The 56,297-nt window shown below is 40.5% G+C and carries 65 protein-coding genes and 3 riboswitches (2 of these 68 only partly in view); of the genes, 18 read left to right on the forward strand and 47 right to left on the reverse strand.

All coding sequences use genetic code 11. The features are described from left to right. From ACIGG7_RS11630 to ACIGG7_RS11640, 3 genes are all read right to left on the reverse strand, one after another. On the reverse strand, nt 1-538 hold the start of the coding sequence (locus ACIGG7_RS11630) for an N-acetyldiaminopimelate deacetylase (RefSeq protein ID WP_397549843.1). 578 nt of this gene lie to the left of the window's left edge; the window shows 538 of its 1,116 coding nt (coding positions 1-538); it begins with the start codon at nt 536-538; its stop codon lies beyond the left edge, outside the window. Between the two features lie 116 nt (nt 539-654). Continuing rightward, entirely contained in the window at nt 655-1,362 is a 708-nt protein-coding gene (dapD, locus tag ACIGG7_RS11635) for a 2,3,4,5-tetrahydropyridine-2,6-dicarboxylate N-acetyltransferase (protein ID WP_224941413.1), read from the reverse strand. A 96-nt stretch (nt 1,363-1,458) separates the two neighbouring features. Next, nucleotides 1,459-2,337 (reverse strand): transcriptional regulator CcpC, encoded by an 879-nt coding sequence (locus ACIGG7_RS11640; protein WP_397549844.1) that lies wholly within the window; start codon nt 2,335-2,337, stop codon nt 1,459-1,461. 108 nt (nt 2,338-2,445) lie between these two features. On the opposite strand from ACIGG7_RS11640, the gene ACIGG7_RS11645 reads away from it, so the two are divergent. After that, nucleotides 2,446-3,171 (forward strand): sulfite exporter TauE/SafE family protein, encoded by a 726-nt coding sequence (locus ACIGG7_RS11645; protein ID WP_224941415.1) that lies wholly within the window; start codon nt 2,446-2,448, stop codon nt 3,169-3,171. A gap of 83 nt (nt 3,172-3,254) precedes the next feature. Here the strand turns inward: ACIGG7_RS11645 and cbpB are convergent, their stop codons facing one another. Together cbpB and ACIGG7_RS11655 are read right to left on the reverse strand one after the other, a co-directional pair. After that, complete coding sequence (cbpB, locus tag ACIGG7_RS11650) at nt 3,255-3,695, reverse strand: cyclic-di-AMP-binding protein CbpB (protein WP_224941416.1); 441 nt, start codon at nt 3,693-3,695, stop codon at nt 3,255-3,257. A gap of 140 nt (nt 3,696-3,835) precedes the next feature. After that, on the reverse strand, nt 3,836-4,081 hold the full coding sequence (locus ACIGG7_RS11655) for a YkuJ family protein (protein ID WP_034756109.1): 246 nt from the start codon (nt 4,079-4,081) through the stop codon (nt 3,836-3,838). A 155-nt stretch (nt 4,082-4,236) separates the two neighbouring features. Between ACIGG7_RS11655 and ACIGG7_RS11660 the strand changes: the two genes are divergently transcribed. Together ACIGG7_RS11660 and ACIGG7_RS11665 are read left to right on the forward strand one after the other, a co-directional pair. Next, the gene (locus ACIGG7_RS11660; protein ID WP_397549845.1) at nt 4,237-5,193 is read left to right on the forward strand and encodes an MBL fold metallo-hydrolase; all 957 of its coding nucleotides are present in this window, start codon (nt 4,237-4,239) and stop codon (nt 5,191-5,193) included. Then, the gene (locus ACIGG7_RS11665) at nt 5,190-5,423 is read left to right on the forward strand and encodes a glutaredoxin family protein (RefSeq protein ID WP_224941418.1); all 234 of its coding nucleotides are present in this window, start codon (nt 5,190-5,192) and stop codon (nt 5,421-5,423) included. Before ACIGG7_RS11660 ends, ACIGG7_RS11665 begins: the two co-directional genes overlap by 4 nt. A 67-nt stretch (nt 5,424-5,490) precedes the next feature. On the opposite strand, the gene ACIGG7_RS11670 is transcribed toward ACIGG7_RS11665, so the two are convergent. From ACIGG7_RS11670 to ACIGG7_RS11695, 6 genes are all read right to left on the reverse strand, one after another. Beyond that, nucleotides 5,491-5,991 (reverse strand): DUF3993 domain-containing protein, encoded by a 501-nt coding sequence (locus tag ACIGG7_RS11670; protein WP_397549846.1) that lies wholly within the window; start codon nt 5,989-5,991, stop codon nt 5,491-5,493. Nucleotides 5,992-6,203: 212 nt separating this feature from the next. Continuing rightward, nucleotides 6,204-6,443, reverse strand: a complete 240-nt coding sequence (locus ACIGG7_RS11675) for a hypothetical protein (protein WP_235576015.1) — start codon at nt 6,441-6,443, stop codon at nt 6,204-6,206. 606 nt (nt 6,444-7,049) lie between these two features. Continuing rightward, a complete protein-coding gene (locus tag ACIGG7_RS11680) occupies nt 7,050-8,273 on the reverse strand; it encodes an EAL domain-containing protein (protein WP_397549847.1) in 1,224 nt (407 codons plus the stop codon). A gap of 154 nt (nt 8,274-8,427) precedes the next feature. Continuing rightward, a complete protein-coding gene (gene fadH / locus ACIGG7_RS11685; protein ID WP_224941422.1) occupies nt 8,428-9,195 on the reverse strand; it encodes a 2,4-dienoyl-CoA reductase in 768 nt (255 codons plus the stop codon). A gap of 134 nt (nt 9,196-9,329) precedes the next feature. Continuing rightward, complete coding sequence (locus ACIGG7_RS11690) at nt 9,330-9,548, reverse strand: hypothetical protein (RefSeq protein ID WP_224941423.1); 219 nt, start codon at nt 9,546-9,548, stop codon at nt 9,330-9,332. Nucleotides 9,549-9,735: 187 nt separating this feature from the next. Then, nucleotides 9,736-11,823, reverse strand: a complete 2,088-nt coding sequence (locus tag ACIGG7_RS11695) for a sensor domain-containing protein (protein ID WP_397549848.1) — start codon at nt 11,821-11,823, stop codon at nt 9,736-9,738. A 214-nt stretch (nt 11,824-12,037) separates the two neighbouring features. Here ACIGG7_RS11695 and ACIGG7_RS11700 point away from each other — a divergent pair, with 214 nt between their 5' ends. Both ACIGG7_RS11700 and ACIGG7_RS11705 read left to right on the forward strand, forming a co-directional pair. Continuing rightward, a complete protein-coding gene (locus ACIGG7_RS11700; protein WP_397549849.1) occupies nt 12,038-12,325 on the forward strand; it encodes a hypothetical protein in 288 nt (95 codons plus the stop codon). A gap of 193 nt (nt 12,326-12,518) precedes the next feature. Next, nucleotides 12,519-12,986 (forward strand): YkyB family protein, encoded by a 468-nt coding sequence (locus ACIGG7_RS11705; protein WP_224941425.1) that lies wholly within the window; start codon nt 12,519-12,521, stop codon nt 12,984-12,986. Between the two features lie 77 nt (nt 12,987-13,063). Here ACIGG7_RS11705 and ACIGG7_RS11710 read toward each other — a convergent pair whose 3' ends face one another. Further along, nucleotides 13,064-13,966: a chemotaxis protein gene (locus tag ACIGG7_RS11710; protein ID WP_318246417.1), complete on the reverse strand. Its 903-nt coding sequence runs from the start codon at nt 13,964-13,966 to the stop codon at nt 13,064-13,066. Between the two features lie 176 nt (nt 13,967-14,142). Here ACIGG7_RS11710 and ACIGG7_RS11715 point away from each other — a divergent pair, with 176 nt between their 5' ends. Next, the gene (locus ACIGG7_RS11715) at nt 14,143-14,337 is read left to right on the forward strand and encodes a hypothetical protein (protein ID WP_397549850.1); all 195 of its coding nucleotides are present in this window, start codon (nt 14,143-14,145) and stop codon (nt 14,335-14,337) included. 53 nt (nt 14,338-14,390) lie between these two features. Here the strand turns inward: ACIGG7_RS11715 and queE are convergent, their stop codons facing one another. The 3 genes from queE to queC are packed head-to-tail and all read right to left on the reverse strand — an operon-like array spanning nt 14,391 to nt 16,206. Beyond that, entirely contained in the window at nt 14,391-15,116 is a 726-nt protein-coding gene (gene queE / locus ACIGG7_RS11720) for a 7-carboxy-7-deazaguanine synthase QueE (protein WP_397550047.1), read from the reverse strand. Beyond that, complete coding sequence (queD, locus tag ACIGG7_RS11725) at nt 15,110-15,544, reverse strand: 6-carboxytetrahydropterin synthase QueD (protein ID WP_397549851.1); 435 nt, start codon at nt 15,542-15,544, stop codon at nt 15,110-15,112. Before queD ends, queE begins: the two co-directional genes overlap by 7 nt. After that, the gene (gene queC / locus ACIGG7_RS11730) at nt 15,541-16,206 is read right to left on the reverse strand and encodes a 7-cyano-7-deazaguanine synthase QueC (RefSeq protein WP_224941430.1); all 666 of its coding nucleotides are present in this window, start codon (nt 16,204-16,206) and stop codon (nt 15,541-15,543) included. Before queC ends, queD begins: the two co-directional genes overlap by 4 nt. Nucleotides 16,207-16,331: 125 nt before the next feature. Then, a riboswitch (PreQ1 riboswitch) is annotated at nt 16,332-16,376 on the reverse strand. 170 nt (nt 16,377-16,546) lie between these two features. Here queC and ACIGG7_RS11735 point away from each other — a divergent pair. Further along, nucleotides 16,547-17,134 (forward strand): HD domain-containing protein, encoded by a 588-nt coding sequence (locus tag ACIGG7_RS11735; protein ID WP_397549852.1) that lies wholly within the window; start codon nt 16,547-16,549, stop codon nt 17,132-17,134. A 49-nt stretch (nt 17,135-17,183) separates the two neighbouring features. Here ACIGG7_RS11735 and corA read toward each other — a convergent pair whose 3' ends face one another. Beyond that, entirely contained in the window at nt 17,184-18,179 is a 996-nt protein-coding gene (gene corA, locus ACIGG7_RS11740) for a magnesium/cobalt transporter CorA (protein WP_224941431.1), read from the reverse strand. Between the two features lie 129 nt (nt 18,180-18,308). On the opposite strand from corA, the gene ACIGG7_RS11745 reads away from it, so the two are divergent. Then, a complete protein-coding gene (locus ACIGG7_RS11745) occupies nt 18,309-19,460 on the forward strand; it encodes an aminotransferase A (RefSeq protein WP_397549853.1) in 1,152 nt (383 codons plus the stop codon). A gap of 43 nt (nt 19,461-19,503) precedes the next feature. On the opposite strand, the gene ACIGG7_RS11750 is transcribed toward ACIGG7_RS11745, so the two are convergent. Next, nucleotides 19,504-19,683, reverse strand: a complete 180-nt coding sequence (locus ACIGG7_RS11750; protein ID WP_397550056.1) for a hypothetical protein — start codon at nt 19,681-19,683, stop codon at nt 19,504-19,506. Between the two features lie 387 nt (nt 19,684-20,070). Here ACIGG7_RS11750 and ACIGG7_RS11755 point away from each other — a divergent pair, with 387 nt between their 5' ends. Further along, nucleotides 20,071-20,733, forward strand: a complete 663-nt coding sequence (locus ACIGG7_RS11755; protein WP_397549854.1) for a GNAT family N-acetyltransferase — start codon at nt 20,071-20,073, stop codon at nt 20,731-20,733. Between the two features lie 170 nt (nt 20,734-20,903). Here the strand turns inward: ACIGG7_RS11755 and ptsP are convergent, their stop codons facing one another. From ptsP to ACIGG7_RS11815, 12 genes are all read right to left on the reverse strand, one after another. Next, on the reverse strand, nt 20,904-22,625 hold the full coding sequence (gene ptsP / locus ACIGG7_RS11760) for a phosphoenolpyruvate--protein phosphotransferase (protein ID WP_224941435.1): 1,722 nt from the start codon (nt 22,623-22,625) through the stop codon (nt 20,904-20,906). Then, nucleotides 22,625-22,891, reverse strand: a complete 267-nt coding sequence (locus ACIGG7_RS11765; protein ID WP_034756145.1) for a phosphocarrier protein HPr — start codon at nt 22,889-22,891, stop codon at nt 22,625-22,627. The genes ptsP and ACIGG7_RS11765 overlap by 1 nt, the downstream gene beginning before the upstream one ends. 320 nt (nt 22,892-23,211) lie before the next feature. Beyond that, entirely contained in the window at nt 23,212-23,475 is a 264-nt protein-coding gene (locus ACIGG7_RS11770) for a hypothetical protein (protein WP_224941436.1), read from the reverse strand. Nucleotides 23,476-23,559: 84 nt separating this feature from the next. After that, nucleotides 23,560-24,354: an ABC transporter permease gene (locus ACIGG7_RS11775; protein WP_224941437.1), complete on the reverse strand. Its 795-nt coding sequence runs from the start codon at nt 24,352-24,354 to the stop codon at nt 23,560-23,562. Between the two features lie 11 nt (nt 24,355-24,365). Then, entirely contained in the window at nt 24,366-24,980 is a 615-nt protein-coding gene (locus ACIGG7_RS11780) for an ABC transporter ATP-binding protein (RefSeq protein ID WP_397549855.1), read from the reverse strand. Nucleotides 24,981-25,081: 101 nt separating this feature from the next. Further along, the gene (locus tag ACIGG7_RS11785) at nt 25,082-26,347 is read right to left on the reverse strand and encodes a hypothetical protein (protein WP_397549856.1); all 1,266 of its coding nucleotides are present in this window, start codon (nt 26,345-26,347) and stop codon (nt 25,082-25,084) included. Then, a complete protein-coding gene (locus ACIGG7_RS11790) occupies nt 26,317-27,510 on the reverse strand; it encodes a DUF58 domain-containing protein (protein WP_397549857.1) in 1,194 nt (397 codons plus the stop codon). Before ACIGG7_RS11790 ends, ACIGG7_RS11785 begins: the two co-directional genes overlap by 31 nt. After that, nucleotides 27,510-28,448: an AAA family ATPase gene (locus ACIGG7_RS11795; protein WP_397549858.1), complete on the reverse strand. Its 939-nt coding sequence runs from the start codon at nt 28,446-28,448 to the stop codon at nt 27,510-27,512. Before ACIGG7_RS11795 ends, ACIGG7_RS11790 begins: the two co-directional genes overlap by 1 nt. A 193-nt stretch (nt 28,449-28,641) precedes the next feature. Beyond that, the gene (locus ACIGG7_RS11800; protein WP_397549859.1) at nt 28,642-29,379 is read right to left on the reverse strand and encodes an SDR family NAD(P)-dependent oxidoreductase; all 738 of its coding nucleotides are present in this window, start codon (nt 29,377-29,379) and stop codon (nt 28,642-28,644) included. Between the two features lie 155 nt (nt 29,380-29,534). After that, nucleotides 29,535-29,714 carry an aspartyl-phosphate phosphatase Spo0E family protein gene (locus ACIGG7_RS11805; RefSeq protein WP_224941443.1) on the reverse strand — a complete coding sequence of 60 codons (180 nt, stop codon included), beginning with the start codon at nt 29,712-29,714 and terminating at the stop codon, nt 29,535-29,537. Nucleotides 29,715-29,811: 97 nt separating this feature from the next. Continuing rightward, nucleotides 29,812-30,402, reverse strand: a complete 591-nt coding sequence (locus ACIGG7_RS11810; RefSeq protein ID WP_397549860.1) for a cell wall hydrolase — start codon at nt 30,400-30,402, stop codon at nt 29,812-29,814. A gap of 199 nt (nt 30,403-30,601) precedes the next feature. After that, nucleotides 30,602-30,796: a hypothetical protein gene (locus ACIGG7_RS11815; protein WP_224941445.1), complete on the reverse strand. Its 195-nt coding sequence runs from the start codon at nt 30,794-30,796 to the stop codon at nt 30,602-30,604. Between the two features lie 165 nt (nt 30,797-30,961). Between ACIGG7_RS11815 and ACIGG7_RS11820 the strand changes: the two genes are divergently transcribed. Next, the gene (locus tag ACIGG7_RS11820) at nt 30,962-31,141 is read left to right on the forward strand and encodes a YkvS family protein (RefSeq protein ID WP_224941446.1); all 180 of its coding nucleotides are present in this window, start codon (nt 30,962-30,964) and stop codon (nt 31,139-31,141) included. Nucleotides 31,142-31,258: 117 nt separating this feature from the next. Next, nucleotides 31,259-32,641 carry a DUF2254 domain-containing protein gene (locus ACIGG7_RS11825; RefSeq protein WP_397549861.1) on the forward strand — a complete coding sequence of 461 codons (1,383 nt, stop codon included), beginning with the start codon at nt 31,259-31,261 and terminating at the stop codon, nt 32,639-32,641. A 48-nt stretch (nt 32,642-32,689) separates the two neighbouring features. On the opposite strand, the gene ACIGG7_RS11830 is transcribed toward ACIGG7_RS11825, so the two are convergent. From ACIGG7_RS11830 to ACIGG7_RS11875, 10 genes are all read right to left on the reverse strand, one after another. After that, nucleotides 32,690-32,806: a DUF6254 family protein gene (locus ACIGG7_RS11830; RefSeq protein ID WP_224941448.1), complete on the reverse strand. Its 117-nt coding sequence runs from the start codon at nt 32,804-32,806 to the stop codon at nt 32,690-32,692. A 74-nt stretch (nt 32,807-32,880) separates the two neighbouring features. After that, nucleotides 32,881-33,912, reverse strand: a complete 1,032-nt coding sequence (locus ACIGG7_RS11835) for a YkvI family membrane protein (protein WP_224941449.1) — start codon at nt 33,910-33,912, stop codon at nt 32,881-32,883. A gap of 149 nt (nt 33,913-34,061) precedes the next feature. Continuing rightward, nucleotides 34,062-35,756: a M3 family oligoendopeptidase gene (locus ACIGG7_RS11840; RefSeq protein WP_397549862.1), complete on the reverse strand. Its 1,695-nt coding sequence runs from the start codon at nt 35,754-35,756 to the stop codon at nt 34,062-34,064. A 141-nt stretch (nt 35,757-35,897) separates the two neighbouring features. Next, a complete protein-coding gene (locus ACIGG7_RS11845) occupies nt 35,898-36,356 on the reverse strand; it encodes a MarR family winged helix-turn-helix transcriptional regulator (RefSeq protein ID WP_397549863.1) in 459 nt (152 codons plus the stop codon). 226 nt (nt 36,357-36,582) lie between these two features. Then, the gene (locus ACIGG7_RS11850; RefSeq protein WP_224941452.1) at nt 36,583-36,828 is read right to left on the reverse strand and encodes an aspartyl-phosphate phosphatase Spo0E family protein; all 246 of its coding nucleotides are present in this window, start codon (nt 36,826-36,828) and stop codon (nt 36,583-36,585) included. 423 nt (nt 36,829-37,251) lie between these two features. Further along, a complete protein-coding gene (locus tag ACIGG7_RS11855; protein WP_397549864.1) occupies nt 37,252-37,764 on the reverse strand; it encodes a 1,2-dihydroxy-3-keto-5-methylthiopentene dioxygenase in 513 nt (170 codons plus the stop codon). A 15-nt stretch (nt 37,765-37,779) separates the two neighbouring features. Next, the gene (locus ACIGG7_RS11860) at nt 37,780-38,406 is read right to left on the reverse strand and encodes a methylthioribulose 1-phosphate dehydratase (protein WP_397549865.1); all 627 of its coding nucleotides are present in this window, start codon (nt 38,404-38,406) and stop codon (nt 37,780-37,782) included. Continuing rightward, entirely contained in the window at nt 38,403-39,068 is a 666-nt protein-coding gene (locus ACIGG7_RS11865) for a 2-hydroxy-3-keto-5-methylthiopentenyl-1-phosphate phosphatase (RefSeq protein WP_397549866.1), read from the reverse strand. Before ACIGG7_RS11865 ends, ACIGG7_RS11860 begins: the two co-directional genes overlap by 4 nt. Beyond that, entirely contained in the window at nt 39,068-40,276 is a 1,209-nt protein-coding gene (locus ACIGG7_RS11870) for a 2,3-diketo-5-methylthiopentyl-1-phosphate enolase (protein ID WP_397549867.1), read from the reverse strand. Before ACIGG7_RS11870 ends, ACIGG7_RS11865 begins: the two co-directional genes overlap by 1 nt. A gap of 91 nt (nt 40,277-40,367) precedes the next feature. Beyond that, nucleotides 40,368-40,470, reverse strand: a riboswitch (SAM riboswitch). A 52-nt stretch (nt 40,471-40,522) separates the two neighbouring features. Beyond that, nucleotides 40,523-41,707: a pyridoxal phosphate-dependent aminotransferase gene (locus tag ACIGG7_RS11875; protein ID WP_397549868.1), complete on the reverse strand. Its 1,185-nt coding sequence runs from the start codon at nt 41,705-41,707 to the stop codon at nt 40,523-40,525. Nucleotides 41,708-41,827: 120 nt separating this feature from the next. Here ACIGG7_RS11875 and ACIGG7_RS11880 point away from each other — a divergent pair, with 120 nt between their 5' ends. From ACIGG7_RS11880 to mtnA, 3 genes are all read left to right on the forward strand, one after another. Continuing rightward, the gene (locus tag ACIGG7_RS11880) at nt 41,828-42,610 is read left to right on the forward strand and encodes a carbon-nitrogen family hydrolase (protein WP_397549869.1); all 783 of its coding nucleotides are present in this window, start codon (nt 41,828-41,830) and stop codon (nt 42,608-42,610) included. 92 nt (nt 42,611-42,702) lie between these two features. Beyond that, nucleotides 42,703-42,859, forward strand: a riboswitch (SAM riboswitch). A 101-nt stretch (nt 42,860-42,960) separates the two neighbouring features. After that, complete coding sequence (gene mtnK / locus ACIGG7_RS11885; RefSeq protein ID WP_397549870.1) at nt 42,961-44,142, forward strand: S-methyl-5-thioribose kinase; 1,182 nt, start codon at nt 42,961-42,963, stop codon at nt 44,140-44,142. Nucleotides 44,143-44,160: 18 nt separating this feature from the next. Then, the gene (gene mtnA / locus ACIGG7_RS11890; RefSeq protein ID WP_397549871.1) at nt 44,161-45,213 is read left to right on the forward strand and encodes an S-methyl-5-thioribose-1-phosphate isomerase; all 1,053 of its coding nucleotides are present in this window, start codon (nt 44,161-44,163) and stop codon (nt 45,211-45,213) included. A 43-nt stretch (nt 45,214-45,256) separates the two neighbouring features. Here mtnA and ACIGG7_RS11895 read toward each other — a convergent pair whose 3' ends face one another. The 3 genes from ACIGG7_RS11895 to ACIGG7_RS11905 all read right to left on the reverse strand — a co-directional run bounded on the left by ACIGG7_RS11895 (nt 45,257) and on the right by ACIGG7_RS11905 (nt 48,641). Beyond that, the gene (locus ACIGG7_RS11895; RefSeq protein WP_224941461.1) at nt 45,257-45,847 is read right to left on the reverse strand and encodes a DUF2087 domain-containing protein; all 591 of its coding nucleotides are present in this window, start codon (nt 45,845-45,847) and stop codon (nt 45,257-45,259) included. A 170-nt stretch (nt 45,848-46,017) separates the two neighbouring features. Further along, nucleotides 46,018-46,473, reverse strand: a complete 456-nt coding sequence (locus ACIGG7_RS11900; protein WP_397549872.1) for a methylated-DNA--[protein]-cysteine S-methyltransferase — start codon at nt 46,471-46,473, stop codon at nt 46,018-46,020. Between the two features lie 14 nt (nt 46,474-46,487). Beyond that, a complete protein-coding gene (locus ACIGG7_RS11905; protein ID WP_224941463.1) occupies nt 46,488-48,641 on the reverse strand; it encodes a PAS domain S-box protein in 2,154 nt (717 codons plus the stop codon). Between the two features lie 168 nt (nt 48,642-48,809). Here ACIGG7_RS11905 and ACIGG7_RS11910 point away from each other — a divergent pair, with 168 nt between their 5' ends. After that, nucleotides 48,810-49,835 (forward strand): acyltransferase family protein, encoded by a 1,026-nt coding sequence (locus ACIGG7_RS11910; RefSeq protein ID WP_224941464.1) that lies wholly within the window; start codon nt 48,810-48,812, stop codon nt 49,833-49,835. 329 nt (nt 49,836-50,164) lie between these two features. Next, on the forward strand, nt 50,165-51,889 hold the full coding sequence (locus ACIGG7_RS11915) for a B12-binding domain-containing radical SAM protein (RefSeq protein WP_397549873.1): 1,725 nt from the start codon (nt 50,165-50,167) through the stop codon (nt 51,887-51,889). 32 nt (nt 51,890-51,921) lie between these two features. Here the strand turns inward: ACIGG7_RS11915 and ACIGG7_RS11920 are convergent, their stop codons facing one another. Together ACIGG7_RS11920 and ACIGG7_RS11925 are read right to left on the reverse strand one after the other, a co-directional pair. Continuing rightward, nucleotides 51,922-52,047: a hypothetical protein gene (locus ACIGG7_RS11920; RefSeq protein WP_397549874.1), complete on the reverse strand. Its 126-nt coding sequence runs from the start codon at nt 52,045-52,047 to the stop codon at nt 51,922-51,924. Then, on the reverse strand, nt 52,047-52,205 hold the full coding sequence (locus ACIGG7_RS11925) for a hypothetical protein (RefSeq protein ID WP_224941466.1): 159 nt from the start codon (nt 52,203-52,205) through the stop codon (nt 52,047-52,049). The genes ACIGG7_RS11920 and ACIGG7_RS11925 overlap by 1 nt, the downstream gene beginning before the upstream one ends. A gap of 151 nt (nt 52,206-52,356) precedes the next feature. Between ACIGG7_RS11925 and ACIGG7_RS11930 the strand changes: the two genes are divergently transcribed. Further along, nucleotides 52,357-52,881, forward strand: coding sequence for a hypothetical protein (locus ACIGG7_RS11930; protein WP_224941467.1), 525 nt, complete (start codon nt 52,357-52,359; stop codon nt 52,879-52,881). A gap of 62 nt (nt 52,882-52,943) precedes the next feature. On the opposite strand, the gene ACIGG7_RS11935 is transcribed toward ACIGG7_RS11930, so the two are convergent. After that, entirely contained in the window at nt 52,944-54,296 is a 1,353-nt protein-coding gene (locus ACIGG7_RS11935; protein ID WP_224941468.1) for a TrkH family potassium uptake protein, read from the reverse strand. A gap of 266 nt (nt 54,297-54,562) precedes the next feature. Between ACIGG7_RS11935 and ACIGG7_RS11940 the strand changes: the two genes are divergently transcribed. Beyond that, complete coding sequence (locus tag ACIGG7_RS11940) at nt 54,563-54,763, forward strand: alpha/beta-type small acid-soluble spore protein (protein ID WP_034763616.1); 201 nt, start codon at nt 54,563-54,565, stop codon at nt 54,761-54,763. Nucleotides 54,764-54,851: 88 nt separating this feature from the next. Here ACIGG7_RS11940 and ACIGG7_RS11945 read toward each other — a convergent pair whose 3' ends face one another. Together ACIGG7_RS11945 and sigI are read right to left on the reverse strand one after the other, a co-directional pair. Next, the gene (locus tag ACIGG7_RS11945) at nt 54,852-55,946 is read right to left on the reverse strand and encodes an anti-sigma factor domain-containing protein (protein ID WP_397549875.1); all 1,095 of its coding nucleotides are present in this window, start codon (nt 55,944-55,946) and stop codon (nt 54,852-54,854) included. Further along, on the reverse strand, nt 55,943-56,297 hold the end of the coding sequence (sigI, locus tag ACIGG7_RS11950; protein WP_397549876.1) for an RNA polymerase sigma factor SigI. The gene runs 401 nt beyond the window's last position; 355 of the gene's 756 nt are visible here — the last part of the coding sequence; its start codon lies beyond the right edge, outside the window; its stop codon occupies nt 55,943-55,945. Before sigI ends, ACIGG7_RS11945 begins: the two co-directional genes overlap by 4 nt.

The following is a 56,297-nucleotide window of genomic DNA, read 5'->3' on the forward strand; positions in this document are numbered from 1 at the left end:
TAAATAATTCCGACGTATTGGCAAAAAGAAGCCCTTCTTTGACGGCAACCTTGCCCACTTCGTATTCAGGGGCGATGTGAAGGGCGAAGATGCAATCAGGCTTCCATTCCTTCATGATATCACTTTGGAGCATCGGCTCCGCCCCACCCGGTCCTTCCTCTGCAGGTTGGAAGATAAATAGAAGATCATCTTCTATCGGGTGGTATACAAAATGGGTGAGAACTCCCAATTCAATCGTCATGTGAAGATCATGTCCGCAGGCATGCATCCTCCCTTCATGTGATGAAGGAAAATCCAATCCCGTTTCTTCCTGGATAGGAAGTCCATCAATATCCCCACGGTACCCGATCGTCCTTGTAGGATTAGTACCATGAACCTTAACAAAAATCCCTGTCTTCCAAGTCTTAATTTCTAATCGGTCAGCTGGCAGACCGGATATATAATTCAATAAGTATTGCTGTGTCTTAAATTCTTGAAACCCCAGTTCCGGTATTTGGTGGAGATCTCTCCTGATCGACTTAAAGTCTACGGTTGTCATAAATACCCTCCTATTATGAGAAAAAACATTGATAGATCGTGAATAAGTGACCTTACAAGAAAAGAACAGACGTCATCCGTCCGTTCTTTCTTAAATCATGCTATTGATAGTTCGAATTACAGTTGACGTAATTCTTGTTTAATTTCTGTCTTTGATTTGGTTTTATCATCGATATCCTTCAATTTCTTTGCAGGGGTACCTGCGACAACCGTATAAGGCGCAACATCGTCTACGACTATCGCACCGGCTGCTACGACAGCCCCTTTTCCGACGGTTACACCCTCAAGCACAACGGCATTGGCACCAATGACTACGTCATCCTCAATGACCACAGGCTTTGCAGATGGCGGTTCAATGACGCCTGCAAGGACAGCTCCTGCACCAATATGACAATTCTTTCCTACTGTTGCACGTCCACCAAGTACAACGTTCATATCGATCATCGTTCCAGCTCCTACCACTGATCCGATATTGATCATTGCACCCATCATGATGACGGCATTGTCACCGATTTCCACTTGATCGCGAATGATTGCACCTGGCTCAATGCGGGCTTTGACCCCTTTTAAGTCAAGTAGGGGGATTGCAGAATTGCGACGATCATTTTCGATTACATAGTCTTCGATTTTATCTTTATTTTCATCAAGAATAGTAGAAAGTTCACTCCACTCTCCAAAAACAACACCTGAAGTGCCTTGAAGGAACGTCTGTGAGGAACCGAAGTCGATCCCGTCCAAGTTCCCTTTTACATAGACCTTTACAGGCGTTGACTTTGTACTATTTTGAATAAAAGAAATAATTTCGTTTGCATCCATCATGTTCATAAGAATTCCCTCCGTAATTATGTATAAAATTCAGAATTCGTTTCTTGAATTACTTTATCAAATTAAAGGGTGGAAGACAACCCATAATCGCGAATACTATGAGTTTTCATGAATGAATTCGTTTACAACTTCCACAAAGGCTTCCACTTGTCTTAGTTGAAAGGCCGACTCGTAACCGAGTAACCAAGTGTCACGATGGATGAGTGAATTATGCTCATCCATCAAAGGGATTTTATAAATGTCTTGTTCCATCCCGTCCAACGTAATGGCTGGTAGAATGGCATAGCCGATCCCATTCAAGGTCATCTGCTTACACGTTTCAATTTGATCTACCACAATCGTCCGCTTAGGTGTTGTCTGAAACTGACGATGCCACCAGTCCTGTATTTCCTGATAATAATTGGAGTCACTCTTAAATTGGATAAAGGGCCGATCTGTTTTCATCACCTCATCTATGGACTGAATCTCCCTATCCACCAGGTACAGAGTATCCTGAAACAAATGGTGTTTCGGCCCCTTCCAATCGGGCGTTCCCCTGATGATACCAATATGGACCTCATCTTCATAAATGGCTTTAAGAATTTCACTGCTCCACCCGGTCATTAGAGAGATCTTTGCATGGGGGTAGGTATCAACAAAGCGTTTTAGAACCTTTGGCAGCCAATTCTGACCTACGATAGAAGCACAGGCTATTTTCAGTGTTCCGTGCACTTCAAACTCAAGAGCCTGAATCCGCTCCTTCACACTCTCTTCTTTAAGGAGCATCTCATCTGCAAGTTTCACCACAAGCTCCCCAGCAGGTGTAAGGGAAAGACCTTTTTGTGAACGAATAAACAATTTCGTCCCCCATTCTTTTTCAATCGTCTGGAGCCTCTGGGACAATGCTGGCTGGGATACGAATAATCGTTCAGCGGCTTTCCTCATATTCATTTCCTGTGCCAGTACATGGAGAAGTTGGTATTCCGAAAATGCCATTTTTTCACCTTCATAAGTTTTTCTTATATTATATCTTAACTTATATAAAATTTCATTATTGTTGTGATAGGAATATACTGAGAGTAACAGGAAATGAGGTGAGAATCAGTGGAAGTGATCTTATTTTTTACCGGGTTGGCAGTCGCTTTAGTTGGTACACTTGCAGGCAGCGGTGGACTGATCGGCATGCCCATCATGCTCCTCATCGGATTGCCTATTCATACAGCCATTGCAACAGCTAAGTTTTCGAACATTACTAGTTCACTTTCGAGCTTTGTTTATTTAGTGAAAGACAAAAAGGTCACATGGAAGGAATGTATTCCGATTCTTCCCATAGCACTGGCCGGGGGGCTGTCCGGAGCATTTCTGTCGGATAAAATCCCCCCTTTCGTCCTAGAATGGATGGCATTCTTCTTTCTTATCATTGCACTATGCTTAAGTCTCTTGAAAGGATTCCAATTAAAGGAGACTAAACGGAAAGACTTTAGAATCTTCGGCTTTTTGTATTTCATTAGTACGTATGACGGACTATTCGGACCAGGTCAAGCAACCATGCTGATGTATACTCACTTATTTCACGGACAGTCTTATTTAAAATCAGTTGCACTCACCCGTTTTCAAACGTTCTTCAGTTGTCTCGGTGCATTTATAGTGTATTTCCATAATGGCCATGTAGAATGGGGTGTAGCCCTCCCATTTGCGCTTGGTGCTCTCATCGGTGCACAATTCGCTGTAAGATTGGCAACCAGGTTATCCTTACGTCATGTACGAATCCTTTTAAACATATTGACCTTCATTCTTATTCTCCAATTAGGAAAAAGCCTATTCTTCTAAGACACAGGTACAAATGAACAAATAAAGAGGATGGCAGCCTGCCACCCTCTTTGTTATGTCGTTATGTAACTGCCTTAAAGGATTTAATCCCTTTTGAACAGCTGACGTTGAAGCTGTTTTAACACAACTCTCCTGGTCATGATGCCTTCAAAATATCCATCATCGGACACCACGCATAAAAATGGGTGATCGACCAATAATTCCAAAGCCTTCTTGAAGTCGGATTGTAGTGAAACCATTGGGACATCGCTTGTCATAACTTCTTCTACTTTTTTGGCTTCCAGTTTTTCAAACTCAAAGCGTTCGAGACCAAGAATGGAATCGGTGATTAAACTAGAGCTGATCAAACCTTGAAAGCGAAAAGTCGGATCGAGAACAGGGATGGCTGAGTAACCACTCTTTGTGAGCAATAATAACGCATGTTCCAGGGAATTCCCTACTTGTACATGAGCTACTTTCTCAGAAGGAATAATAAAATCCTTTATATTCGTTTCTAATAACTCCTTGCTACTCATTGAAATCATCTATAACCCCTCATTTAGAAAATATGAATTTAGTGCCAAGCAGACACTATTCATTTTAACATACTGGAAGAAAAATGTATGTTTTGACGATTGACTAATAGACCAAAAAAGATAACCATAATGGTTACCTTTTGTTTCGATTAATCTTGTTGAGCTTCCTGTAGAAGTTCAAAAATCTCAATGGCCGTGATGTCTATGTTATCGAAAGGAAAGCTGTTTCCTTTTTCATTCATGACTTCGATTTCGAATGTATCCTGTTTAGGAAGATACTTTACCTCACAGATTTTCTTACCGTTGTATTCAAAAAATCGTTGTTGAGTTTCCCCTTGTTCACCTTGCTCTTGTAATGATTTTAATCTTTGTATAATTCCAAGAAGCTGAGACATAATCACTCTCTCCTTTCCTGATCTAATTCTTGGTCATAGCTTTTGCATTGTACCAGATAATATCCTGTTTAATCTAATGTTTTGTCCTTTTTTCACAAAAATTCCTTTATAATGAAAGGGAATAACATTCTTATTTCACCGAAAGGATTGGTTTGATGAGTGTATACCCTATTGATTCCCGAATCTCAATCGTCGACTTAATGGATTTATCATTAAAGGAACGCACAGGCAGTTATATTTTGGACGAAGAGGCACTGACCATTATTGAAACGTCTGCCAGTCCTTCAATATCTCATCTAAAAAAAGGTCTCTCTAAGTTAAACATTAATCCTGAAGATATTCAATACATAATTTTAACCCATATCCATCTTGATCATGCTGGGGGAGCAGGGCTTTTCTTAAAGGAGTGCCCTAATGCGAGTATCATTGTTCACCCGAAAGGAAAGCGTCATATCGCAAACCCTGCACGTTTGATTTCAGGTGCAAAAGCGGTTTACGGGGAAAAATTCGATGAACTGTTCAACCCGATCATACCTATCCCCGAAGAACGGATCCTGGTCATGGAACATGAAGAAAAGCTGAATTTGAGTGATTCATGTACCTTAACGTTTTATCATACGCCGGGTCACGCCAACCATCATCTCAGTATCTTTGATTCTGCTTCAAATGGAATGTTCACAGGTGATACGTGTGGAATTCAGTATTCCATTGGATCGGAACGTTTTTATTTCCCCTCAACCTCGCCCAATCAGTTTGATCCGGACAAGATGAAAAGTTCCATCAACATGTTTAAAGACCTTGATCTGGACCGTTTGTATTTTGGACATTATGGTGTGACGGAGGATGTATCGTTTGCCCTTTCAGAAGTAGATAGATGGCTCGATCTTTTCATGATAATGAGTGTGGAACTGTATTCTTCCCATGTTACAATGGAGCAGAATGTAAAGACCCTTACTTCTGCATTGAGTAAACGGACAAGAAAGGAAATGGTGCAAAGAGGGGTTGATCCCGAGAACCCTATTTTTACATTGTTACAGCTCGATATGAACGTTTCTGCAATGGGAATCGTAGATTATTTAAATAAACAGCATAAAGGAGATCATTCAAAATGAAGGAAGTCACACTATATTCTCAACCGGAATGCCCACCTTGTGAAGTGGTCAAGATGTTCCTGAAAGAACAAAATGTGAAATATAAAGAAGTGAACATAAAGGAAGATGCTCAAGCTAGGGATTATCTTATCAACCACTTAAAGGCTTATTCCACTCCAACCGTAACGATCGGTTCAGAAGTGATTTCAGGCTTTAATTTGGAAGCCCTAACAACTGCTTTAACGAAATAAGGGCAGCAAAACATAAAAAGCAGGCCAGGTTCCCCATGTGCATGGGAACCTGGCCTGCTTTCATATTTTATCGGGATTGTACAAAATCAGGTACATCATATGTGATCGCTGACACTTTCCAGGTACCCTCTTCTTCACTCAACACCACGGCTTCTATACCTTCTACGCTCTCAATCGGTCCCTCCTCTTCATTTGTACGTTCCTCCCAAATATACCAATGGCCATTTATGTACTTCACATTGGTGGATTCATCGTAGCTGAAAAACGGAATATAATAGGAGGCAAAATCAGAGCCAAATGTGATATATCCTCCGTCTATTTTATAAACATTTTCACTCATAAAGCTTTCTGTCATTTCGGCGGTTAAATATTTTGAAAGTTTTTCTTCAATCTTTTCTTGTGATTGTGGTTTTTCACTCAATGATACTTGAGTGCGAAATGCATTTTCTACAACAGTTAATGCGTTTTCCTTCGTGAACTCTGATGCTTGTGTTTGCCCTGCCTGTCCACTTGCTGCTGAAATGATGCCGATGATAAACAACAATAACCAAAACTTTTTCTTTTCCATTTGCATTCCCTCCTTTAAATACTAGATGAAATTATTGTAGCAACGGAAAAATGTCGATGGGATACGATTCATTCGTTAAATCGTAACAATGACTGACATATTTTTTGGTTTGGTTGTAAAATTCCCCCTGTTTCTGCCGATCAAACACATTTTACAGTGGTACATTTAACCAAAAAAGGATGCTGCACAACGTTCATGCAGCATCCTTAATATCACGATAAATATCGAATGGACCAGTAGATTATGAATAACGTAATCAAAATGGTCCCGATCAGAATAGACAGGAACACGGGATTCCGAATAAAAGGGTGCTCCTTTACAACGTCGGGAATATCTGTATCAAAATCACCCTTCAATCGCTTCTCCTGGCCTGCCAACCTAAAGGTATACACCAGCGAATAACCGGCAAGCGCCAACACAATCAAGGCAAGCACAATCATAAAAATACTCATTCTAGCCCCTCCTTACAAAATGTCCTTAAAGTTAATTTGTCCCAACAACAGAAGGGTATACAAAGAAAAGCGCAAGGGGCTCGCACTGGGGCGACAAGCATAAGACGAGTCACCCGGAAAGGCGTTCTTTGCCTTTTTGGGTGACTTGACTTATGACCTCGAGCCCCAAGCCCCTGGAGCTGGACATCTCGAAAAGCGGAGGGGCTTTGCCCAGAGGCGACAAGCATAAGGCGAACCTGCCGGAAAGGCGTTCTTTGCCTTTTTGGCTGGTTTGACTTATGACCTCGAGCCTCTAAGCCCCGAGCTGGACATTTCGAAAAGCGGAGGCGGCTGGGTCAGGCCCGACAAGCATAAGATGAATGGGCCGGGAAGGCGTTTTTTTGCCTTCTTGGACCATTTAGCTTATGACCTCGAGGGCCTAGCCGCCGGAGCTGGACAAGTAGAAAAGCGCAAGGGGCTCGCACTGGGGCGACAAGCATAAGACGAGTCACCCGGAAAGGCGTTCTTAGCCTTTTTGGGTGACTTGACTTATGACCTCGAGCCCCAAGCCCCTGGAGCTGGACATCTCGAAAAGCGGAGGCGGCTTACTCAGGCCCGACTAGCAACTTAAAAAAGCAAACCGTCCTCTTCAAATAAAAATTCATAGGAAAGGTCCATGAAGAGATATAGACCATTTCCAAATGGATACGAATACGTTCTGATGGATTCACCTGAATCAATGTCACTATAGATATCAGATAATAATCCTTTTTTGTCAATTCTCATCCGGATGATATTCTCAAGGAAGTATGGGCGCCAGCTCCAATTCTTTCCTTTGTACATTGGTTCTACCACCCATTTTTGATTGGATTTCACCACATTACTCGTTACTTGAAACCCATTCTCATCACATATATAAAGTCGGAAGCATTTATCCGTAAATTGCTTGGCCATCTCAAAAAGGAGATCATCAAATTCTACACTCTGTTTTTTGATCATCATTAACTTCTGACTGACTTCTTTATGGAGGACTTCTGCAAATTCATATCCCGCTTCCAGATGCTTTTTTTCATATCGGATATAATCCTGACACTTTTCCTTCAACTTTTCCTTGAGAAGATCAGGTTTCAAAAAGGAGGCAGACGGATGCTTTAGATAGAATCCTTGATAATATCGGCCACCATTCAACCAGGCAAACTGGAGCTGATAGTTGATCTCAATATTTTCGAATAAAAGGGATGCCCCGATTTTCCTGGCAAGCATCGATAAACTATATAGAATATCTTTATACGCTTTATTCCCCGCGTCATTACGCAGTTGATATAGGTCTACTTTTAAAATGTCGGGGGAATAGTGGGAAAGCCGATCCAATTGGCCACTGTTACCGCCAATGTTATCGATGGCAATTTTAATGCCATATGTTTTGTAATAGAGAAGTAGATGGACCAATTGATCAAAGTCCCCTACAAATGTTTTTTCAGACAGTTCAATGACCGTCCGGTTCAAATCCAACCCTTTTTTTTCATGATCCAATAGAAGCTCGAGGAAAGACTCGCCGTGGTCAAGCATAAGTAATCGCGCATCCCGGTTTAGGAATATGTAACCCTCTTGTTTCTCTACTAAGAATTTTTCCAGTGCCAGACGAGTGACACGCTCATCCACTTCAATTTTATACTCATCGGGTATTTCCTCATCACCGAAGAATGGGCCAAGGCTTTCAACCTCATTATTTCCTGTAACCATTCTTCCCAATACCTCGTAACCGATAATTTTATGTTCATCTGCACTGAAGATCGGTTGAAAGTACGGAATCACTTTATCTATATTGGTTAATACTTCTAATGCATCCATTCGTACTCCCCCACCTACACTCATGTTTTTTGCATAATTATAACACAATTATTCTGTTGATTTAAAAAAGAAAACACGAAAAAGCCTTCCCAACCCTGCCACTTGGACAGGATTGGGAAGGCTTTATGAAGACAAGAATTGCCTCTCCAATAGATTAAAATGGGAATTGATTCAGCCACTGACCTCCATCCATGGTAATGCATTCGCCGTTAATATAAGCCGCTTTTTCAGATGCGATGAAATAGGCAAGACCTGCTATTTCTTCCGGTGTCCCCAATCGTTTTAGTGGTACACTGTCAATGGTTCTTTTTGCGGCTTCCTCTGAGATCCAAAGCTTCTCAGCCCCCCCGGTCCGTTCAATAGGTCCCGGGGCAATCGCATTCGTACGAATACCGTATTTATGACCCCATTCAACGGCAAGGGTTCTTGTGAGCGATAAAACACCGGCTTTTGCTGCGGCCGAATGAGCGACACCTGCTCCCGCATTCCAGGCATATGTCGCAACCATATTAATGATGGATCCCTTTTGACCTTGTTCAATCCAATAGTTCCCTACAGCATGTGAACAAAGAAAAGTTCCATTCAATACGATATCTATGACGGACTTCCATCCATTCGGTGTAAGCTTCTCAACAGGACAAATAAAGTTTCCAGCAGCATTGTTGATGAGCACATCGATTTTCCCGAATTTTTCAGCCGTAAACTCAACCATTGCCTTGACATGCTCTTCTTGCCTTACGTCCATCTGAAATACTTCAATATTCCCTTTTAGAGATGAAAATTCTTCCTTCACCGCTTGAAGTCTTTCCTCATTCCTCCCGGTGACGACTACACTTGCACCGGTTTCAACGAAATGCTTCGCCATATATTTCCCCATACCATTTGAACCGCCTGTTACAATGACAACTTGCTCTTCTCCCATATGTAACTCCCCCTTGTTAATGAATGAATACTCACTCATATATTATCATATAAAATCGTATTACAACCATTATTACGAAAAAAAAGACTGATTTTTAAGAAAACACTGTTTTCTTAAAAATCAGTCCAATAAAGCTAACCTTCCGGATTGTTTACAATGAGTTCGTGTAACTGTGCTAATGCTTTGATAATGGTTTTATTTCTTTTATATCCTTTTGCTTCAACGGAAACATCGTTATACGTAACAACTACCTGACCTAAAGATCGAGGAGATTTAAAGCCGGATACATACACGTTAATCGTTCCTCTTTCGGTTGGGAGGAAGAGGATATCCATACGTTTTGTCTGATTCATAATCCCTCTCCTTTTTAAAGCATTCGAAACCGTGATCCATATTTAAAGCGGTGCATACGCATTCCATCTATGAACCTATAACTCTCCTCACTTTAAAATAAGCCATAGGAATTATTCTGTCAAACAATTAGCAGGATCATCTCTGGTCATTCAGGATGTAAGAATATCCCGAGAGCTCTCAACATCATCACATAAGAACAAATTGCTGCTGTTCAATTTCTTTCGGCCCTATCGGTTTACTAAAGAAATACCCCTGTGCCTTCTGGCATTTCGCTTCCTTCAAAAAGTCGACCTGCCCCTCACGCTCGACTCCTTCGGCAATAACCTCAAGCCCCAGGCTATGGGCAAGGTGAATAATGGTGGTCGTAATGGCAGAGTCCTTCTGGTTCATGCCGATCTCCTTAACGAAAGACTGATCGATCTTTAATATGTCAATCGGGAACCGTTTCAAATAATGGAGTGAAGAGTAACCCGTCCCAAAGTCGTCCACCGATATGAATATTCCCAGGTTTTTAAGTTTTTTCAGCATTTTTAACGTTTGCTGTGTGTCTTGCATGGCTCCCTCAGTAATTTCAATCTCTATACAGGAAGCAGGTATTGAATAGGTTGATAAGTAGAAATCGATCGTGTCCACTAAATGCTCATGAAGGAATTGTTTGGGCGAAATGTTGATTGCCACGCGTACCGACCTGTACCCTTTGTTTCTCCACTTTTGTAATTGTATACACACCTGCTCAAGTACCCATTCGCCAATTTGGTGAATCAAACCGGTTTCTTCTGCAAGTGGGATGAACTGAGCTGGTGACACGAATCCAAACTTTCGATTATTCCATCTGATCAAAGCTTCAAAACTGTCAATCGTTCCGGTTGATAAATTGACCTGAGGCTGATAATGGATGAACAACTCTTCTTTCTCTATTGCTTTTCTCAAGTGGGATTCCATAATTATATGGTTTGGAAAACTTGATTTCATGTGCGTTTGGTAGAAAAGGTAATGTGCCCTCCCCTTTTCTTTCACCTCAAACAATGCCTGTGCTGCTTTTTGGATGAGTGAGTTCGAGTCATATCCATCGGCAGGATAGCGGCTTATACCAATGGAAGGAGAAATGTAAAACTCCTGGTTCTTTACTGTAAAAGGGTCGATGAACAAAGACAGGATTTCTTTTGCCTTCGTTTTTGTATCGTCAAAACTACTATTCTTCAATAGGAAGAGAAATTCATCTCCTCCCTGCCTATATAGTAAGAAGTCTTCATTCGTAAGGGTCATCAGGCGCTCGGTGATTCTTCTAAGAAGGTGGTCTCCCCCCTTCAAGCCAAGCGTGTCATTCACAAATTTGAACCGATCTATATCCAGATATAATAAAGAAAGTTCAACTCCTCTTTCTTCCATATTGTGAATGATTAAGGGGATATGTTCATCCAGTGCCTTTCGATTCCAAAGACCAGTCAATTGATCATGCATAGCCATATAATGAATCATTTCATTTTGCATATGATTGGCCGTGATATCTTTCACGATGATATAGCAACCATCACACTTTTCATCTACCACGATGGGTACCATTTTCAATTGTGTTATTTTATCCTCACCCGTTTCATTCATAAGCAGACAATGATCGATCGAAGAGGGATTACCCTGTAACGTTTTATAAAGATACTCGGTTAACAGCGCCTTATTTTGAGGATGGAACAAGTCAAATAACTCCATATTGACGAGTGTTTCTTTTGCATAGCCAGTCAGTGAGCTTCCTGCTCCATTGGAATCGGTGATGAACCCATTTGAGTCAAGTATGAATATGGCATCCAAATTATGTTCGATGATCGATTTGTATCGTTCCTTCGCCCTTAACAAATGTTTCTTTTCTTCCATTGAGGGTGTAATATCCCTCGTGATCGAAATAACATACTCTATTTGACCCTGTTCAGTCTTGATTGGAGTAAGGATGGACTCATTTATCACACTATTCCCATTCACATTATATACATCCTGATAGCTGATCCTTTTCCCTGTCTCCACCAATTCCACATATTTCTTCATTAAGTCATCAGCCATTTCTCCCGGAATCACTTCCTCAAGAAAACGTCCCATATCCTCCTGACGGATCGATGTATAACGTTTGGCAGACTCATTTACATATACATATTTAAATCTTCTTCCGTCTTCTACTTTCATTATGAAAACCATGTCGTGAATATGATCTAATATTATTTCCTTCAATACCCTGTCCAGGAACTTCCGGTCTTGATTAATGGTATTTCTTTCTGTCCATTTCATGGATTCGTCATCCTTCTATGCTTATGAATTTATAAGAATCATGCACTGACTCCATTTTACTCATTCATCCAAGATAATCCTACATTCTTGTAAGAATATTCGTTCTACCCCCATTCTTCCCTCGTCCTTTTCACCGCCCAATATATATGAGACAGGCGCACAGGTTAATCATAATCCATAGACTAAATATAGAGAGAGGAGGTTTTTTACGATTATGTATCGACACGCATATTACCCATATAGAAGCTATCAACCCTTTAGAGGAGGCGATCAGCGCTTCTTCCCATTCTTCGGACTACCATTCTTAGCCGGTGGCTTAGCGGGATTGGCCATCAGTCCATTACTTTTTAACAGACCATGTTATGGTCCTGCATGCTACCCACCTTATCCGCCTTATGGAGGGTATCCTTATCCTGGATATCAACAACCCTATGGAGGTAACAATTTTCAATCATCACCGTATAACCTTACGGAGAATATTAATATATACCCCGGAAAATAATCAAAAGGCTCGCCTAATTCTGCTTGTATTAGGTAGAGCCTCTTTGTTGTTATCCTTCTCTATCCCTCTAAAGCTACAGAATTACCTACAATCAACAATCTATATCCAAAATGATAAACTCCCCACGGTACCTTTCCAATCTAAGGAAAAGGGGTTATAATGGGAATGAATACATTAGAAAGGAGCCAATAACTTGAGAAACACTAGTAAATCCACCCCTTCTTCCACATCCGTCATTACCCTCTCTCAAGCTATTTTCACTGTGAATCGTCATGCGAAAACAGCAGGTAACCCAAAATACTTATATTCTTTAAAAAAACGAGCCTTAATGAAGATGATCCGGGAAGGTAAGGCAAAGAAAGTTGGACTCCACTTCTCTAGAAACCCAAAGAATAGCCAGCAACAGTCTGACGTTTTGGTTGATTGTGGAGAATATACGTTTCATCTTCCACCAACAAAGGAAGATTTCAAAGAGCTTCCCCACCTTGGATCACTCGATCAACAATCAAGGAATCCTAAATGCAAAATGAGTTTACAGCAGGCAAAAGGAATCCTGGAGAAATATACAGGAATGTCGGATCATTCTGACCAGATACGAAAGACAGGAAAAAGCCAGTATCAAAAGCCCGTTTTTAAAAAGTTGGGCGACAGCTTCTTTTAACACCCTATGATTTTAGTACAGTAACGCGTATATTCTTTAAAGGGTTTTGACATTTGTCAGAACCCTTTATTCTATCCTTAGAGAATATACTGATCAATCTTTAAGATGAGCTCCGCAATTTCTGGTTTGCTGATTTGATCTTCCGCTCCCACCATCTCACCTTTATGTTTTAAATCATTGGTGATCAGAGAAGAGAAAATAATGACGGGCAGCGTCTTAAGCTTGGGATGGTTCTTAATTCGCTTGGTCAAGTGATGGCCATCCATTTGTGGCATTTCAATATCTGTCAAAACAAGTTGTACACTTTCCTTTACGCCTTTATTTCCCTCAGCAAGTGTTTCTAAATATTGAAATGCATCTGCCCCATTTTCAAAAAACTCCACATCTTCATAACCCGCTTCCTTTAGGGTGTCATGAAGGAGCTTCCGAAGTAAGGGAGAATCCTCTGCTGCAACAATTCTCTTGTTCATTCTCTCCCTGGGACCTAATTTTTTCACTTGATCTACTCTAATTCCTGTTTCAGGATTGATCTCAAGCATGATACTCTCAAAATCCAGCAAAAGGATCATGGATTCGTTCCGTTTAATCACTCCTATGATTCCTGAATGCACTCCTGAATACATTTCGGAAGGCTTTTCGATTTGGTTCCATGAAATTCGGTGAATCTGGGTAACGTTATGAACATGAAAAATGACTTTCTGTTGGTTGAATTCAGCTACTATGTATTTGGACTTTGACGTTTCTTCTTCTGCCACTCCAAGCACTCTTGCCATATCCACAACCGGTAAAACCTCTCCCCTCAATTGAACGATTCCCTTAACATGGGGATGTGAATGGGGAATCGGAATAACCGTCGTCGGCTGAATGATTTCCTTTACTTTTATCACATTGATTCCGAATTTATTATGTCCAACCTCGAATTCAACAATCTCGAGTTCATTTGTTCCACTCTCTAGAAGTATTCCATTTGATTGTTTCAATTGACTTCTTCCTTCCATACATTATTGCCATCCCTTTTTATATCGAACATTTACCCAACTTCTTTACAGGAACAAATGAAAAAATCCACTCTATTCCATGATACTTTGCGGTAAATGATTCTCATTGATTATTATCGCCACACCTATACATACTAAATATAGGAGGTGTTAAAATAATGGATCGAAGAAATGTTGAAAATAAGAGCATGCCTGATTTTGACGATATTACTGACCACATTCTCCCTGCACAGAACACCATGCCCGTGATTGCTCTTGGAAAGAACGCGGACGGTAAAGATGAACCTGATGAACTTTCCTATATAGAAGGGCAAAAAAGCCGTAATCAAAGCAATGATGATTCACGTTCTTGATTATACAAATAAAAAAAAGCGATTGATCATGTTCCTATCAATCGCTTTTCTATCTATACCCCCCGCTTATTCCCCCATACAAGAGTATGGAGCTGAGGCAGGACGCGTACATTATTTAATTCTTCTCTTTCACATACTTTTTCAATAAGTGTTTCATAATCCAAGAGCAAATCAGATACCAGCTTGTCTGTATCCCCTTCGGAAACTGAAGGATTTCCTGTTTGGATATAGAATGGGACATGTGGATATCGATGATGGATGCCTGTGGCATATTCCAGATCACGATCATTAAAGACAACCACTTTTAAGCTGAACTGTGAAGAATTCTCAGATAATCGGTTAACGATCAGGTCAAGCTTCTCATAGTCGGTATCCATCCCCGAACTTGGCGGTTTCGGAGAGAGGGTCAGGTCACTAATATCATAAAACCAATCCTGCCATCTGCTTCCTTGAGTTTCAAGAGCAGATTCAATACCATTTTCACTTAATATGTCGATAAGCTCCTTCAGGTTGGCTAATAGCGCAGGGTTCCCACCGGAAATCGTTACATGTGAAAAACGATTTCCACCAATGTCCTTTAGTCTATTCCACACATCTTCAGCAGACAAAAGCTCTATGTCCTCTTTTGCAGATCCATCCCATGTAAAGGCTGAATCACACCAGGCACAGCTGTAATCACAACCGGCAGTCCGGACAAACATCGTTTTTTGGCCGATGACCATTCCCTCCCCTTGAATGGTAGGGCCGAACACTTCAAGAACGGGAATTTTCTTCATGATCGATTCCACTTTGGTCTGTATATGACATAACTTGTGGGTGTCTCTCTTAAAAACACCTGAAGACACTTTGGCTGGTGAGGAAGCGTGTCTAAATGCGACTGAATGATTTCCCACATGACTTTTGCCATCACTTCAGTTGTAGGAAATTCCATGCCTGAATTGGAGGTAAACATATCATCCTCATTTATCAGGGAGTGATCGAATCGTTTGTGAATCAGTTTTTTTATGTGTTGAAAATTAATGAGGAATCCAGAGTCATCGAGCTGGTCCCCACCGATGGTAATATTGGCAAAGTACGTATGTCCATGAACATTTTGGCAACTTCCTGCATCTACATGTGGAATATGGTGAGCCGCTGCAAAATGCATGTCTTTGTTTAATTCAAACTCATAGTGATGGTCAGGAGTAGGATAAATCTGTTGAATCATAGGCCCTCTCCTCCTTTTTTATCATTCACATATTCTTCAAGTCCCTTTTGTCTAAGTTCACATGCTGGGCATTCGCCACAACCGCTGCCTTTCAGTCCGTTATAGCACGTAAGGGTATTGTCCTGAATATATTGAAAAGCTCCTAAATTGTCGGCCATTTCCCACGTCTGTGCCTTATTGATCCACATAAGCGGTGTATGAATCACAAATTGCTCATCCATAGAAAGATTGAGGGATACATTCAAGGATTTTACGAAAATGTCCCTGCAGTCAGGATAGCCGCTAAAATCCGTTTCACATACACCCGTTACGATATGTTTCGCTCCGATCTGCTTTGCCAGAATCCCTGCGAATGACAAGAATAATAGGTTCCTTCCTGGAACAAAGGTCGAAGGTAATTCCCCGTCCTTTTGGGTAATATCTTCATCCACTCTTGTCAATGCACTCGGTGCCAGTTGATTCAATAAACTCATATCCAATACATGGTGAGGCACATTCAGATCCTCTGCAATCTCTCGTGCACAGTCCAGTTCCGCAACATGTCTCTGACCATAGTTAAATGTCACAGCTTCTACTTCTTTAAATGCTTTCTTTGCCCAAAATAAACACGTGGTGCTATCTTGACCTCCGCTGAAAACCACTAACGCTTTTTCTGTGTTCATATATGGTTCTCCTTTCTTTACTACAGGCTCTTTTGCCATGAAAAGAAGAAAGAGATTCTGTAAGACTCTATAATTCCGGCATTAAAACCGCCACTAACAAAAAATAACGACACCTAAGGATGTCGTTTTCCTTAGTTTTTTATAGAGGGTTGTGCTAGAACCTCTCGGGAATCGTCATTTATCCCAATTCTTCTTCTATTGTCCTCAACCAATATAACGTTTTTTCACAAAAAAATCTACATTTTGAACCAAATTTATCTGATGGCAATCATGGAAAAGTTGCAGAATTCACGATCCCTCCCCATAATAAAAAGGAATACAAATTCTTGGAGGGTACATCATGCTGGAAGAAATGATGAAATTCATCAAAGAAGTGGATAAACTGAAAACAATCGAGCGTCGAACGTACGTAAGCGATGGGAGCCGAAGAGAAAATAGCGGCGAGCATTCCTGGCATGTATGTGTGATGGCCATGACTTTATTTGAAGTGTTTGAACGAAAAAACGAAACAGATCTGTTCACATCCATTCAGATGCTGCTTCTTCATGATATTGTGGAAATCGATGCAGGAGATACGTACGCTTTTGATGTAAATGGGTATGAGGACAAGCATGAAAGGGAAGTACGTGCTGCCGAGAGAATCTTTGGACTCCTCCCTGAAGGAGCAAGAACCAAATATAGGTCTCTATGGGAGGAATTCGAGGAAGGTAAAACAAATGAAGCTCTTTATGCATCAATCATTGACCATATTCAGCCTCTTCTCTTGAATATTTCTACTGAAGGAAAATCATGGATGGAGCATAACATTTATGCTCACCAGGTGTTAAACCGAAATGAATGGATAAAGGCTGCCTCCCCCACAATATATTCACAGATAAATGAATGGGTTGGAATGGGCATTGAAAAAGGATGGCTTCTGAAGGAATAGTTATCAATAATAATCAGGTATTCCACATGGAATACCTGATTATTATTGATTATTTCAGACGAAGCAGCCTTCTACGCTTTTTGCGCCTTTTTGTGCCGAATCTGAGCCACCCTATTTTCATAAAGAAACCGAACATAATGAGTGCGATAATCCCCATGACCATGAGAACGATAAAATACCCACTTCGCTCATCCAGTTCAGGCATGTAGACAAAGTTCATTCCGTATAACCCTGCAATAAACGTAAGGGGCATGAAGATCGTCGTGATGACTGTCAGGGTCATCATGATGTTATTCATTTTATCCGAATTGATTGAAAGGTAATTATCACGTATATCGGATGAAAATTCCCTGTAAGACTCAAGCATTTCTACCAGTTTGATCAAATGATCATATACATCATTGAAATATAATTGTTCTTCCTTCAATGAATTTAACCTTCCGGAGTTACTGATCCGGTATAAAAGATCCCTCATCGGTACAAGGGTTCTCCTGAGTTTTGACATATCGTGACGAATATCGAATAATTCATCCATAAGGTCACTGTCGGCTTCTTCATTTGTATTATCCTCGGTCGTATTGAGGCGATCTTCAATCTTATAGACAAGGGGGAAGTAATCATCCACAAGTCGGTCTACAATTCCATGCATGATCTTAAAGGGACTAAGCTGTTCCCCTTCTTCCTTCATTTTCCCCCATAATTGATTTATCGCTTGGACAGGCTCTTTATGAAACGTCACGATAAACCTCGAATTCACGAACATATTTACTTCATGGGAATCAAGGCTTTTTGGATTGACTCCGTGCATAAGGACAAATATGTATTGATCATAGAAATCGAGCTTTGGACGTTGACTGAAATCGTCCAAACAATCCTCTATTGCGAGGGGATGAAATCGAAAATACAGTTTAAGTAACCGTACATCCTTCCCTGTAGGCTCAGAAAAATCCACCCAGTACCATTTTACGTCTTTTTCTTTTATTCTTGATAAGGGAACATCACTTTGTATTTCCCCATTTTCCATGATTACACTTGTTCGTATCATATGGATCTCCCTACCTGACTTATTTCAATTTATCAATTCCCTTTTTCTCCTTCCTTCAAACAAAACCCTTATAGAAAAGTATGAATTAGTGTTAGAATATGAATCAAATTACTAAAGTAGGTGTACATATTGGAACAGCATATCAATCCCCTGGTTAGGGACATCCAAATTTCTGGTATACGAAAATTTTTCAACATGGTGGCCGATATCGACGGCATGATTTCCCTTACAATCGGCCAGCCTGACTTTCCTACCCCACAACATATTAAGGATGCAGGGAAAGCAGCCATTGATGATAATTTCACTTCTTATACGCACAACGCAGGATTTCTCGAGTTACGCAAGGCAGCTTGTTCATTCGTTAAAGAGAAATATCGATTGCAATATGACCCTTTAACAGAGGTCATTGTCACAAATGGTGCATCCCAGGGAATCGATGTGATTCTTCGGACGATTTTATGCAGAGGAGACGATTGTCTCCTTCCAGGGCCCGTATATCCGGGATACGAGCCTATCATCAAATTATGTGGAGCAAATCCGGTCCATATTGATATTACGCAAAACGAATTCAAATTGGATGCCGCTCTCATCGAGGCACATTTAACCCCATCCACCAAATGCATCATCCTTCCTTATCCCTCTAATCCAACGGGGGTCAGCTTAACTAAGGAAGAACTGAAAGAGATCGCGGATCTCCTTAAGAGTCGTGACATCTTTGTATTGGCTGATGAAATTTATAGTGAACTAACCTTTGACGAGCCACACTATTCCATTGCTGAATATTTAAGAGAACAAACCATCGTGGTGAACGGTTTATCAAAGTCACATAGCATGACAGGATGGCGGATTGGCCTTATCTTTGCTCCTGAGTCCATTTCCAAACATCTTTTGAAAGTACACCAATACAATGTATCCTGTGCATCTTCCATCTCTCAAAAGGCTGCCTATGAAGCTCTAACGGCCGGGAAAGACGATGCTTGCGAGATGAAGTCCGAATACAAGACACGAAGGGACTACGTATATGAACGACTAGTGGAAATGGGCTTTAAGGGATTGGTCAAACCCCATGGTGCTTTCTATTTCTTTGTGAAAATCCCTGACAACATCCCATTGAACTCATTCGAATTCTCCCTGGCCCTTGCCCAGGAGAAAAAAGTGGCTGTGGTTCCGGGAGACGCCTTTTCCCCACTTGGTGAGGGATTCTTCCGCCTATCCTATGCCTGCTCCATGGATCAACTGAAAGAAGGACTCAACCGGATTCAATCCTTTATCCAATCATAATGAGAGGGACGAACCTTGTTTCAAGGTCCGTCCCTCTTCTATATTAATTTTTATATTCACCATTGTTTTTTGATGCTTTTTCTTTTTTAGCTTTGTCTTTGTGAATTTTATTTGTAGCCGCGCTTCCTATTTCGTGGGCAAATTCCTCATTGATTTTTGAAGAATCGAATCCTTTTTTATTTTTTTGTTGTGGATCATTTTTATTTGTCCTTTTGGCCATCATCCATTCACCCCTTCATCTGTTGTGCTGAACCTTTGTCAGCTCAGCATATAATTATTATCCGACTTCAGCTGACGTACTATTCATAGGACATATTTTAGACAAAAAAAAGAACCAACACAGATAACTGAGTTAGTTCAAAAAAAAGGAAAAGGGGGTGTTAGTGAGAAATTAATCTCCAATTTCATGCTTAGTTATAGAATACCCGCTTTTCTGATTGATAAACCATTTTTTTATTCTTTTTTTATAAACTTTTTTAAAAATGATATTACCCTTAAATTTGTGATTGTTTTTTGATTAGTGCCAAAAAGTTATTTTAGTAAAACACTTTAAAAAAGCGCTTTCATGAAGTATAATAAACGAGGGAATCCTGGGAAAAGAGGTTTTGCTATGTATATGAAAGAACAGTATGTCTTCAAGGATGAACATATACACAAAGCCGTTATCAGAAATTATACGGAAGATGATTTTGATGCCCTGATTTCAATCCAAAAAAAAGCATTTCCCCCACCTTTCCCCTCAGATCTATGGTGGAGTAAGGATCAACTTATCCAGCATGTATTACATTTCCCATTAGGATCTATATGTGTGGAAGTGGACGGAAAAGTGGTGGGTAGCATGACGAGTCTGATTGTGGATTTCAATCCTTCAGATCCCCATCATACATGGGAAGAAATGACCGATCACGGGTTTATTAGAAATCATAATAACAATGGAAATACTTTATATATCGTGGATTTATGCATCGAACCTGACTACAGGGGATTTAAGTTAGGGAAGGTACTGATGGATGCCATGTATGAAATTGTCGTCCATTTACAATTGGACCGCTTACTTGGTGGCGGTCGCATTCCCACTTATCATAAAGTCGCCAAAACCATCCCGATTGAAGAATATATCAAGAAACTGACGTGCGGTGAATACAAAGACCCTGTCATCACGTTTCTATTGCAAACGGGTCGCACACCCTTGCGAGCAATCAAGGGCTATCTTGAAGACGAGGAATCGTGCGATTACGGCATTTTGATGGAATGGAAAAACCCTTTTAAATGATCGGTGAAACCATCTATTTTCTCTTTTTATCATTAAAAAAAGGATTGAAAGAACAATCAGCTCCTTCAATCCACGAAAAAGGGGGAAATGAGAATAAAAGGCCCAAAGGGTGTGCCTTGTCCTTATTCTTCATAAGTACAATACCCTCATTTCCTCCATCTAAACTTTATTTATTCCATTGATGTTGCTTTTTTCACGAGTGAAATAACCGCATCATTGGTGTCAAGTTGCAGTGCTTGTTCAGCCAGCTCTTTCATTTGAGCACGGTCCAACTGACGGATTTGAGAACGTGCACGCAGGATGGAAGTAGCACTCATGGAGAACTCATCCAAACCTAAGCCGAGAAGGATTGGAACAGCGATCTCATCGCCAGCCATTTCTCCACACATACCAGCCCATTTTCCTTCTTTATGAGCCGCGTCAATCACCATTTTCACCAAACGTAAGATGGCAGGATTGTACGGTTGATATAAGTAGGAAACGCGCTCGTTCATGCGGTCGGCAGCCATTGTATACTGAATCAGATCATTGGTTCCAATCGAGAAGAAATCAACTTCCTTGGCGAAAACATCCGCCATGACAGCAGTCGAAGGGATTTCAACCATGATTCCAACTTCAATATGATCCGCGACGTTTGTTCCGTTTTCAAGAAGAGCATTTTTCTCTTCTTCAAGGATGGCTTTCGCGTCCCTGAATTCTTGGAGATTTGAAATCATCGGGAACATGATCTTAAGGTTTCCGAACGGGCTTGCCTTTAATAACGCTCTGAGCTGGGTACGGAAGATATCCTGCTCATCTAAACAAAGACGGATCGCACGGTATCCTAGGAACGGATTCATTTCTTTTGGCAGATTTAAGTAAGGTAGCTCCTTATCCCCGCCGATGTCAAGAGTACGTACCACGACAGGCTTCCCGTCCATGCCTTCTAATACAGCTTTATATGCTTCGTATTGTTCGTCTTCAGACGGTAACTCGTCACGACCCATATATAGGAATTCTGTACGATACAGTCCTACACCTTCTCCACCGTGATTGATGACTCCTTCTAAGTCCTTCGGTGTCCCAATATTGGCAGCCAGTTCAACATGCTCCCCATCCTTGGAAACGGTCGGTTCGTTTACAAGCTTTGCCCATTCAGCTTTTTGTTCTTCATATCGGGCATGTTCTTTCTTATACTGTTCGATGACTTCCGGTGTCGGATTAATATGTACTTCCCCATTTAATCCGTCAACGATGATCATATCACCATTTTCAACAGAGGACGTAATGGATTTAGTACCCACTACCGCTGGAATCTCCATTGAACGGGCCATGATGGCCGAGTGTGAAGTTCTTCCACCGATATCTGTTGTAAATCCTTTAACGAATTCGCGGTTCAATTGTGCCGTGTCTGAAGGAGTTAGATCCTCAGCAATCACAATCACTTCTTCTGTTACCATGCTTGGATTGGCAATCTGTACGCCCAGGAGATGTGAAAGGACGCGTTTCGTCACATCACGGATATCCGCTGCGCGTTCTTTCATGTACTCATTGTCCATGGATTCGAACATGGAAACGAACATATCCGCTGTTTCTTTAAGTGCAAATTCAGCGTTTACATTTTCTGATTTAACTTTGTCTTCGATTGGTGTCAGTAGTTCTGGATCGCTTAAGACAAGAAGATGCGCTTCAAAGATTTGAGCTTTATCTTCACCTAAATCTTCTCTAGCTTTATCACGGATCGCTTCAAGCTCTGATTTTGACGTCGCAATGGCTTCCTGGAAGCGTGTCACTTCCTCTTCAGCATTGGCTACGCTTTTCTTTTCAAAGCTTAAGTCAGGTTCAACCAAACGATACGCTTTCGCAATGGCAATGCCATTTGATGCCGCAATTCCTTTTAACAGACTCGACATTACTCAGCTAAACCTTCTTTGTTCAATGTTTCTTGCAAGCTGTTTAACGCTTCTTCTTCGTCACTACCTTCAGTAATGATTGTGATTTCTGCACCTTTACCAACACCTAAAGACATAACACCCATGATTGATTTTAAGTTTACTTTCTTTTCTTTGTATTCTAGATGTACATCGCTGTCGAATTTGCTTGCCGTTTGAACTAATAGAGTTGCCGGGCGAGCGTGAATTCCTGTTTCAGCTGTAACTGTAAATGTTTTTTGTGCCATGTGAATCGACTCCTTCAATTATCTTGTTTTTGGTTGCTTCATAAAAGTAATGGATTATGAAGAAAACGTCAACTATTTCTAGTGATTAATCCATTGTTCCTATAAAGCTGTTCAATAAAAAAGAATAGCATGCAATGAGGATATACACAATTGTAAAGCTTGATTTTTTTAGTATTTCATAAATTTGCCACTGTTATGACCCTAATTATGTAAAATATGAGGTTTTCCTGTCATGCACTAAAGAAAAAACCGACCATCTTAGACTCCATCACACACATGCGATGGAATCATTAGTATGAGTCAGTTTCTTTATATCAATACTATTCTTTTTCTACCGTGTGGGATTTTGCCTTCATGAGGTTATAGCCGATTTTCGCCTTGATTACGGTTCCTTTCAAGGTCATTTCGTGATCTTCCGAGGTGTTAGTATACACATTCACCAAATCACATATACAGCGGGAAAACAATTCTGAGAGCTGCTTCAATTCTTGGACGCTTTTGTTACTATCACCTTTCATCAACTCTTCCATTACATCCATAGCCAGGCTCTTTACTCTCAGGGCCTGTTCTGTTTCATATTTCATATGGTACTCTCCCCTTCCAAGCAATCTTTCCTTTTTCTATCATATGACGGAAAAACTAGATTAGAACGGGTAGCTCTGTAACAATCATGGCTGAATATTCAATTGCGCTTCCTTTGTAAACAATTGCTTATACCCCAGCAGGATGAACAGGATTACAGTGAGTGCGACACTTCCAACAATGCCTAATAAGATGGCGATCTGATATTCAATGGCCACCAGGGGACTAATTCCCGAAAGAATCTGACCAGTCATCATCCCCGGTAAAAAAATGATACCCATTCCGAGCATATTATTAAGAGTAGGAAGGATCGCAGAATCAAAAGCGTTATCGACATAGGTCTTGGAGGCTGCTTTCGGGGTTGCCCCCAGCATCAAAGCTCCCTCAACTTTCTCTCTATGGTCTTTTAGTCCTCCTAATAGAGTATTGATGCCGAGTGTAATACCCGTCATCGAATTCCCAACAATCATCCCTGCAATAGGAATGAAGTATCTCGGCTCATACCATGGAGAAAAATGGATAACGACCATATTAAAGTAAAAAAGGCAAGCAAGCGTCCCTATGAATAAAGAGAACGCGGCAACCCCCTTCAGTTTTATATCCATTCCATACCTAACCTGCTTAAAGACATTCATAATGGCAAAAGCCTCCATTATCAAGATGATACTCAAGGTAAGCAGCGGGCTGGGATGATCAAAAATATATGTAAGTATGTACCCGGCGATAATCAATTGAATTGTCATCCGAAAGGAAGCGAGTATGATTTGTTTTTCCCTTGACACCCCTCGCCATTTCACGATGAACAGTAAGAGAAGAACAAATGCATAGGCTGCTATGAATCTCCATAATTCAATATCAATGATTCCTTTTTCCAATTTCATTCCCTCCTCCCTTATTTTGAAATCGTAATGATATCTTCCCCATATTGCTCAGCCACATTAGTAGAATGAGTCACCATAATGATGGTTCCACCATGCCCTTTTGCACACTCAATAAAGCTTTTCATCACTTCGATTTCTGTTTCTTCGTCAAGAGCCGATGTGGGTTCATCCAATAAATAGACGACCGCCTCCATCAATAATACGCGGCCTAGGGACAACCTTTGTCTTTCTCCGCCTGAGAGCTGATCTGAAGGGGTATCCAGAGGTTTATCGAGTTTAACGACCTTTAATATATTGATGAGATCCTCTCTCCCTGCCAGGGGCTTCTCTGAGAATACAAGGCCTTTTTGAAGATTTTCCTCTACTGTTGCACCGAATAATAGAGGGGTTTGAGAAATCATGACGGCTTCTCTCCTGTGCATGACGGAATCGACATCCTGTAACGGTTTCCCCTTATAAAGAACATGTCCCCTATCGGGTATATTCATTTTATTCAATAGTTTCAATAGAGTGGACTTTCCGGCACCACTTTCCCCGACCAGGCAGGTTGTTATGAGTTCGGAAATTTCCATACTGTCAATATGTAAGATATCTTTAAAATGCACGTCCCTTAATTCAAATAACATGAACAACACCTCCTCATCTTTATCATACCCATAGGGAGAAAAAATTAAAGAAGCTGATGACAGGATGACCATTCCTGTATTCATCAGCTTCTTCTATTGTTCTATTCTTTTGCCATTCTTTCTTTTAACTTATCCCTGTAAATCTTTATCTTTTCCGTAAAGTAATCGACTTCATCCTGAGCGGGTATGAATTGACCATATCTTACCCGTTCATAAATAGAAAAAAATCGTTCCGTTCCACTGAGCCCGATTCTATTGAACCACAATTGAACATTTTCATTCGGATATCTTCCTGCTTCACTCATAAGGGATTCCTCTTCCAGCTTTTCCATCGATAGGCGGATTACATCTCTTGCTTTGGAATATGAGATACCCGCTTTTTCATCCTCTTCAACAGGAGTCAAGATTTTTTGGGTTGTCATGGTAGTAGAATGTACCTCACTATCCGACAAATAAAGGGACGCTTTTCGTTTCTTTACCAAGTAAATGATCACAAATAAGACCAATAAACCCAACAGTACCTCGTTCAACCAAGAAAAAGATAATCCTTGGCTAGGATCTAAAGCCTGACTTTGATCAATTGCTTGCTTTTGAACTTCACTTCCCGTCCCCTTTTGGGCATCATCCGAAAACATGTTCATAATCATATCTCTTAGTTTGATCAATTGTTCAAATATTGGATTCACCATGAATGAAACTAGCCAGAATCCTTTTTCCGCCCCCCAGTAGAGCACTCTGCTTCCCAAGAAGCTTACAAATGCAAGTAGGCCTCCCGCTATTGCCACTAACACCCAAAGCCCCATTGGTTTCAAAAGCACTTTTTCATTTCCTCGTTTCACATCGGTGATCATCCTTTGAATAGGTGTCAACGTGATGATCATTGAAAATAAGACAAACAACAGGCAGTAGATGATATACGTATTATCCATATCTCTCATTGGGCCGGTTAATAATGATGCCGATGCAATAAATAAAAATATCAGTACTGACCCGCTGCTCACTTCGATGGCTGTTTCATTACTCTCAATATAAGATGTGATCCTCCAATGTAAAAAAGTCAGTATAGATAAAATCACCCACCATGAAGCAGAGAAGAAAAAGATACTTAAGCATAGAGAAAGTAAAAGAGCCACCAGCAATAGTTTTTTCATAGATTGTTTCATCATGCCAAATGCGGTAAAGGACAGTACGATGACAAAAACCATACAAAGTGCCGGAATATAACTGCTTAGGATTACGTCTTTCGGATATAGGAATGTGATGGCCAACAGGGCGAATAAAACATCAACTCCCACCAACATCCCCAATTTCACCAGGAGCATTTGTTTATGTTTGGTCAGGAAGGGACTTTCAACGAACGATTCCATAATGTGACGACTCCTTGTTTTTGTTCTATGTTCAACTTATAAACTTGTATTTTCTGTTTCTCAATATTCATTAACAAAGCTTCTTCTCTCTTCTCAATGACACCTCCTACGATAAAGACGGAAGGAACTAATTGTCGTAGATATAAATGTTTGAGTACAATATGGAAAGGTATCGTAAACTCATCTGTCGATAGAGTAGAAAGGAGCTCCATACCCCTTTGCCTGTGAGCCCTTCCTGATCCCGGCGGGAGGTAATAATACGGTGTCCGGCCTTGGGATCTCACGTTTAACACAAGGGAGAACGAAATGTTTTGTTCAACCGCAAGCTGCATCATGAATGATGTATATTTAATCAAATCTTCCAGATGATTTGTGATGGCGTAGCGATCGGAAATATTAATGGCTATCATCCACTCTTTCTGGGTGGAAGGCGCATAGATCTTTGTTTGAAGGCTTCCAGTACGGGCCGTTGCTTTCCAATGAACGTCCTGGAACCGATCGCCTTGAATATAGTCCCTGGTACCAACTTGATGAAATACATCATGAAATAATGAATGTTGGATTGGCACATCCCCCTGTCTCCAAGTAAGCTGTTGTTCTGCCATTTTAACAGGGGAATTCGCAGGAAATACAATGATGGTCGATGGGACATGATCAAGTAAATCCAGGATTACTTTTCCGCTTCCGAATAAGTGAGGGATTTCCAACTGCATTTTAGTAACCTTGCATAAGCCCCTCCTCTTTCCCATAACCGGTATAGAAATGGTTCCTTTATCGTCTTTACGGAGCGAAAAAGGGATGGAAACTTCAATACTGTCACCCACGTCTGATGTATATGGGTGCATGGTCGGAATGACAATATCTTTAAACGTGATTTTTAACGTCGCCCCCCATATGGACATCCCTTTATTCTGAATCTGAAATTCCCACTTTTGCTCCTCATCACAATGCAGCCTTATTCTTCTCATGGTTCTTCCGATGGTCACACCTTCACCAACGTTTAATAGATACCATTGATGTACCTTGAAATAAAGGATCATCAATAAAAATATGCCAAACCCAACAAAGGATTGCACATAAAAACTTGCGGATCCGACAATGACAAGAAGAACTAGAGTCATGGATATATATGGATCTTCAACTATGTCTCGTTTCCACTTCACTAAGCTTGCCCCGCTTCAACAGGTGTAATGGCCATTTGAACTATTTGTTCAATGACTTCCTCTGTTGTTCTCGTTAAGGAAGACTCTATCATTAATTGGATGCGATGCTGTAAAACATATGGGGCAACCGCTGCAATATCCTGCGGCCTAACAAAATCCCTGCCTTCAATAAATGCCTGCGCCTGGGCAGCCTTAAGAAGTGCTAGGCTGGCACGTGGACTTGCACCTACTTCCACCCATTCATGTTCCCGTGTGCCCCTCGTAATTTGAAGGATATACGTTTCAATATCCCCTGATACGTGCACTTCTTTGACAAGTCGGGTCAGTGATTGCAGTTCATCCATTCCCATTACTTTTTTCACTGTATTCAGCGGTTCCTCCGCTTTAAAGCGGTTCAATATTCCTCTCTCTTCTTCGAAGGACGGATATGTAAACGGAATCTTCAATAAGAAGCGATCCAACTGCGCAGCCGGCAGCGGAAATGTCCCCTGCTGAGATTCAATGGGATTCTGGGTCGCCACCACGATGAAAGGGGGGGATAACGGAACGGTTTCTCCGTCTATAGTAATCTGCCTTTCTTCCATCACTTCCAGTAGACTGGCCTGGGTTCTTGGTGTAGCCCTGTTAATTTCATCTGCCAGTAAAACGTTCGTGACAACAGGTCCCGTTCTTAGTTCAAATTCTTGCGTTTTAGGATTGAAAAACTGTATACCCGTTACATCACTGGGTAACACGTCTGGTGTAAATTGAATTCTTTTGAAAGCTCCTTCAATGCATTGACTGAATGTTTTGGCGAGCAAAGTCTTACCCGTTCCCGGCACACTCTCAAGGAGAACATGTCCTTCTTGAAGTAAGGCAATCATCAAGAGGTCAATCTCTTTGTCTTTTCCCACTAACACTTTATTCATTTCTTTCTTTATCAAATCCAGTCCATTCATTCTTTTTCCCCCTATTTTACATTCATTTTACAATTTGATTAAATTTTCTAACAATATCTTTTTCTTATCTTACCATAATTCTTTGTAAATTTATCCCTTTTTTTATAAAAAAAACGATCACTCTGCCATATTGGTTAGTGATCGGTTTTTTCTATTATATACAACTCGTCATCCTATTCCTTTTTCCACCCCGTCAGTGTTTATAAATCATCTTCCTCGTCATCCCGCCGTCAACAACAAGATTTTCGCCGGTTATGAAATCATTATCAGGATTTGCAAGAAATAAGCACGCCCTTGCAATGTCCTCTGGCTTCCCGACCCTGCCGGATGGATGCTGTTCATGATCCATGTCTCTCAATGAGGCATAATCTTCTGTTTGGATCCATCCAGGACTGATGGAGTTGACGCGGATCCCCACCTCGCTCAGTGTGATGGCAAGTGAGTGCGTAAGACTGACAATGCCACCTTTGGTAGCCGAATAGGCTTCTGTATCCGGTTCAGACATAAAAGCCCTGGTGGAAGCCATGTTAATGATACATCCTCCACGGTCCTTCATTAACTCTGCCGCTTCCCTGCTGCAATAAAATACACTGCTTAAATTCGCTGATATAATGCTGTTCCAATCATCAGGTTTCATATCCCAAAACGACATGAACCTGGAAACACCTGCATTATTAATCAGAACATCCACCACACCATGTTCCTCCCTGATAGTAGTGAAAGCCTTTCTCACCTCTAGAGGGTCACCTACGTTCACTTCATGAAAGCGGGCGCTATACCCTTCAGTATTGAGCTTCTTGGAAAGTGCATTCCCTCCCACTCCATCCATGTCCATAAATTCTACAATTGCACCCTGTTTGGAAAATTCTTCAACCAAGGATCTCCCTATTCCATTGGCTCCTCCTGTGATGCATACAACATTCCCTTTCACAGTACTCACTCTCCTTTGGTTCTATCAATTTCTGCTATAAAAAGGATACCCTATCCACTAGCTTCCCAATCTTCTTTAAGCAATAGAAAAAGGTTAACCCGGTTGAAATTCTCTCTTAGGTAAGAAAGGCCATTTCTTATGGGTTAACCTTATATTTATTGAATGATTTTCCTTTGAACTCTTTTATTCGAATCATCGCGCTGATGAATATTGATCAAGGCATCCAGCTCTTCACTCAGTTGAATGGTTGTTGGATTGCTCAGGCCAAAACGAATTCCAGACTGAATCATCTTTGAGCGTATGACCTCAATTCGAGCGGCTATTGTACCGTTCATCAACTTCACCTCTACTTCTTTTCTCTATTTTACTATTAATTCCACATAGAGAAAAGAGAAAAGTACTCAGCTTTCATATCGTTCATGATGATTCCTATTATTTTGCGAAACGATGCTTCCCTATTGTCAGCAGTGTTTCCCTGCTTGTGATCCAGTCGCTTGTAGATGTTACTGGATTATAGAAAAATAGAGAACCTTTCCCCTGACCTCTGAATGCAAGTGCTTCTTGGACGGCATCTCTGGCTTCCTGGGAAGGAGCCTGGTTGATTTGTCCATTTTGCACTGGTGAAAAGGCATAATGTCCATTGGAAACCTGATAAATGACCTTTTTAATAGAGTCAGGGAATTCTGTGGAATCGACTCTATTCAATACGACGGTTGCCACAGCCACTTTTCCTGCATATGACTCACCTTTCGCTTCTGCATGCACAAGCTTTGCCAACAGCTCACGGTCTTCAGCCGTTACGTTATTGTCAGGAATCTCTATCGTTTGACCCGGATAAAGGTCATTGGTTGTAAGATTATTTTCTTTCTTTAATTGAATGACGGATACAGATTTCTCTTTACCGATATCCCAAAGGGACTCACCTTTTTCTACGGTGTGAATTCCCTCTGCAGCAAACGTTTGAGTTGAGAATGTAACAAATGAAAGTGCTGCAATTCCTATCATAAAGCTTTTCTTAATCATTTCTCTACCTCCTAAATAGTGCTCCCCACTAAGATAACAATGAATGAGGGGATTTTCAGCAGGTAATGGTTACCACCCATTGCGAAGACTTTAATACTAACCGAACATATGTCGTCATATACTAATCTTATACAGAAGGACTCCCTGGGACTGATTCATACAATGAAACAAAAAAGCAGAGGATATCTCCCCTGCTACCTTAACTTCTAGGCGTTTCCAGATATTGAAATTGAATATTCCCGCCTTGCTGGGCGATTCCACGGAACTGTTTAAAATCATCTTGTTTTACCAGAATCGAACGAAAGGCCAGGAAATTTTCTTTCATCACCGTAATTTCTTCTATTTCTCTTGTACGCAATAATTGCAGTTGCTCAAGAATTTCTGCTTCACTCATAACCTTACTCCCTTCCTCACTGATTCTATTGTAATTTTAAATGGTATATAAGCTCAAGTCATAATTTTCATATGTAATTGTTAGAAAACTCTTTACCTTTCCATGACTTTACGTCAAAATATTAGTAATTGTTTGTAGAATTTTGCCAAAAAGGAGCGACCTTTGATGAAAAAAGCAGAAATCGGTAATGTCATTGAATTTAGAGATGGATTAAAAGGCATCGTTGAAAAAGTGAATGAAAATTCCGTGATCGTCGATTTAACCTATATGAAGAATTATCGTGATCTTGAATTAGAAGAAAAGACGGTGGTTAATCACAAAAACTATAAAATCGTAGAAGCATAATACCGAGAACACTATTCTTCCAAGGAGGGCTCCCCCTCCTTATTCTTCTGTAAGGTTTATTGAATCACCTTTGAGGTTATTCTTATATCATACTGTTTCAAAAGGTGGAGCCTTATCATGAATATGAATATACATATCTTTAATAAAGCGCAAAAAAGCTTTTGGTTTGTGCCATTTTTATTCTCCCTTATCTCATTATTTCTCTCTCTCATCACCTTTTATTTTGATTGGTGGTTGAGTCAGCATAGCTATCCCATATTCCCTAAGGTATTATTCTCTAATTTCAACTTATCCATGACCATTATCAGTACCATTGCATCATCCATCATGACCATGACGACCATTACGTTTTCGACGATTATGGTTGTCCTTACAACATTTCTTTCCCAGTATTCACCAAGGACTTTACAAAACTTCATCAACGACCGTCCGACTCAGAGGGTGCTGGCCATCTTTGTTTCCGGAGTGGTTTACTGCATCACACTGCTCGTCCTTCTCAAAGATGAATCCGGTCAGGAATTATATATTTCCTCAGCATTTGCCGGGATTGTGGCAGTAGTATGTTTATTTGTTTTCGTCTATTTTGTACATCATGTTTCCAATTGGGTAAAGGTGAGTAACTTAATCCATAACATCACCATAAAAACGAATAAGAAAATTGATGAGAGTTACTTATTCAGAAGAAATGCCATTAATGAAGACCCTTCAACATTCAATGAGTCATACTTTGAAGACACCGAGCCCTATAACGTGTTCAGTGAGGAATCAGGGTATATGCAACAAATCGATATTGAAGGAATGATCAAGAAAGCCAGGAAGGACAAAAGCATTGTCCGGATGGTGAAAACTCCAGGCGAATACTTACTCGAAGGGACCCCTGTCATGACAGTCTGGTCCACAGAAGATGAAATAGATGCTGAAAGTTACCTGAAATTCCTTGTACTTGGCCCTGATAAAGAGCCGATGGAAGACATCGAACTTGGCATCCGGAAACTTGTAGAGATAGCCTTACGAGCGATTTCCCCTGCCATCAATGACCCGAACACGGCAAAGAATTGCATAGAAGAAATCGGGATCATCCTTTCCAAGCTTGCAAAACACAAGCTTCCAAGCTCTTATTTGACTGATGACGAAAACAATGTACGCATCATATTAGAACAGCCTACCTTTGTTGATTATTTATACAAGAGCTTTTATCAATTACGTCATTACGGGAAACAAGATATATCGATCATTACAGAAATCCTCCGTTCGTTGAGAATGATCGGTGAAAATAACAGTGGGGAAACAAAGCGCATGGTATGGACATTCAAGGACTACATCCTGGAGGGAATCGACTATGACAGCCTCCAGAACCTTGATATGCAGTACATCATGAGACATCTTGACCAACTGGCCTCTGCATGCAGTCTGGATGATTGGGATAAGGACGAAGTGCGTAATAGATACTTTCCCGATCAATACAAAACCGAAGACTCTTATACCGATAAATCTTCATGACTGAAACAAAACAAAACGGATGACTGTTGTCATCCGTTTTTCTTATGATTATTTATCTTTTTTCCCGTCTGTAAGTTCTTTGAACGAAGAAACCTTCCCATGAGGTTGCTGATTTTCTTTCCTTACATTCCACTTTCTCTCTTTTTCATGCTTTGATTCTGTCATGGTTCCCACTCCTTTTTGAATATATGATCATTATTAACATGGGCAGCAGACACATATTTTACTCTCCATAAAGATTATTTCTTTGGTTTCATCCAGAGAAGAATGATGAATACCAAACTCATGTAACCAAATAGTGGATAGAGATACGATAAGAGTTCGCTGTATTCGAAGAAACTTAAAGAATAGATCATCAGGAAGATACCGGTGAATGTAAAGAATGAAGGTCCCTTCCAATAATTGCTTAACTGCTTCTCGAGACCAAATACTCCACCAATGACAGACGTGAAGATTTCACCATATATGATGAGGATATAAACAAAGTAAAAACCGGAAACAAATGACTTCATCACGACGGCCATAGGAATTTGATATTGGGTCACGTTAGGAATCATCACCAGGGTGATATGACTGGATATCAAAATAAGAGTAAGAAAAAAGCCGCCGAGATATCCCCCATATTTAATCATTTCCCGATCTTTCATTTCTCCGGCAACCGGAACAAGTACCGCCTGTGCCATTGCGAGATTAAAGGCAACATACGAAAAAGGGGCAACGACGGATTTCCACCCATCTTCTGCATGAGGTATCATCAGAAAGGAGTCTAAAAAAGCAGCATGGCGCACTGAGTATACCATCAGGAACAGATTAAAGAATATCATTAAGGGCACTACAAACGTATTCACTGCAAATAACCCTTTGATTCCGACCATCATAGTGAAAAAACCTAACGCGATAGTCAACAGAATGCCCAATTGTTTAGATAAGAGGAGCTGTTCCTGAAAAACCGCCCCGGCTCCTGAAAGCATGACAGCGGAAACACCGATCAGCATAATCATCATAACGATATTCATGATTTTGGAAAACCATTTTCCAAATAAGTACTCGTTGAATTCTTCGAAAGACTTCGCTTTGATATCATGGGATTTGAGCATGATCTTGGTCCCCATGGTAATAAATAAGTATCCGCTTAATAAAATGGCAATAAACCCGACAAAACCGAACCGGGTGAAAAACTCTACGATTTCCCTTCCCGTGGCAAAACCGGCTCCTATGACAGTTCCTACATATACGGCAGCTATCTGAAAAGATCCAGCAATTTTTTTCATCCCATCACCTCTGACACCTTCTACTTCACCTTATGTACAAGCATGGAAAATCAGAAGCAAAAGAAAATAATTCTTTGAAATTTCACCCTGTATATAAATTGATGGCAAATAAAAAAACAGCCGTATGAAATACGGCTGCCAAACTTAGCTTATAAGGATTTATCGTCGATATCATTTAACCATTGTCTAATTGGTGCAATCACTTTCTCGACTGTCCCCTCTTGGAATGGGGAGTCTAGGTTTGCAGCTTCCACTAGCGCAGTAAAGGAACGGCTCCCTCCCAGTTTACAAAGGGAAACATAATCACCCCACGCACCTTCACGATCCTTCTTCATTTTCGTCCAGAACTGAAAAGCACAAATTTGAGCCAGCGTGTAATCAATATAGTAGAAAGGTGAATTATAGATATGAGACTGACGCTGCCAGAATCCTCCATTTTCCAGGTAGGTAACATTGTCATAATCCTTGTGAGGCAAGTATACTTTTTCGATTTCCCTCCACGCAGCGTTTCGTTCAGCAGGAGTGGCCTCTGGGTTCTCATACACAAAATGTTGGAATTCATCGACAGCGACTCCGTATGGCAGGAATTGCAGCGCTTCGCTCAAATGTGAAAATTGATACTTATCCGTGTCTTCCTTAAAGAAATAATTCATCCATGGCCAAGTAAAGAACTCCATACTCATGGAATGGATCTCACACGCTTCGTACGTAGGCCATATATATTCAGGAATATCGAACCCACGGCTTGAATAGACCTGGAACGCATGACCCGCTTCGTGGGTCAACACATCGATATCTCCCGACGTACCATTAAAGTTCGAGAAAATATAAGGCGACTCTTGGTTAGCAATATAGGTGCAATATCCGCCTCCTGCTTTCCCTTTCTTCGCTTCTAAATCCATGAGGTTCCTCTCGATCATGAAATCAAAAAATTCTTTCGTTTCAGGAGAAAGTTCTTCGTACATTTTCTTTCCATTTTCGATAATCCACTGAGGATCCCCTTTAGGCGCTGCGTTTCCGGATGTGAATTTAAATCCTTCGTCATAAAACTTCATGGAGTCGATGCCGATGCGTTGTCCCTGTCTTTCTTTCAACTCTGTGGCTAGAGGGACGATATGCTCCTTCACTTGATCGCGGAATACTTTTACCATATCAGGAGTATAATCGGTTCTTGTCATACGATAATACCCTAACTCAACGAAGTTTTTATACCCTAATGTAGTCGCAATCTCATGACGGAGTTTGACTAACTCATCGAATATACGGTCTAATTCTTCCTGATTTTCTTCGAAGAAGGATACAGTGGCAAGTGCCGCATCTTTTCTCGTGTCGCGATGTATGGATTGGGTGAATGGACCCATCTGGGCCAAAGTCCGCTCTTCACCTTCAAATGGAATCTTGGCAGAAGCCATTAGTTTTGTATACTGAGAAGACAGCTTATTTTCTTTTTGAAGCAGTGTGATGATTTCAGGAGAAAAAGTCTTGATTTCACTCTCTGCAAGAGAAAATAATTGTTTTCCCCACTTTTTTTCTAAATCTTCACGATAAGGAGAATTCACCAGTTCCTGATAATATTCAGTCACCATGCCGGAAACCTCAGGCATCATATCATCGATGTATTCCTGCTCTTCTTTGTAAAAGGAATCATTGGTATCGATGGAATGTCTTATATAACATATGTTCTGCATGGTATCGATATTTAGTCGAATCTCATTGATATCCTTGATGGCTTCCACCTGTTCAGATACATCCGAAGCAGATTTAAATTTCTGGAGCGCCTTCTCAAAAACCGGTTTAATCTCTTCCAGATTTGGTCTTTCATATGTAAATTCTTCAAACTTCATACATTGTGCCTCCTTTTAAATTCATCCCGAACTATAGTTATTCGACCTCCAATAAGGAATTTCCTGTTAAAGTAGGATTGAATTTCGATAATGCTAATAAAACAAAAACCCCGTCTAGTGGACGGGGCAGGTTGATGGAGCTTAATAGGACAAATCTTTAATGGATAGTCCCAGCTTTTTCAGATTTTGTATCGTTTCTTGCTTTTCATCCGAAGATAAAGAAGACATCAATTCATGGATCCTCTTCTCATGATTCGGGAAAATATCATCGATTAACTCCCTGCCATCCTCCGTGATCTGAGCATAGGTCACGCGACGATCCTTCGGACATGCAACACGTTTCAGGTAACCTTTTTGTTCAAGCTTATCGACAACATACGTGATGCTTCCGGATGCTAACAGGATCTTTCCGCCTATTTGCTGCAAGGGCTGGTCTCCCTTATGATATAGTAGCTCCAGGACGGCAAATTCAGTAGGATTTAATCCATTTTCTTGAATGTTTTTGTTTATTTCTTCATTTAAGGCTTTAAAAGCTCTCGACAGGACAATGAAAAGCTTCAATGATTGTTTTGAATCCTGCAATTCTTTCATGGCATTCATTCCTTTAAAGAATATATCTCAGTTTCAAAATATTATACAAAGAAAACCTCACATTGTCAAACTAGAGAGTGATAGCATACCAAACCAAAGGACGGTGCGCGCGCACCGTCCTTTGGTTGTTTGAAATAACGACAAATTCGTTTGATTGTCTAATTTTAAAAGTGGGATTAGTTGGAGATTCTTTCTCTTTTATCATGCTAAATGATGAGGGGTTCTTGTTGAGTGGTCAAGAAGCAGTGCGTTTTAATATGCTCTTGATGTATTGCCCGAAATCAAGTGATGATTCCTGTGATGCTAGTGGTACAACGTTATGTGTACACTTTTCATAGTCGTTCAAGAGCTGATCCAATTGCTGGCTGCATTTGATTGTTTCTTCTGCACAAAGCCCCAGATTCTCCCCGAGTGAAATCATTTCTGAACGTTTCTGATTGATTCTCAATAATAACCATTTTTGTTTTAAAAGACGACCCATTTCTACTAAACTCCTTTTTTAGCTCCTAGTCTATATTTAGTAAAATCGTTACTTGAGAATTATCGCAAGTATTATCAGAAAAGTAAATAGATTCGCAAAACAAGACAAAATAACTAGTAATGTATCTTTATCTGACATTTTTCGCCAAAACCAAATGATGAAGCTGGAGTATATCTAAATATATCAATCTAAAGACGAACTACCTTTACTGATGAGTTCTCTACGATCACTTGTTACACCACTGCCTGATTACGTGCAAGATTCCGCTTTTCCCGCAGGAGTCTCCGCTTTGCACTCCAAACAACAGCCGGAACCTGCTAAATGCACTAAGTCATAAAAATAAAAATCCGAACGATTTCAAAGAATCATTCGGATATTACTTTGATTATAATACTTTTGTCTCTGCTTCATCCCGATAGTAGATTAATAGATGGGAACCCAGCCTTCACGTGTAACGAAAATACGGACTGCGACTACTTTCTTATCTTCGCTTAAAGTGAAATAGTGGCGGATATTCTCTGGAACAGAGATTAAGTCTCCCGGATTAAGGTGAACCTCAAAGAAATCTCCGTCATTTCCTTGAATGACAAATACACCATGACCATTTACAATAAAACGGACTTCATCATCTGTGTGATGATGCTCTTGTTGAAAACTCTTTAGAAGCTCTTCAAGATTAGGGGTTTCTTCCGAAAGAGAAATGATATCCCATGCCTGATATCCCCTTCTCTCAGAAATGTCTTCTATTTCTTCTTTGAATGTAAACAGAATGTGTTCCTTATCACCTTCCGTCAATACATATTGCTCATGAAGACTCTTGTCCAGCTTTCCGATATCCCACTGTTCATATACTACTCCTTGTTCTCTTAAATAGCGTACTACCTCCTCTTGATCTTCTATCACTTGGTTTTTACCTTGGATTTTGATTGTTGTCATGATCTGATTCCTCCTTTAGTTATGGATTTTAGTATTCGTTACAGATATAAGAGCAAGTTGGTATTGAAACAAAAACTCACAAGCTTCTAATAGTTTCTTGGCTTCAAAACCGGTTCGTCCCCATACGGTAATCCCGTGATTTCGAATGAGCACCGCCCCTTTATCCTCTTTAATGTGGGGTTGAAATGCATCTGCTAAAGTGGGGATATGTGCATGATTTTGAATGATTGGAATCGCAAGTGAATCATGTTCCCCCCATTTATCCCAAGCTTTAATCAGTTCCTGATTTTTCAATAAAACAACACCTTCATCCCCGTATATCTCACTGATCACGTTATTTGCCACAGTATGAACATGCAGGCTGCAGCCTGCTTTACTTTCTGTGAACACATAACGATGCAGGAGCGTTTCGGCTGATGGACGCAATGGTGTATCTTCAATCGCATCACCACGTGCATTTACAAGGAGAAAGTCTTCTTTCGTGTGTTTTCTTTTATCCTTGCCGCTTGCCGTAACCAGGAAAGTAACGGGGGAAGAACCTACACGTATGGCAAGGTTTCCACTTGTTCCCATAAACCAGTCCCTGTCTGCTAATTCTCTTTTTATTTCAGCAAGTTCTTCCCATTGTTCCTGATAGTTCACGTGATCACTCCTTCTTTTTCCAGGGCTTCGATACAGTCATGAAAGGTTTCAAAGGAAATGAAAGGTATTCCATCTTCTTTGCATTTTTGTGCAAGATAGTCCCTGGCTATCACCATATCCCCCTGCTTGGCCAATTCAAGATCTGTGACCGAATCACCGATCACGATGACACTGGCTCCTTCAGGTTTTGATAACGTTCTAAGGATGGAGGGTTTACAGCATCCACACCCCTTACTTCCACATTGTTCATCACAGGGATACGGCCATCGGATGGAAATCGTCGTTTCACTGAAGCTTGCTTCATTGCAAAAGACCCCTTGAAACGGACCATATGCTTCTAATATAGGATGAATAAAGAAATCGATTCCACCGCTTACAATGTACAGGGAAATCCGATTCTCTATCGTATATTCGACAAATTCCTTAAAGCCTTTACGTATAACCGCTGTATTTCTTAAATACTGGATCATTTCGTCCTTCATTGAGGAAGGAATAAGAGAGAATAATTGGGTGACTCCTTCTTTTATAGAAAGTGAGCGTTCTAAAACCGCATCCTTAATTGGTTCCCATTCCGGTGGGGCGAAATGCTTCATCAACGAAATGATATTATCGGTTTCTGTAATGGTCCCGTCAAAATCACAGAGAATAATCGGACGCGTCACTATACCTTTACCTCCTCTCCCCACAGAGACAGTGCTTTCCTGAGTTCACTTTGAGTTTCTGCTGCTTCTCTAAGATTCACTCCTTCTAATATGGCATCAATCGCCTGCAAGAATGCTTTCCCCCCACCGATTGCCCCATCAGGATGCCCATGGATGCCACCTCCGGCATTAATGACACAGTCAAACCCAAAGTCTTTCACCAATAGTGGTACAAGAGCAGGGTGAATCCCCGCTGATGGCACTGGCAACACCTTTTTGAAAAATGCATCTTCCTTGTTTAACTCTTCGCTGACGGATAATACTTGATCCTTATTCAGGGCGACGCTCCCATAAGGAGACGGAAATAAAGAAAAATCAGCCCCTGTCATTCGGAGAAATTTTCCCACCCATAGTGAATATCCAACTCCAAATGATGGGGATGCAGCCACAGCCCCTGCAAATGCAGGATGGGCCATGATGGGAAGAGAGATTCCGGGATCTTCTCTCAGTTCCTGAAGGACGTCGAGACCATAAGAGAAAACATTGAATAATAGTGCATCGGCACCAAGTTCACGGGCTCTCTTTGCTTTTTCCTTTAATTCAGAAGTCCTCCCTGAAAGATTTACGGCATACAGCGTTCTCTTACCAGTTTCTTCATACACTTCTTGTAATACTCTCTTTCCTGTCCTGATTCTCTCAATAAAGGGGGTAAGCGGGTTATCAAAAAGAATCTCATCGTCTTTTACAACATCCACGCCACCCATGGCCTGAGCTTTCAACTGATTTTCCAAAAAGGTAAAATCCCTTCCGATCACCCCTTTAAAGATACTCATCAGCAACGGCCTTTCCTTTATACCTGTTAACTCCCTTATTCCATCAATCCCAAACCGTGGTCCAGGATAATTCTTTTTAAGATCAGCGGAAAACTCTAAATCTACTAATTTCACTTCACCATCTAAAGAAAGCTTTCCAAAAACGGTTGTAAGGACTGCAGGCAGATCGTTTGAATAATTATGACCTGGATAACCGATCTTCACCAAACCGGTCGCACCATCTTCACTCTCACTGATGGATACTACTCTCCCCTTGTACTTCTGTAATTGTTCTTGTTCCAGTATAGGCAAGTCCGTCCACGAACCAACTGTTAATCCCAGGGCAATTCCTTCAGCCTTTTTTTCAAACGTTCCTGTTTTCCCCTTTATTTTATAAGTTGCTATCACTTCACTCATCGTCGTTCATCCTCCTTACAGAATACTCCTATCATTCTTTACAAAACAAAAAACCTCTTCCTGATAAGAAGAGGTTTGCCATTATCACTCTTTCTTATCTGTCAGCTCATTAGCTGCAAGAATTAGCACCGTGCTTGAAAAAGTCGGTTGCCGGGCTTCATAGGGCTGGTCCCTCCGCCTGCTCTTGATAAGAATCTAATTTTTTTATTTAATTCAGTTGGATTATTGCACCATTTCCCGCTGATGTCAATCCCTTTTGTGAAATAATTCTAAATTTTCTATACGGGAAATGGCTTCTTTTATGCGTTCGTTTGTGGTTAACAGCCCGACTCGGACGTACCCTTCCCCGTATTCTCCAAATCCTACGCCTGGTGCCACAGCAACATTGATTTTCTCGAGTAAATAGGTTGAAAACTCAACGGATGTGAATCCTTCCGGCACTTTCAGCCATGCAAAGAAAGAACCTTGTGGGGCTTTAACATCCCACCCTATTTCCTGCAGTCCTGAGATTAATAGATTCCTTCTATCTTCGTATGTAGCAACCAGATCGGTAACGCAATCCTGTGGACTTAATAAAGCCGTGGTTGCTGCTTCCTGAATGGCCCCGAACAGACTGACGTAAAGGTGATCCTGCAGGAGGTTGATCGCCTCTATGACACTCTTATTCCCCACAGCAAATCCGACTCTCCAACCGGCCATATTATATGTCTTCGAAAGTGTATAAATCTCGATCCCGACATCCTTTGCGCCTGTCGTTTCCAGAAAACTTATAGGCTTCTGTCCATCGAAACCAATTGCCCCATAGGCGAAGTCGTGCACTACACAAATATCATGCTGTGCAGCAAGTTCCACTGTTTCTTCGAAAAACTGTGATGTAGCGGTTGCACCGGTAGGATTATTGGGATAGTTGAGGAACATTACTTTGGCGTTTTCTAATTCCTCCGGGGAATGATCACTATAATCAGGCAAAAATCCATTCTCTTCTTTTAACGGCATTGTGACCATTTTCGCTTCAGCCAATGCAACCCCTGATAGATAATCCGGATACCCTGGATCGGGTACCAAAACACCATCGCCAGGGTTTAATAAACATTGCGGGATCTCAACTAATCCGGCTTTCCCTCCGAACAGGACGGCCACTTCTGTTTCAGGATTGATTTCTACCCCATATTCACGGAGGTAGAAAGCTGAAATCGCCTCTTTAAAGGATGTCAAGCCTCGAAATGGCGGATACTTATGATTGGCCGGCGAAGAAGCAGCTTCTTTCAGTTTATCCACAATATGCGGAGGCGTCGGTTGATCCGGATTTCCCTGCCCAAGATTAATGACGTCATGCCCCTTATTTACGACAGCATTCACTGTACCTGCTAGGGACGCAAAAAATTGTTGAGGCAACATTTCTAAACGTGATGCCTTTTTAAAGTTTTTCATTCATTCACCTACTCATTTTTTGAAAATTTATTACTTTCAAATTCTAGTCACAAATGATATAACGGAACATAAAGAATGTAAAGGAATAAATGCCAAATCGTACATAAAGAGGTGAAGAAAATGATTCATAAGATTGGTCTCGCCCAGATGGATATTGCATTTGGGAAACCTGAAGAAAATAAGGAAAAAGTCGAACAGTGGGTCAGAAAAGCAAAGGAAGATGGTTGCACTACGGTTGTACTTCCTGAACTGTGGACGACTGGCTATGATCTAACACGGATGGATGAGATCGCAGATGAAGGAGCAGAAGACTCCTCCACCTTCCTGACTTCCCTTTCAAAGAAATACTCCATCCACATCATAGGTGGTTCTGTAGCAAATAAATCAATGGACGGAGTCAGAAATACACTTATAGCAGTCGATTCAAAGGGTATACTCGTAAAACAGTATTCTAAGCTTCATTTGTTTAAATTAATGGATGAGCATCACTATTTACTTCCTGGACAGGAGGACGGGATGTTCTCACTGGATGAGACAAAGATGGCGGGTCTCATCTGTTACGATATCCGTTTTCCTGAATGGTTCAGAAAGCATGTATTGCTTGGAGCAAAAGTTGTTTTTGTCGTTGCTGAATGGCCAAGTGCAAGGATCGATCACTGGCAAACTCTCCTAAAGGCAAGGGCGATTGAAAATCAATGTTTCGTCATTGCCTGCAACCGGGTGGGCAGTGATCCCAATAATGAGTTTGGCGGCTGTTCACTCATTATTGATCCATGGGGTGAAATACTCGCTAAAGGAACTCAAACGGAAGAACTGGTCTCGGCTGAAATCAATTTACAAGAAGTAGAAAAAGTCCGCAAACAAATTCCGATCTTTCAAGATCGAAGACCAGAATATTATTAAGTCACTGATAAAAAATTTGTTGACATGGAAAATGCTTCAATGGTACCATTCAATTCAAATGATTCCGAAAATTAATTAAATAGCGTACGCAACTCTTATCAAGAGCTGGCTGAGGGATTTGGCCCTATGAAGCCCAGCAACCGACCATAATACCGTTGTAAGACGGGGCGCAGTATGCGCCGGATTGATTGATCCAGTAAGGCACGGTGCTAATTCCAACAGAAAGACTATCTTTCTGAGAGATAAGAGGTGACGAAGATCAATCTTCAAGCCTCTTTCGAACATGGAAAGAGGCTTTTCTCATGCCATGGAAAAGCCTCCGTAAACCGTTTTTAAAAGGAGGAATGAAAATGGCAATAACAGAACTCAATTCGTATCAACCACTTACTGAACAGTCGGCCTCCCAACTGGCCATTTCTTTAAAAATCTTTGCAGACGGCTCCCAATTATCATGTCAGGAAATTGGAGATGGAAACCTGAATTTGGTTTTTCGTGTAGTGGAAAGGGATACAGGGAAAGGAATCATCATCAAACAAGCTCTCCCCTATGCTAAAGTGGTCGGGGAAAACTGGCCACTGACAATCGAGAGGGCGAGAATTGAAGCGCGTGCCCTCATGCTTCAGCGTTCCTTTGTAGGCGACCTTGTACCCGAGGTGTTTTATTCGGATCCATTGCTCGCCATTACAGTGATGGAGGATTTAAGTCATCTGACCATCGCACGCGCCGGTCTAATTAAAGGAAATGTATACCCCCGATTATCAAAGGATATTGGTACATTTCTAGCAAATACATTGTATTTCACTTCTGATTATGCCCTACATCCCTTTAAGAAAAAAGAATATGTGAAGGAGTTTTCAAATCCTGAATTGTGCAAAATTACAGAAGACCTGGTTTTCACGGATCCTTTTTTTAATAGTGAAACCAATGATTTTGAGGAAGAACTTTTACCCGATGTTCAGCAATTATGGGATGATTTCAATGTAAAACTCGAAGTAGCAAAACTTAAGAAAAGCTTCCTAACCGAAGGTGAAGCCCTTCTGCACGGGGACCTTCATACAGGCAGTATTTTTGTGGATGACCAGCAAACAAAAGTCATTGATCCTGAATTTGCTTTCTATGGACCGATTGGGTTTGATATCGGTCAATTTATGGCAAACCTTATATTTCAAGTCATCTCAAATCCTGATGACAAGGAAACCATCCTGCAACATTTGAAAGATACTTGGATTATCTTTTCCACCACGTTTTCAAGACACTGGAAAGAAAGTGGTGACGCCTACACGAAGGTACAGGGTTACCTTGAATTTGTTCTTGAGAAAAGCTTTCAAGACAGCATAGGCTTTGCAGGATGTGAATGCATCAGAAGGACAATCGGACTTGCACATGTGGATGACCTCGACGGCATTGAAGATAAAGAACGGAGACTACAGGCTAAGCGCATATGTTTAAATCTCGGAAAACAACTCATTGTAAATCGTAAAGACATTCATTCAATAGATGATTTATTGACTCTAATAAAGGCACATTCGTAAATGTTAAAGGAGGTACTCATGACACATACACTTTCCATACCCACTTCACTCAAGTGGCATGAAGATCATTTACTGATCCTTAATCAGCAAAAGCTGCCGAATGTTGTGGAATATCTTAAACTTACCACCATCACAGAATATTTCGATGCGATCATTTCGCTCAAAGTGAGGGGGGCACCTGCCATCGGGATTACTGCGGCTTACGGATTGGCTCAGGCAGCAAGCCAATACGAAACGGATAACCTGGCAGAATTCAAAGATTATTTCTACCGAGATAAACAATACCTCTCTGATTCGAGGCCGACTGCCGTTAACCTTGTCTGGGCTTTGAATCGGCTGGAATATGCTCTCGAACAGGTTCGATCCACAAATGAAGCAAGAACTAACCTGCTCCACTCGGCCATCCAGATCCATGCTGAGGACGAAGAAGTATGCAGAATGATTGGTGAATATGGTCTTGGCTTATTGGGTGATAAGCGTAAGGTTATGACTATCTGTAATGCAGGCTCGATCGCAACAAGTAAGTATGGAACAGCACTTGCCCCCTTTCATTTAGGACGAGAAAGGGGGCTAGGATTTCAAGTATTCGCCTGCGAGACACGCCCTGTGCTTCAAGGTGCACGCCTCACCGCATGGGAGCTCCAGCAATCAGGGGTGGATGTGACTCTGATAACAGACAGTATGGCTGCCCATACCATAAAGGAGAAAGGAATCGAGGCGGTGATTGTCGGTGCAGACCGAATATCATTGAATGGGGATACAGCGAATAAAATAGGGACGTCTATGCTTGCAATCGTGTGCAACCATTACAAGATTCCATTTTACGTGGCTGCCCCATCATCCACATTCGATTTAAACTCCAGAACCGGGGAGGATATACCGATAGAAGAAAGGTCACCTGAGGAAATCACGAAGATATCCGGTTCTTTAATCGCTCCAGATGACATTCCGGTTTATAACCCGGCTTTTGATGTGACTCCTCATGAATTGATTACTGGCATCATCACTGAAAAGGGTGTGCTATTTCAAAACTTTGAGAAAAGCATTCAACAAATCTTAAATGTTAAATAACGAAGAAAAGAGAAGGATTTTCCCCTCCTCTTTTCTCTATCAATCAACTTAATTTTGTCGATCCCCACATCTCCTTTGGATTCACCTCATAAATACCATTCTCCCTATACATGAACTGGTGAATGATGAATTCCCTCCTTATGGTGGCAAAATCATCATGGTATTGTTGAATATATTCATTCAAATCTTTTTCCTTATATTTTTCTCCCACTTTTAATCCTTCCACCATATGTTCAAGAATGAATAATTTTTTCTTTTGTTGAGATGGAATATTCTTGATACGTCCACTTTTTTCGAGAAAATTATTTTTCACTTTCTGCTTTTCTTTCATTAATTTCTCCGACAACTCTCTTTCCCCTTTCTCTTCATGAGCAAAATGGCTGATCACCTGTCCGTGATGTTGTAATACTTTTCTATTCAAATAGTAGTAAACCGTGTTTTTCTCCCGTCGTGAATACACTAGATTGCATTCTTTCAGTTTTGTCAGATGATGGGAGATGGTGGGCGCAGTGAGTCCCAGCTTCCCGGCAATGGCACCAACGTGCAATCTTCCATCTGCAAGTAAATACATCACTTTGATACGTGTCGGATCTCCCATCGTTTTATGAAATGCTACCTGCTTACTTAGTTGCAATCAATTCCACCCTTTCCACTTCGATTCTCATCTAATTAGATAATAGTCTAAATAGAATGGTAAATCAAGTATTTTTCAGAATTCTTTGTCAGTAAACTGTTGAAAGCGGTATTTTCATAGGAAATAGAAATAAAACAGGCAGTCTCCTTTAGGAAACTGCCTGATCGATCTTATCTTTCTAATGACAATAAGGTTTCTTTCTTGTCTACTTGTTTACCTGCATAACCTGTCAGCGTTTTATTTTTCCCTATGACCCGGTGACAGGGGATGATAACGGGAAAGCGGTTGGCTTTATTTGCCTGTCCTACTGCTCGCACTGCTTTCGGCCGTTGAATGGCATGTGCTAGATCTTGATAGGACCATGTTTGTCCATATGGAATTTCCAGAAGAGCATTCCATACTTCTATTTGAAAAGCTGTACCATCTAATTTAAGAGGAAGATCGAATTCTCTCCTCTCCCCATTAAAAAATTCGTCAAGCTGCTCTTTCGCCTTCATTAAAATGGGATGCTCCGTTTCGCTCGTCACTCTTTCATCAACAAACTGTACAGACAGCAAATGAATATGATCCGCTGATAGCTTCAGATTTCCAATGGGACTCTCTACCGTAATTGTATGAATGGACATTTTGTAGAACTCCTTTATGATTTAGGAAGATAAATATGGAAGGTGGTTCCTTCTCCTACTTTACTTTCAACCCGAACACTTCCCTTATGCTCTTTGATAATTTTAAAGCTAACCATCAGGCCAAGTCCAGTCCCTCTCTCTTTAGTTGTATAAAAGGGTTCACCCAGCTTCTTGATTTTATCCTTTGAGATTCCGCCTCCCTGGTCTTTAATCTCGATATGAATCATTTCATCCCCTGTCTCATGTATGTTGATGGAAATCACGCCTCCATCAGTCATGACTTCAATCGCATTCTTGATGACATTGATGAATACCTGTTTTAGCTGATTGGGTTCAGCTACGATAGCGGGAAGGTCATCCTGATAGCTTTCTTCATATTGAACATTATGCATGACTGCCTGGGCACTCAGTAAATCTACTGTATCTTTCATAATTTTAATTAAATTCGTTTCTTGATATTGGATTGCCTGTGGCTTTGCCAGGACAAGAAACTCCGTAATGATCGATTCAATTCGTTGAAATTCAGAAGTGATCACATTAAAATACATTTCATGATCTTTACCGACACTGTTTTCAAGCAGTTGAATGAACCCTTTCAGTGCAGTCATCGGATTTCTGATCTCGTGGGCAATCCCTGCAGCAAGCTCACCTACAACACTTAACGTGTCTGATTTTCTTAATTGTTCCTGCATTTCGATTTGATCCGTAATATCGCGAATGATGGTTAAATTCAAGTTGGAAAGTAAATTATATTTTGATGATAGCTCTACATATTGAACTCTATCCCTGTAAGTTGTTAACGTCTTTAAAAAGGTTGCCTGACCTTCCTCTTTCAACTGCTGTAAATATTCATCATACGTTTCTTCACCGGGCTCTATATTCAATATTTCCCTTACATCTTTTCCTATAAGCTGATCTTTTTCCATATTAATGATTTTGCTCACTTCGGGATTTGCATCTACGACAACATAATTATGATTGGTCAGTAGCAATCCGTCTAATGATCCTTCGAAAATCTTCCTGAATCTCTCTTCACTCTCACGCAATTCTTTCTCCATTTGGTATCGTTCACTGACATTTCGGAAAATGGTCATATTATACCCATCAACAGAATGAAGTTTTGAAGTGAATTCTAAATGCTTCAGCTGATTGTTCGGCATGAGAAATAATACTTCATCCCTTACAGCTCCGCTTCTGTTTAGTTGTTCCATGACCAGATCAAACTTTTGACTTTCCAAAGGGTAAACGAAGTCCCTGATTTTTTTGGATAGGAGTTCAGAAAGCGTACACTCGAATATTTTCAGAGCTGAAGAGTTCGCTTTAAGGACCCTTCCGTCTTGATCCCACAGGACAATGGCATCGATCGCTTCCTCAAATAACCCTTTGAACAATTCTTCATTTCGCTTAAGCTGAATCTCCATCTGCCTCTTTTCAGTTACATCTCTAAGAATGGCCATATGGAGCTTGTGATGGACATAAGGGCTTGTGGTGAATTCCACGATTGACATGCTTTGTGATTTCTTGATAGGAATTTCACCGCGGGCTTTTTTGTTTTGAGAGATCAATTCTTTGATTTTGTCGATTTTATAGTGGGCATTCTCAGGAATGAAAGAGCTGATATTCCTGCTTGTGATCTCTTCCTTATCAAGTCCCACTTGTAAACTGAATGCATGATTTACATCATTGATATTCCCATGGATATCGAATAAGACGATTCCCTCTGATGCATTCTGGAAGATATTTGATAATAGGTGTACATTCAAATGATCCTTGCGTTCTTTCTCCTTCAATTCTGTAACATCCTTAAAATATAGATAAGCATTAGGAGAAATGGTCGATTTTTTTAACAATAGCTCGACATGAATGATTTTCTTCTCACTGACGTTCATCAGAGTTTCATCTTCAAGAGTTTTGCCTGTTTCCATGACTTCTTTATAATGGGCCACAATAGGAGCAGGTACTGAAGAGAAAAAGAGGCTAAACAGCTTCCCTACTACATCCTCATCATTTAATTGAAGGGTTTCATATGCCTCGGGGTTGGCATAAACGATGATTAACTCATGATTGATCACTAGCATCGGCATGGGTGAAGCTAAGCAAATTTCCCTATCAACGGGATGACATTGTCCCTCTTTTTGCTCTCTCTTCAATTTACTACTATTAGTCATTTCCTCATCCCCCTACTTTTTTAAAAGACGACCATTGGCTTAAGTCAGCTAGAAATCGCATAGCTTCCCATACTTTTGGTGATAATTAACAGTGAAATTCATGTTTTGCTCATTGTATCCTAGGGTAAGAATGAATGAGGATTAAACTTTTTAAAAGATGGTGAAGATATGAAACAGCGTGATTATTACTTCGATAATGCCAAATTCATTTTGATCTTTTTAGTGGTATTCGGACATGTTATCCGGTCCTATATTGAAAGTGATCCCTTTATCCTTTCTTTGTATAAAACGATTTACACCTTCCACATGCCTGCTTTCATTCTTGTAGCAGGATTTTTTGCAAAAGGTTTTTATAAAAAGGGATATATTCAAAAACTTGCTAAAAAATTGATACTTCCTTACATTGTGTTTCAATTGATTTACACGGTGTATTATCATTTTCTTTATCAAGAATCAACATTCGAGGTGGATCCTCTTAATCCACACTGGTCATTGTGGTTCCTCATCAGCCTTTTTTGTTGGAACGCACTGCTCTATGCATTCATCAAGTGGTTTAAGTTTAAACCGGTAACCGGACTTACAGTGGCCTTCTCCATTGGACTGATTGTTGGATTTGCAGATGTCATTTCGAATTATTTAAGCTTATCCAGGACATTCGTGTTTTTCCCGATCTTCTTGATGGGTTACTACATGGAAAAGGAGCATTTTGAATATTTTAAAACGAATAAAGCGCGTTTAGTGGCAGGTTCATTATTTGTAATCGTATTTCTTGGAATGTATTTCATCCCGGAATTTTCAGACAAATGGTTACTCGGCTCTAAGCCTTATGGAGATTTTGCATGGAATAGCGCCATCAGTATGGCAGTCAGGGCAGCAGTTTACTTATTGAACGTCGTCATGATCTTCAGCTTTTTTACTTTTGTGCCGACAAAGAGACAGTTTTTCACTAAATGGGGGAAAAACACTTTATATGTTTACTTGCTTCATGGTTTTCTCATCCGATTATTCCGTGAAAGCCAGCTTAAGGACATAATCGACCCGACTACTAGTTTATTACTGTTATTAGGTGTTTCTTTTGTTCTGACGATGATTTTTTCAACGAAATTCTTTACAAGCATCACACAACCGATCATTGAGTTTAAATCTACAAAATTGCAGAAACTTCTTTCAAAAAGAGAAATGAAAACAAGATAAACCTCACTAGAAAGGGCTGACCCAATTGTAACCATGGGCCAGTCCCTTTTCTTGTTAACTATTCCTTTTAGATTAGAATGCGAACTGGGATTCAACACAATTTTCAAAAAACTTATATTACCTATATTATTCGCACCTTTTCCTAAAATTCCTTCTAATAGTTACAATAAATTTAAATTCGTTTTAGACAAACATTGAGCTTTCTCGCAAGCTTAGATAAAATGATAATCAGTATGATGTACGAACATCTTATTTCATATGTAAAATAGCACCAATCATTCGTCTGGCTGTTCTCTCGCCGGGTTGATTTAGAATAAAGGAGATTATAAATGAAGAAAGTCGTTTTAAGTACGTTAAATGCAAAATATATTCACACGAATTTAGCCATTCGCTGTTTAAAGGCTTATGCAGAGCCCGAATATGAAATCGAGCTCTCTGAGTACACCATCAAGGATCCAACGCTTAATATCGCAACTGACTTATTCTCAAAGAAGCCTGACATCATCGGCTTCAGCTGCTACATCTGGAATATCGAAGAGACAATCAAAGTCATCAAAATCCTTCGTAAGATCATGCCTGAGGTTACCATCATCCTAGGAGGGCCAGAAGTGACGTATGATGTTCCGTATTGGCTTGAGCGTCTTGATGAAGTTGATTTTATCATCATTGGTGAAGGCGAAGAGTCCTTTAAGCAGTTATTAGATCAGCTTCACGGTGAAAAAGATTGGTCGAAGGTATTCGGTGTGGCTTATTTAGAAGATGGTAAACCTGTCATCAAGCCTCAACAAAATAAGATAGACCTTCGTGAAGTTCCTTCACCTTTCCGATTTCAGGAGGATCTTTCTCAGCTCGGTAAGAGGGTGACGTATATCGAAACAAGCAGGGGGTGCCCTTTCCGATGTCAGTTCTGCCTTTCTTCTATTGAAGTAGGTGTTCGCTACTTTGACCGTGAGAAGGTCAAGGAAGATATTCGATTCCTGATGGAACATGGAGCGAAAACCATTAAATTTGTGGATCGCACCTTTAATATCAGCAGGAGCTACGCGATGGAAATGTTTCAATTTCTCATTGACGAGCACCTGCCGGGTACCGTATTCCAGTTTGAAATCACCGCGGATATCATGCGGCCTGAAGTGATTGAATTCCTTAACGAACATGCTCCTAGAGGGTTATTCCGTTTTGAAATCGGTATTCAATCAACCAATGATGAAACAAATGACCTTGTCATGCGGAAACAAAATTACAATAAACTGACAAGAACCGTCACCATGGTGAAAGACGGTGGAAAAATTGATCAGCATCTCGATTTGATTGCAGGTCTGCCCGAAGAGGATTATCATTCATTCCGCAAAACATTCAATGACGTATTCGAATTGAGACCAGAAGAGCTTCAATTAGGGTTCTTAAAGATGCTTCGGGGAACAGGATTAAGAATTCGCGCCAATGATCATCAGTATACGTATATGGACCATTCTCCTTACGAGATCTTGGGTAATAATGTATTGTCTTTCGACGACATTGTGAGGATCAAGCAGGTTGAGGACGTTTTGGAAAAATATTGGAACGACCATCGCATGGATCGTACGATTGAATATTTGGTGACCAATTGTTTTGAAACACCATTCGATTTCTTCCAGCAATTCGGTTCCTATTGGGAGAATAAGGGGTGGTCACGAATAGGTCATCAATTAGAAGATTTATTCAGACGCCTCCATGAGTTCCTATCCACTGAGACAAACTTTCCTATTTCAATCATTGAAGGTCTCATGAAGCTGGATTATTTAGAGAATCAGAAGTATAAACCAAGAAAACCGTGGTGGACTCATGAACTTACAAAGGAAGATCGTTCAAATATCTATCAAACCCTATTGGCAGAACCTTCTATAGCAGGGGAAGCATTTGAACATTTAAAGCTCAATGAAAAAGAGTTGTATAAACACACCTTGTTGGAAACGATTCAATCCAAATCAGGTCAGGACCAGTACGTACTGGCCTACTTTGAGCCCTCTACCGGTCAATCGACTGTATTTGAATTTGATCGCGAACTTGTTTAGTGATAACAAAGAAAAAATGTTAAGCGAATCGCTTAACATTTTTTCTTTTTTTCTTGTGTTTTGGATTGTTTTTGTGTCACTTCAATAATCTTGGCTGCGTTAACGTCGCCAAATTCCTGACCAAATTCTTCCCGGAAAGACTGCTTTTTATCTTTCATCAGCTTCTTCCCTTTTTCCCTCTTGAAGAATTTCGATTCTTTCCTTTTGCCGGATCTTCCCCTTGAGTGAATTCAGCTGAGAATTCGGTCTCCTGCTTATTTTTAAGTGGAGTTTGATTGTTTTTTTCTGCTGCATTATACTGTGCTTTTCTTTTCAAAATGGCTCATCTCCTTTGTTGACCTTATTTTTCCCCTTTGTCCTTATTCCATTCTTCTAAAAACAGGCATTCCTTCCGTTCAATGAAAAAAGTTGAATAAATCAATGGTTAATCCGGAAACTAAGGGAAAAGGGTCGAATGAGGATATGACATGATACTAATTTTTTTGCTGGCTTACGCTATTTTAGGATGGAGATTTGGCAATTGGAAAGATTTCTTAAGCTATTATCCCACATTATTATTTTTTATTATTGGGGATTTACTCTCCCAGTTTCTTCTGTATGATTACTCCATGTGGGAATTCCGCACTGTCACTCCGATTGACGATTCCCTTTATTTGAATCACACCATTATTTCATTGAGTAAAATGGTCATTCAGTATACGGTGACTATCGCCATTTTTATTGGCAGGCTTCCCAATTCAAATTTCTTGAAGCTATGCTGGATTATACTGTGGACAGGAATTTATGGAGTGACAGAAGGTCTTTCCCATGTCCTGGGAATGATGACATACCATCACGGGTGGGGTTTCAGTTGGGATATTCTCTTTAATCTTATGATGTTCACAGTACTGATTGTACACCATAAAAACCCGATTTTAGGTTGGCTCATCTCTTTTCCCATCATCCTATTCCTTTTCCTTTACTTTGACGTACCGTATTCGGCATTGAAATAAAGTAGCGCATCTAAGACACAAAAAACGATGCTCCTTGAAGCATCGTTTTAAAAAGGAGTTCATTACCCTATAATGACCCGCTCTTTTGGGTAATGGTATTTCGCTGTCTTCTCTTTTCCACCTATCATAAAGAGGAATGAGAGTATTCCCACCCGACCGATAAACATTAACGCTATGATGACACATTTTCCAACAGATGATAATTCTGAGGTGATTCCCATGGATAATCCCGTCGTTCCAAATGCTGACGCCACTTCAAAGACAATCTCCATAATGGAATGATCCTCAGTGAATGTCAGGATGATCACAGATAAGAAGCAGATAAAAATCGCCATCATCGTCACGACGAGGGATTTAATAACATCTTGTTGATGAATTTCTCTCTTGAAAATTTTGATTGTCTGATTTCCCTTTGCGAAATGAAACAAAAATAAGATATTAAGGGCAAAAGTTGTAGTCCTGATTCCGCCACCAACAGAGCTGGGTGAAGCCCCTATGAACATAAGGGCACTCATGACCAACAAAGTGGGAGATGAGAACTCGGCCACGTTCATCGTAGCAAGTCCACCATTTCTGGTCGTGGCTGATTGGAAGAATGCATAAAAGAATGCTTCATGCCACTCCATACCGTTAAAAAAGCGGTTATATTCAAAGATAAAAATGACTAATGCCCCAAACAGCATCAACCCAAAAAATGTAACGGTAGTGATCTTAGAATATAAAGAAAAGTGATGCCTATTTCGTTGTTTACTCATTAGATAATCTTTGGTCTCTATCAGAACAGGAAATCCAATTGCACCCAAAGTTAATAAAATGATGTTGATGAATTGAACGAAATAGTCATTCGCATAAGGAATGAGGGACTGTCCTGTAATATCAAATCCGGCATTTGTTGTTGCACTCACTGAGGCAAATAATCCTTGTAAAAAGGCTTCCTGCCAGGTTGGATAATAACCTAAGAAATAGACACCCAAAATAAACGCCCCTACCATTTCGATAAAGATGATCAAAAGTAATATCTGCTTTAACAGACTGACCAATCCTGCAAGGCTCGTTTGATTCTGATCGGTCATAATCAGTCGTCGTTCTTTCAATCCAATCTTTTTTCCCACGATCAACCAGAAGAACGTACCAAGTGTCATGATTCCAATCCCGCCAAATTGAAGCACAAACATTAAGATGAAGATACCTGTCGTATTGAATGTATCTACTGTGCTCACAACGGTGAGCCCTGTTACACTTACAGCACTGACAGCTGTAAAGATCGCATCTAAGAAATTCCACTCTGCCCCTGATTTATGAGCTAAGGGAAGACTGAGCAGGATCGTCGCAATCGTCACGGCAAGAAAGTAATACGTGACGATGACTTGTGCAGGTGTTAATTTATTTAGATTGTATCTAAGCTTATACCACATATATGTATTTCCCTTTCAACGTTATTTCCTTTTCTATCTTAAAGAATATAGCTGAAGAATGAAAGGAAAATTGAATATTTTCTTTCATGTTTATTCTTCCTTTATTCATAGCCGATTAAACCAATCACTAGTATGATTTATCATATCTATGCAAACAATACAATTTCGGCGAAATATTACCATTCATGTTCGCCTTAGGTAATACAAATAATATGACTACTGAAACATTCATTGTTTCAAATATACTGGTGAGGAGGAAACCGACCATGGCTAGAAGTTCAAATAAGTTACTTGTTCCAGGTGTTGAACAATACCTTGATCAAGTGAAATATGAAATCGCTCAGGAATTTGGTGTGACGCTTGGATCTGATACAGTAGCACGCTCTAATGGATCAGTTGGTGGAGAAATCACAAAACGCCTCGTTAAACAAGCTCAGTCTCAACTAACTGGACAACAAACTAAATAATATGGCATCAGGGTAGCTGGAATATACCAGCTACCCTTTTCATTCAATAACAAAGACCCATTCCTAGAATGAGTCTTTGACAGGATCATTAATCTTTTCGATTATTTTTTCTTTCCTCATGATCTTCTTTCTTTTCTTCTTTTCTGTTTTCATTTTCATCATGCTTGCTATGATCCTGATTCTCTTTACTATGTGAATAATCCTTGTCATCCTGATTTGATTGATGGTGTCCTCTGTTTTCTTTATGACTTTGAGAATGATCCCTGTATTCTTGCTTATCAGGTTTTTCTTTTTCATCATTCTTACCAGGTTGAGGATTTTCACGTTTAGTATGAGCATCATTATGGATACCCTCGGGTTTACCTGTGCTTTGTTTCTTATCATTTACTGATGGTGTCACCTTTTGGTTCTCTTCATGGGAGTTTTTATCTTCCGTATTCGACTCTTGCTTTTCTATCTCTTTTTTGATACCCGAATTCTCATTTTTAACAGGTTCGATAGTGCGATAGGTATTTTTTTCAGATTCTCGAATGAGGGAACCAGCAGTCATGCCCTTCTCTGCTGCTTCTTCCCTAAATGCTTTGGAAGTTTCCTTTACGATGATGTTTGTGTGATGATCGGAACTGTAACCCTCGACAAACTCATTTAGCTCATCCAGTAATTCATTCTCTTTATTGCGATCGGTATCATCAAGGAACGAGGAAGTGATCAAAACATCTTGTTTATTCTTTAGATACCCAAGTCTTTCACTTAACAGAAGGATTTCCTTTGTCACTTTTCCCACATCTTCATTCTCCCAATGAGGAAGTTCTTTTATAAGGACTTTGGCATCATCATTGAATGGCTTGATTTCGATTACCTCCTGCCCTTTGTTCAAAGTTAATTCCATACTGGGATTGATGTCGACCGATACATAGGCATAAGCCCGATTGTTTTGGATCATCGCACTTGAAAGCACGGCAATGATGAGAACCAGGACTGTGAGCAATGAAGTCGATATTTTCCAATTCCATTTGAGGACTGGTTTAGAATCTGAGGATTCTTTATGCAGCGGAAAGAATGGTATCTCTTCCCCTATAGAATACTGTTGATCGGGTTGTTTTCTTCCTTTGAGAAACTCCCCTTCTGGTGTCATCATAATCAGGATATCCCGTTTGATTTCCATAATGATCCCTTGTTTCATATCTCTAACCGCCCTTTTAAATAATCCCGTAAATAAATATAATCCCCAATAAGGATCAGTGAAATAGCAATAATATATTTCCTGTTTCTCTCAATGGTTTTTCTGCTGACGTTTACCTGCTTCTCTAATTTTTTGATTGGTAACCGCTTTTTTTCTATAAGATAATCCAATATTTCCTTTGAGCTTACCACCTTGTTGGCGATTTCAATGGCATTCAATCTCGCATCTTCATGCTTAGGGGATTGTTCGACAAGCTCATGAAAGGATAGCTTGAAGTGTGCCAGTTGTTCTTGGAAAGACAGAATCTCTTCACGCCTCTTATTCGCTTCCTCCTGCTTTTCGAACTCCTCC

Origin of the sequence: Rossellomorea sp. NPDC077527, from assembly GCF_044542955.1 — a bacterium.
GTDB lineage: Bacteria > Bacillota > Bacilli > Bacillales > Bacillaceae_B > Rossellomorea > Rossellomorea aquimaris_E.

Excerpts from the sequence above, each read along its gene's own strand:
- dapD (WP_224941413.1), bottom strand. The coding sequence starts at position 1,362 with ATGAACATGATGGATGCAAACGAAATTATTTCTTTTATTCAAAATAGT.
- ACIGG7_RS11640 (WP_397549844.1), bottom strand. The coding sequence starts at position 2,337 with ATGGCATTTTCGGAATACCAACTTCTCCATGTACTGGCACAGGAAATG.
- cbpB (WP_224941416.1), bottom strand. The coding sequence starts at position 3,695 with ATGATTTCAATGAGTAGCAAGGAGTTATTAGAAACGAATATAAAGGAT.
- ACIGG7_RS11655 (WP_034756109.1), bottom strand. The coding sequence starts at position 4,081 with ATGTCTCAGCTTCTTGGAATTATACAAAGATTAAAATCATTACAAGAG.
- ACIGG7_RS11660 (WP_397549845.1), top strand. The coding sequence starts at position 4,237 with ATGAGTGTATACCCTATTGATTCCCGAATCTCAATCGTCGACTTAATG.
- ACIGG7_RS11665 (WP_224941418.1), top strand. The coding sequence starts at position 5,190 with ATGAAGGAAGTCACACTATATTCTCAACCGGAATGCCCACCTTGTGAA.
- ACIGG7_RS11670 (WP_397549846.1), bottom strand. The coding sequence starts at position 5,991 with ATGGAAAAGAAAAAGTTTTGGTTATTGTTGTTTATCATCGGCATCATT.
- ACIGG7_RS11675 (WP_235576015.1), bottom strand. The coding sequence starts at position 6,443 with ATGAGTATTTTTATGATTGTGCTTGCCTTGATTGTGTTGGCGCTTGCC.
- ACIGG7_RS11680 (WP_397549847.1), bottom strand. The coding sequence starts at position 8,273 with ATGGATGCATTAGAAGTATTAACCAATATAGATAAAGTGATTCCGTAC.
- fadH (WP_224941422.1), bottom strand. The coding sequence starts at position 9,195 with ATGGGAGAAGAGCAAGTTGTCATTGTAACAGGCGGTTCAAATGGTATG.
- ACIGG7_RS11690 (WP_224941423.1), bottom strand. The coding sequence starts at position 9,548 with ATGAATCAGACAAAACGTATGGATATCCTCTTCCTCCCAACCGAAAGA.
- ACIGG7_RS11695 (WP_397549848.1), bottom strand. The coding sequence starts at position 11,823 with ATGAAATGGACAGAAAGAAATACCATTAATCAAGACCGGAAGTTCCTG.
- ACIGG7_RS11700 (WP_397549849.1), top strand. The coding sequence starts at position 12,038 with ATGTATCGACACGCATATTACCCATATAGAAGCTATCAACCCTTTAGA.
- ACIGG7_RS11715 (WP_397549850.1), top strand. The coding sequence starts at position 14,143 with ATGGATCGAAGAAATGTTGAAAATAAGAGCATGCCTGATTTTGACGAT.
- queD (WP_397549851.1), bottom strand. The coding sequence starts at position 15,544 with ATGATTCAACAGATTTATCCTACTCCTGACCATCACTATGAGTTTGAA.
- queC (WP_224941430.1), bottom strand. The coding sequence starts at position 16,206 with ATGAACACAGAAAAAGCGTTAGTGGTTTTCAGCGGAGGTCAAGATAGC.
- ACIGG7_RS11735 (WP_397549852.1), top strand. The coding sequence starts at position 16,547 with ATGCTGGAAGAAATGATGAAATTCATCAAAGAAGTGGATAAACTGAAA.
- corA (WP_224941431.1), bottom strand. The coding sequence starts at position 18,179 with ATGATACGAACAAGTGTAATCATGGAAAATGGGGAAATACAAAGTGAT.
- ACIGG7_RS11750 (WP_397550056.1), bottom strand. The coding sequence starts at position 19,683 with ATGATGGCCAAAAGGACAAATAAAAATGATCCACAACAAAAAAATAAA.
- ACIGG7_RS11755 (WP_397549854.1), top strand. The coding sequence starts at position 20,071 with ATGTATATGAAAGAACAGTATGTCTTCAAGGATGAACATATACACAAA.
- ptsP (WP_224941435.1), bottom strand. The coding sequence starts at position 22,625 with ATGTCGAGTCTGTTAAAAGGAATTGCGGCATCAAATGGCATTGCCATT.
- ACIGG7_RS11765 (WP_034756145.1), bottom strand. The coding sequence starts at position 22,891 with ATGGCACAAAAAACATTTACAGTTACAGCTGAAACAGGAATTCACGCT.
- ACIGG7_RS11770 (WP_224941436.1), bottom strand. The coding sequence starts at position 23,475 with ATGAAATATGAAACAGAACAGGCCCTGAGAGTAAAGAGCCTGGCTATG.
- ACIGG7_RS11775 (WP_224941437.1), bottom strand. The coding sequence starts at position 24,354 with ATGAAATTGGAAAAAGGAATCATTGATATTGAATTATGGAGATTCATA.
- ACIGG7_RS11780 (WP_397549855.1), bottom strand. The coding sequence starts at position 24,980 with ATGTTATTTGAATTAAGGGACGTGCATTTTAAAGATATCTTACATATT.
- ACIGG7_RS11785 (WP_397549856.1), bottom strand. The coding sequence starts at position 26,347 with ATGGAATCGTTCGTTGAAAGTCCCTTCCTGACCAAACATAAACAAATG.
- ACIGG7_RS11795 (WP_397549858.1), bottom strand. The coding sequence starts at position 28,448 with ATGAATGGACTGGATTTGATAAAGAAAGAAATGAATAAAGTGTTAGTG.
- ACIGG7_RS11805 (WP_224941443.1), bottom strand. The coding sequence starts at position 29,714 with ATGAACGGTACAATAGCCGCTCGAATTGAGGTCATACGCTCAAAGATG.
- ACIGG7_RS11810 (WP_397549860.1), bottom strand. The coding sequence starts at position 30,402 with ATGATTAAGAAAAGCTTTATGATAGGAATTGCAGCACTTTCATTTGTT.
- ACIGG7_RS11815 (WP_224941445.1), bottom strand. The coding sequence starts at position 30,796 with ATGAGTGAAGCAGAAATTCTTGAGCAACTGCAATTATTGCGTACAAGA.
- ACIGG7_RS11820 (WP_224941446.1), top strand. The coding sequence starts at position 30,962 with ATGAAAAAAGCAGAAATCGGTAATGTCATTGAATTTAGAGATGGATTA.
- ACIGG7_RS11825 (WP_397549861.1), top strand. The coding sequence starts at position 31,259 with ATGAATATGAATATACATATCTTTAATAAAGCGCAAAAAAGCTTTTGG.
- ACIGG7_RS11830 (WP_224941448.1), bottom strand. The coding sequence starts at position 32,806 with ATGACAGAATCAAAGCATGAAAAAGAGAGAAAGTGGAATGTAAGGAAA.
- ACIGG7_RS11835 (WP_224941449.1), bottom strand. The coding sequence starts at position 33,912 with ATGAAAAAAATTGCTGGATCTTTTCAGATAGCTGCCGTATATGTAGGA.
- ACIGG7_RS11840 (WP_397549862.1), bottom strand. The coding sequence starts at position 35,756 with ATGAAGTTTGAAGAATTTACATATGAAAGACCAAATCTGGAAGAGATT.
- ACIGG7_RS11845 (WP_397549863.1), bottom strand. The coding sequence starts at position 36,356 with ATGAATGCCATGAAAGAATTGCAGGATTCAAAACAATCATTGAAGCTT.
- ACIGG7_RS11850 (WP_224941452.1), bottom strand. The coding sequence starts at position 36,828 with ATGGGTCGTCTTTTAAAACAAAAATGGTTATTATTGAGAATCAATCAG.
- ACIGG7_RS11855 (WP_397549864.1), bottom strand. The coding sequence starts at position 37,764 with ATGACAACAATCAAAATCCAAGGTAAAAACCAAGTGATAGAAGATCAA.
- ACIGG7_RS11870 (WP_397549867.1), bottom strand. The coding sequence starts at position 40,276 with ATGAGTGAAGTGATAGCAACTTATAAAATAAAGGGGAAAACAGGAACG.
- ACIGG7_RS11875 (WP_397549868.1), bottom strand. The coding sequence starts at position 41,707 with ATGAAAAACTTTAAAAAGGCATCACGTTTAGAAATGTTGCCTCAACAA.
- ACIGG7_RS11880 (WP_397549869.1), top strand. The coding sequence starts at position 41,828 with ATGATTCATAAGATTGGTCTCGCCCAGATGGATATTGCATTTGGGAAA.
- mtnK (WP_397549870.1), top strand. The coding sequence starts at position 42,961 with ATGGCAATAACAGAACTCAATTCGTATCAACCACTTACTGAACAGTCG.
- mtnA (WP_397549871.1), top strand. The coding sequence starts at position 44,161 with ATGACACATACACTTTCCATACCCACTTCACTCAAGTGGCATGAAGAT.
- ACIGG7_RS11900 (WP_397549872.1), bottom strand. The coding sequence starts at position 46,473 with ATGTCCATTCATACAATTACGGTAGAGAGTCCCATTGGAAATCTGAAG.
- ACIGG7_RS11905 (WP_224941463.1), bottom strand. The coding sequence starts at position 48,641 with ATGACTAATAGTAGTAAATTGAAGAGAGAGCAAAAAGAGGGACAATGT.
- ACIGG7_RS11910 (WP_224941464.1), top strand. The coding sequence starts at position 48,810 with ATGAAACAGCGTGATTATTACTTCGATAATGCCAAATTCATTTTGATC.
- ACIGG7_RS11915 (WP_397549873.1), top strand. The coding sequence starts at position 50,165 with ATGAAGAAAGTCGTTTTAAGTACGTTAAATGCAAAATATATTCACACG.
- ACIGG7_RS11920 (WP_397549874.1), bottom strand. The coding sequence starts at position 52,047 with ATGAAAGATAAAAAGCAGTCTTTCCGGGAAGAATTTGGTCAGGAATTT.
- ACIGG7_RS11930 (WP_224941467.1), top strand. The coding sequence starts at position 52,357 with ATGATACTAATTTTTTTGCTGGCTTACGCTATTTTAGGATGGAGATTT.
- ACIGG7_RS11935 (WP_224941468.1), bottom strand. The coding sequence starts at position 54,296 with ATGTGGTATAAGCTTAGATACAATCTAAATAAATTAACACCTGCACAA.
- ACIGG7_RS11940 (WP_034763616.1), top strand. The coding sequence starts at position 54,563 with ATGGCTAGAAGTTCAAATAAGTTACTTGTTCCAGGTGTTGAACAATAC.
- ACIGG7_RS11945 (WP_397549875.1), bottom strand. The coding sequence starts at position 55,946 with ATGAAACAAGGGATCATTATGGAAATCAAACGGGATATCCTGATTATG.